Annotated in this window: 58 protein-coding genes and 1 riboswitch (1 of these 59 cut by a window edge); of the genes, 20 read left to right on the plus strand and 38 right to left on the minus strand. The window is 72.2% G+C overall.

Going from position 1 to position 54052, the window contains the following annotated elements; all coding sequences use genetic code 11:
* Positions 1 to 135: 135 nt before the first annotated feature.
* The 12 genes from ACIRRS_RS34015 to ACIRRS_RS34070 form a co-directional block, all read right to left on the minus strand.
* Positions 136 to 1176, minus strand: coding sequence for a PstS family phosphate ABC transporter substrate-binding protein (locus tag ACIRRS_RS34015; RefSeq protein WP_402979354.1), 1041 nt, complete (start codon positions 1174 to 1176; stop codon positions 136 to 138).
* A 318-nt stretch (positions 1177 to 1494) separates the two neighbouring features.
* Positions 1495 to 1890 carry a hypothetical protein gene (locus ACIRRS_RS34020; RefSeq protein ID WP_402979356.1) on the minus strand — a complete coding sequence of 132 codons (396 nt, stop codon included), beginning with the start codon at positions 1888 to 1890 and terminating at the stop codon, positions 1495 to 1497.
* Positions 1880 to 2260, minus strand: a complete 381-nt coding sequence (locus ACIRRS_RS34025; protein ID WP_402979359.1) for a hypothetical protein — start codon at positions 2258 to 2260, stop codon at positions 1880 to 1882. The genes ACIRRS_RS34020 and ACIRRS_RS34025 overlap by 11 nt, the downstream gene beginning before the upstream one ends.
* A 294-nt stretch (positions 2261 to 2554) precedes the next feature.
* Positions 2555 to 4354, minus strand: coding sequence for a GAF domain-containing protein (locus tag ACIRRS_RS34030; RefSeq protein WP_402979361.1), 1800 nt, complete (start codon positions 4352 to 4354; stop codon positions 2555 to 2557).
* A gap of 25 nt (positions 4355 to 4379) precedes the next feature.
* A complete protein-coding gene (gene cydD / locus ACIRRS_RS34035; protein ID WP_402979364.1) occupies positions 4380 to 7871 on the minus strand; it encodes a thiol reductant ABC exporter subunit CydD in 3492 nt (1163 codons plus the stop codon).
* Positions 7872 to 7875: 4 nt separating this feature from the next.
* Positions 7876 to 8904 carry a cytochrome d ubiquinol oxidase subunit II gene (gene cydB / locus ACIRRS_RS34040; protein WP_402979367.1) on the minus strand — a complete coding sequence of 343 codons (1029 nt, stop codon included), beginning with the start codon at positions 8902 to 8904 and terminating at the stop codon, positions 7876 to 7878.
* Positions 8905 to 8938: 34 nt separating this feature from the next.
* Complete coding sequence (locus ACIRRS_RS34045; RefSeq protein ID WP_402979369.1) at positions 8939 to 10501, minus strand: cytochrome ubiquinol oxidase subunit I; 1563 nt, start codon at positions 10499 to 10501, stop codon at positions 8939 to 8941.
* Between the two features lie 416 nt (positions 10502 to 10917).
* Positions 10918 to 11820 (minus strand): LAETG motif-containing sortase-dependent surface protein, encoded by a 903-nt coding sequence (locus ACIRRS_RS34050; RefSeq protein WP_402979372.1) that lies wholly within the window; start codon positions 11818 to 11820, stop codon positions 10918 to 10920.
* 282 nt (positions 11821 to 12102) lie between these two features.
* Complete coding sequence (locus ACIRRS_RS34055; protein WP_402979375.1) at positions 12103 to 12966, minus strand: LAETG motif-containing sortase-dependent surface protein; 864 nt, start codon at positions 12964 to 12966, stop codon at positions 12103 to 12105.
* A gap of 174 nt (positions 12967 to 13140) precedes the next feature.
* A complete protein-coding gene (locus ACIRRS_RS34060; RefSeq protein WP_402979378.1) occupies positions 13141 to 14703 on the minus strand; it encodes a sensor histidine kinase in 1563 nt (520 codons plus the stop codon).
* 12 nt (positions 14704 to 14715) lie between these two features.
* Positions 14716 to 15468 (minus strand): response regulator transcription factor, encoded by a 753-nt coding sequence (locus tag ACIRRS_RS34065; protein ID WP_402979381.1) that lies wholly within the window; start codon positions 15466 to 15468, stop codon positions 14716 to 14718.
* A gap of 305 nt (positions 15469 to 15773) precedes the next feature.
* Positions 15774 to 16250: a carboxymuconolactone decarboxylase family protein gene (locus ACIRRS_RS34070; RefSeq protein WP_402979384.1), complete on the minus strand. Its 477-nt coding sequence runs from the start codon at positions 16248 to 16250 to the stop codon at positions 15774 to 15776.
* 149 nt (positions 16251 to 16399) lie between these two features.
* On the opposite strand from ACIRRS_RS34070, the gene ACIRRS_RS34075 reads away from it, so the two are divergent.
* Positions 16400 to 17278: a phosphotransferase family protein gene (locus ACIRRS_RS34075; RefSeq protein WP_402979387.1), complete on the plus strand. Its 879-nt coding sequence runs from the start codon at positions 16400 to 16402 to the stop codon at positions 17276 to 17278.
* 198 nt (positions 17279 to 17476) lie between these two features.
* A complete protein-coding gene (locus ACIRRS_RS34080) occupies positions 17477 to 17833 on the plus strand; it encodes a hypothetical protein (protein WP_402979390.1) in 357 nt (118 codons plus the stop codon).
* Between the two features lie 121 nt (positions 17834 to 17954).
* Here the strand turns inward: ACIRRS_RS34080 and ACIRRS_RS34085 are convergent, their stop codons facing one another.
* From ACIRRS_RS34085 to ACIRRS_RS34100, 4 genes are all read right to left on the minus strand, one after another.
* The gene (locus ACIRRS_RS34085; protein ID WP_402979393.1) at positions 17955 to 19646 is read right to left on the minus strand and encodes a CHAP domain-containing protein; all 1692 of its coding nucleotides are present in this window, start codon (positions 19644 to 19646) and stop codon (positions 17955 to 17957) included.
* A 12-nt stretch (positions 19647 to 19658) separates the two neighbouring features.
* On the minus strand, positions 19659 to 19847 hold the full coding sequence (locus ACIRRS_RS34090; protein ID WP_402979396.1) for a hypothetical protein: 189 nt from the start codon (positions 19845 to 19847) through the stop codon (positions 19659 to 19661).
* A 97-nt stretch (positions 19848 to 19944) separates the two neighbouring features.
* Positions 19945 to 20256, minus strand: a complete 312-nt coding sequence (locus ACIRRS_RS34095) for a hypothetical protein (RefSeq protein ID WP_402979399.1) — start codon at positions 20254 to 20256, stop codon at positions 19945 to 19947.
* Positions 20257 to 20263: 7 nt separating this feature from the next.
* Positions 20264 to 20452 carry a hypothetical protein gene (locus ACIRRS_RS34100; protein WP_402979402.1) on the minus strand — a complete coding sequence of 63 codons (189 nt, stop codon included), beginning with the start codon at positions 20450 to 20452 and terminating at the stop codon, positions 20264 to 20266.
* A 366-nt stretch (positions 20453 to 20818) separates the two neighbouring features.
* Between ACIRRS_RS34100 and ACIRRS_RS34105 the strand changes: the two genes are divergently transcribed.
* On the plus strand, positions 20819 to 21790 hold the full coding sequence (locus ACIRRS_RS34105) for a LuxR C-terminal-related transcriptional regulator (protein WP_402979405.1): 972 nt from the start codon (positions 20819 to 20821) through the stop codon (positions 21788 to 21790).
* Between the two features lie 39 nt (positions 21791 to 21829).
* On the opposite strand, the gene ACIRRS_RS34110 is transcribed toward ACIRRS_RS34105, so the two are convergent.
* The 4 genes from ACIRRS_RS34110 to ACIRRS_RS34125 form a co-directional block, all read right to left on the minus strand.
* Entirely contained in the window at positions 21830 to 22273 is a 444-nt protein-coding gene (locus ACIRRS_RS34110) for a hypothetical protein (RefSeq protein WP_402979408.1), read from the minus strand.
* A gap of 16 nt (positions 22274 to 22289) precedes the next feature.
* On the minus strand, positions 22290 to 23081 hold the full coding sequence (locus ACIRRS_RS34115) for an alpha/beta fold hydrolase (RefSeq protein ID WP_402979411.1): 792 nt from the start codon (positions 23079 to 23081) through the stop codon (positions 22290 to 22292).
* Between the two features lie 257 nt (positions 23082 to 23338).
* Positions 23339 to 24202, minus strand: a complete 864-nt coding sequence (locus ACIRRS_RS34120; RefSeq protein ID WP_402979414.1) for an LPXTG cell wall anchor domain-containing protein — start codon at positions 24200 to 24202, stop codon at positions 23339 to 23341.
* Between the two features lie 191 nt (positions 24203 to 24393).
* Positions 24394 to 25083: an alpha/beta fold hydrolase gene (locus tag ACIRRS_RS34125; protein WP_402979417.1), complete on the minus strand. Its 690-nt coding sequence runs from the start codon at positions 25081 to 25083 to the stop codon at positions 24394 to 24396.
* 105 nt (positions 25084 to 25188) lie between these two features.
* On the opposite strand from ACIRRS_RS34125, the gene ACIRRS_RS34130 reads away from it, so the two are divergent.
* From ACIRRS_RS34130 to ACIRRS_RS34140, 3 genes are read left to right on the plus strand one after another with little or no spacing between them, the layout of a single operon-like run.
* Positions 25189 to 25626: a hypothetical protein gene (locus ACIRRS_RS34130; RefSeq protein WP_402979420.1), complete on the plus strand. Its 438-nt coding sequence runs from the start codon at positions 25189 to 25191 to the stop codon at positions 25624 to 25626.
* On the plus strand, positions 25623 to 26081 hold the full coding sequence (locus ACIRRS_RS34135; protein ID WP_402979423.1) for an EVE domain-containing protein: 459 nt from the start codon (positions 25623 to 25625) through the stop codon (positions 26079 to 26081). Before ACIRRS_RS34130 ends, ACIRRS_RS34135 begins: the two co-directional genes overlap by 4 nt.
* Positions 26078 to 26563, plus strand: coding sequence for a MarR family winged helix-turn-helix transcriptional regulator (locus ACIRRS_RS34140; RefSeq protein ID WP_402979426.1), 486 nt, complete (start codon positions 26078 to 26080; stop codon positions 26561 to 26563). Before ACIRRS_RS34135 ends, ACIRRS_RS34140 begins: the two co-directional genes overlap by 4 nt.
* A 345-nt stretch (positions 26564 to 26908) precedes the next feature.
* On the opposite strand, the gene ACIRRS_RS34145 is transcribed toward ACIRRS_RS34140, so the two are convergent.
* The 3 genes from ACIRRS_RS34145 to ACIRRS_RS34155 all read right to left on the minus strand — a co-directional run bounded on the left by ACIRRS_RS34145 (position 26909) and on the right by ACIRRS_RS34155 (position 28233).
* A complete protein-coding gene (locus ACIRRS_RS34145; RefSeq protein ID WP_402979429.1) occupies positions 26909 to 27109 on the minus strand; it encodes a DUF397 domain-containing protein in 201 nt (66 codons plus the stop codon).
* Positions 27110 to 27179: 70 nt separating this feature from the next.
* Entirely contained in the window at positions 27180 to 27365 is a 186-nt protein-coding gene (locus tag ACIRRS_RS34150) for a DUF397 domain-containing protein (protein ID WP_402979432.1), read from the minus strand.
* A 1-nt stretch (position 27366) separates the two neighbouring features.
* Positions 27367 to 28233 (minus strand): helix-turn-helix domain-containing protein, encoded by an 867-nt coding sequence (locus ACIRRS_RS34155; RefSeq protein WP_402979435.1) that lies wholly within the window; start codon positions 28231 to 28233, stop codon positions 27367 to 27369.
* A 239-nt stretch (positions 28234 to 28472) separates the two neighbouring features.
* On the opposite strand from ACIRRS_RS34155, the gene ACIRRS_RS34160 reads away from it, so the two are divergent.
* The 3 genes from ACIRRS_RS34160 to ACIRRS_RS34170 are packed head-to-tail and all read left to right on the plus strand — an operon-like array spanning position 28473 to position 29208.
* Entirely contained in the window at positions 28473 to 28838 is a 366-nt protein-coding gene (locus ACIRRS_RS34160; protein WP_402979438.1) for an ATP-binding protein, read from the plus strand.
* Complete coding sequence (locus ACIRRS_RS34165; RefSeq protein WP_402979441.1) at positions 28835 to 29089, plus strand: hypothetical protein; 255 nt, start codon at positions 28835 to 28837, stop codon at positions 29087 to 29089. Before ACIRRS_RS34160 ends, ACIRRS_RS34165 begins: the two co-directional genes overlap by 4 nt.
* A complete protein-coding gene (locus tag ACIRRS_RS34170) occupies positions 29086 to 29208 on the plus strand; it encodes a hypothetical protein (RefSeq protein ID WP_402979444.1) in 123 nt (40 codons plus the stop codon). Before ACIRRS_RS34165 ends, ACIRRS_RS34170 begins: the two co-directional genes overlap by 4 nt.
* A gap of 71 nt (positions 29209 to 29279) precedes the next feature.
* Here the strand turns inward: ACIRRS_RS34170 and ACIRRS_RS34175 are convergent, their stop codons facing one another.
* Positions 29280 to 29948: a DUF4097 family beta strand repeat-containing protein gene (locus ACIRRS_RS34175; protein WP_402979447.1), complete on the minus strand. Its 669-nt coding sequence runs from the start codon at positions 29946 to 29948 to the stop codon at positions 29280 to 29282.
* Positions 29949 to 30197: 249 nt separating this feature from the next.
* On the opposite strand from ACIRRS_RS34175, the gene ACIRRS_RS34180 reads away from it, so the two are divergent.
* Positions 30198 to 30956: a helix-turn-helix domain-containing protein gene (locus tag ACIRRS_RS34180; protein ID WP_402979450.1), complete on the plus strand. Its 759-nt coding sequence runs from the start codon at positions 30198 to 30200 to the stop codon at positions 30954 to 30956.
* 66 nt (positions 30957 to 31022) lie between these two features.
* Here ACIRRS_RS34180 and hisC read toward each other — a convergent pair whose 3' ends face one another.
* Positions 31023 to 32108 carry a histidinol-phosphate transaminase gene (gene hisC, locus ACIRRS_RS34185; protein WP_402979453.1) on the minus strand — a complete coding sequence of 362 codons (1086 nt, stop codon included), beginning with the start codon at positions 32106 to 32108 and terminating at the stop codon, positions 31023 to 31025.
* Between the two features lie 355 nt (positions 32109 to 32463).
* Here hisC and ACIRRS_RS34190 point away from each other — a divergent pair, with 355 nt between their 5' ends.
* From ACIRRS_RS34190 to ACIRRS_RS34200, 3 genes are all read left to right on the plus strand, one after another.
* On the plus strand, positions 32464 to 33621 hold the full coding sequence (locus ACIRRS_RS34190; protein WP_402979456.1) for a LacI family DNA-binding transcriptional regulator: 1158 nt from the start codon (positions 32464 to 32466) through the stop codon (positions 33619 to 33621).
* Between the two features lie 114 nt (positions 33622 to 33735).
* On the plus strand, positions 33736 to 35055 hold the full coding sequence (locus ACIRRS_RS34195; protein ID WP_402979459.1) for a metallophosphoesterase: 1320 nt from the start codon (positions 33736 to 33738) through the stop codon (positions 35053 to 35055).
* Between the two features lie 224 nt (positions 35056 to 35279).
* Entirely contained in the window at positions 35280 to 36011 is a 732-nt protein-coding gene (locus ACIRRS_RS34200; RefSeq protein ID WP_402979462.1) for a hypothetical protein, read from the plus strand.
* 16 nt (positions 36012 to 36027) lie between these two features.
* Here ACIRRS_RS34200 and ACIRRS_RS34205 read toward each other — a convergent pair whose 3' ends face one another.
* Positions 36028 to 36633 (minus strand): NADPH-dependent FMN reductase, encoded by a 606-nt coding sequence (locus tag ACIRRS_RS34205; RefSeq protein WP_402979465.1) that lies wholly within the window; start codon positions 36631 to 36633, stop codon positions 36028 to 36030.
* Positions 36634 to 36735: 102 nt separating this feature from the next.
* Between ACIRRS_RS34205 and ACIRRS_RS34210 the strand changes: the two genes are divergently transcribed.
* The 4 genes from ACIRRS_RS34210 to ACIRRS_RS34225 all read left to right on the plus strand — a co-directional run bounded on the left by ACIRRS_RS34210 (position 36736) and on the right by ACIRRS_RS34225 (position 40811).
* Positions 36736 to 37572, plus strand: coding sequence for a helix-turn-helix domain-containing protein (locus tag ACIRRS_RS34210; RefSeq protein WP_402979468.1), 837 nt, complete (start codon positions 36736 to 36738; stop codon positions 37570 to 37572).
* Between the two features lie 170 nt (positions 37573 to 37742).
* A complete protein-coding gene (locus ACIRRS_RS34215) occupies positions 37743 to 39062 on the plus strand; it encodes a hypothetical protein (protein WP_402979470.1) in 1320 nt (439 codons plus the stop codon).
* Between the two features lie 176 nt (positions 39063 to 39238).
* Positions 39239 to 40219, plus strand: coding sequence for a hypothetical protein (locus ACIRRS_RS34220; protein ID WP_402979472.1), 981 nt, complete (start codon positions 39239 to 39241; stop codon positions 40217 to 40219).
* Between the two features lie 133 nt (positions 40220 to 40352).
* Complete coding sequence (locus ACIRRS_RS34225; protein ID WP_402979474.1) at positions 40353 to 40811, plus strand: nuclear transport factor 2 family protein; 459 nt, start codon at positions 40353 to 40355, stop codon at positions 40809 to 40811.
* On the opposite strand, the gene ACIRRS_RS34230 is transcribed toward ACIRRS_RS34225, so the two are convergent.
* The 5 genes from ACIRRS_RS34230 to ACIRRS_RS34250 all read right to left on the minus strand — a co-directional run bounded on the left by ACIRRS_RS34230 (position 40777) and on the right by ACIRRS_RS34250 (position 44994).
* Complete coding sequence (locus ACIRRS_RS34230; RefSeq protein ID WP_402979476.1) at positions 40777 to 41322, minus strand: Uma2 family endonuclease; 546 nt, start codon at positions 41320 to 41322, stop codon at positions 40777 to 40779. The genes ACIRRS_RS34225 and ACIRRS_RS34230 overlap by 35 nt on opposite strands.
* A gap of 105 nt (positions 41323 to 41427) precedes the next feature.
* On the minus strand, positions 41428 to 43254 hold the full coding sequence (gene thiC / locus ACIRRS_RS34235) for a phosphomethylpyrimidine synthase ThiC (RefSeq protein WP_402979479.1): 1827 nt from the start codon (positions 43252 to 43254) through the stop codon (positions 41428 to 41430).
* Positions 43250 to 43384: riboswitch (TPP riboswitch) on the minus strand. It overlaps the preceding gene by 5 nt.
* 190 nt (positions 43385 to 43574) lie before the next feature.
* Positions 43575 to 43775, minus strand: a complete 201-nt coding sequence (locus tag ACIRRS_RS34240) for a DUF5326 family protein (RefSeq protein WP_402979482.1) — start codon at positions 43773 to 43775, stop codon at positions 43575 to 43577.
* Positions 43776 to 43988: 213 nt separating this feature from the next.
* The gene (tenA, locus tag ACIRRS_RS34245; RefSeq protein ID WP_402979485.1) at positions 43989 to 44657 is read right to left on the minus strand and encodes a thiaminase II; all 669 of its coding nucleotides are present in this window, start codon (positions 44655 to 44657) and stop codon (positions 43989 to 43991) included.
* A 19-nt stretch (positions 44658 to 44676) separates the two neighbouring features.
* Positions 44677 to 44994 (minus strand): cupin domain-containing protein, encoded by a 318-nt coding sequence (locus ACIRRS_RS34250; RefSeq protein WP_402979488.1) that lies wholly within the window; start codon positions 44992 to 44994, stop codon positions 44677 to 44679.
* Between the two features lie 116 nt (positions 44995 to 45110).
* Between ACIRRS_RS34250 and ACIRRS_RS34255 the strand changes: the two genes are divergently transcribed.
* A complete protein-coding gene (locus ACIRRS_RS34255) occupies positions 45111 to 45491 on the plus strand; it encodes a phage holin family protein (protein WP_402979563.1) in 381 nt (126 codons plus the stop codon).
* A gap of 98 nt (positions 45492 to 45589) precedes the next feature.
* On the opposite strand, the gene ACIRRS_RS34260 is transcribed toward ACIRRS_RS34255, so the two are convergent.
* Complete coding sequence (locus ACIRRS_RS34260; RefSeq protein ID WP_402979491.1) at positions 45590 to 46018, minus strand: SsgA family sporulation/cell division regulator; 429 nt, start codon at positions 46016 to 46018, stop codon at positions 45590 to 45592.
* Positions 46019 to 46246: 228 nt separating this feature from the next.
* A complete protein-coding gene (locus ACIRRS_RS34265) occupies positions 46247 to 47059 on the minus strand; it encodes an IclR family transcriptional regulator (RefSeq protein ID WP_402979494.1) in 813 nt (270 codons plus the stop codon).
* 200 nt (positions 47060 to 47259) lie between these two features.
* Here ACIRRS_RS34265 and ACIRRS_RS34270 point away from each other — a divergent pair, with 200 nt between their 5' ends.
* The gene (locus tag ACIRRS_RS34270) at positions 47260 to 47802 is read left to right on the plus strand and encodes an NUDIX domain-containing protein (protein ID WP_402979497.1); all 543 of its coding nucleotides are present in this window, start codon (positions 47260 to 47262) and stop codon (positions 47800 to 47802) included.
* A gap of 21 nt (positions 47803 to 47823) precedes the next feature.
* Here ACIRRS_RS34270 and ACIRRS_RS34275 read toward each other — a convergent pair whose 3' ends face one another.
* The 4 genes from ACIRRS_RS34275 to ACIRRS_RS34290 form a co-directional block, all read right to left on the minus strand.
* On the minus strand, positions 47824 to 49344 hold the full coding sequence (locus tag ACIRRS_RS34275; RefSeq protein ID WP_402979500.1) for a globin domain-containing protein: 1521 nt from the start codon (positions 49342 to 49344) through the stop codon (positions 47824 to 47826).
* Between the two features lie 222 nt (positions 49345 to 49566).
* Complete coding sequence (locus ACIRRS_RS34280; protein ID WP_402979566.1) at positions 49567 to 50841, minus strand: dihydrolipoamide acetyltransferase family protein; 1275 nt, start codon at positions 50839 to 50841, stop codon at positions 49567 to 49569.
* Positions 50841 to 51857 carry an alpha-ketoacid dehydrogenase subunit beta gene (locus tag ACIRRS_RS34285; protein ID WP_402979503.1) on the minus strand — a complete coding sequence of 339 codons (1017 nt, stop codon included), beginning with the start codon at positions 51855 to 51857 and terminating at the stop codon, positions 50841 to 50843. The genes ACIRRS_RS34280 and ACIRRS_RS34285 overlap by 1 nt, the downstream gene beginning before the upstream one ends.
* Complete coding sequence (locus tag ACIRRS_RS34290) at positions 51857 to 52990, minus strand: thiamine pyrophosphate-dependent dehydrogenase E1 component subunit alpha (protein WP_402979505.1); 1134 nt, start codon at positions 52988 to 52990, stop codon at positions 51857 to 51859. The genes ACIRRS_RS34285 and ACIRRS_RS34290 overlap by 1 nt, the downstream gene beginning before the upstream one ends.
* 165 nt (positions 52991 to 53155) lie before the next feature.
* Here ACIRRS_RS34290 and ACIRRS_RS34295 point away from each other — a divergent pair, with 165 nt between their 5' ends.
* Positions 53156 to 53602: an Lrp/AsnC family transcriptional regulator gene (locus ACIRRS_RS34295; protein WP_402979507.1), complete on the plus strand. Its 447-nt coding sequence runs from the start codon at positions 53156 to 53158 to the stop codon at positions 53600 to 53602.
* Here the strand turns inward: ACIRRS_RS34295 and ACIRRS_RS34300 are convergent.
* Positions 53599 to 54052: the 3' portion of a TetR/AcrR family transcriptional regulator gene (locus ACIRRS_RS34300; protein WP_402979510.1), read on the minus strand. Its footprint extends 131 nt past the window's final position; 454 of the gene's 585 nt are visible here — the last part of the coding sequence; the start codon falls outside the window, past its right edge; the stop codon is at positions 53599 to 53601. The two genes, ACIRRS_RS34295 and ACIRRS_RS34300, sit on opposite strands and share 4 nt — an antisense overlap.

Below are 54052 nucleotides of genomic sequence, written 5' to 3' on the forward strand. Positions count from 1 at the left end.
GGGGACCACCCCACCCCCCCCCCCCCCCCGGGGGGCCCCCCCCCCCGGGGGGCGGCCCCCCCCCCCCCCGGGGGGGGGGGGCCGGGGGGGGGGGGGGGGGGCCCCCCCCCCCCCGCCGGTGTGGTGCGAGGTCGATCAGGAGTGGTAGACGCTGCCGCAGTTGAAGGCGGCGAGCGGCAGGAAGCCGAAGCTCGTCAGGTCCGAGGCACCGTTGCTGCAGATCCAGCCGCCGCGGCCGAAGATGGCGCGCAGGGTGGTGCCGTGGGTGTCGGTCGCGGTCCACTCCGCGTCGCGGAAGACGTTGTAGACCACGCGGGCGTAGGTGGTGGTGGCGTAGTCGGCGGTGATGACCTTGTTGGTCGCGTCGACCGGCGCGACACCGTTGATGGAGCGGATGGTCAGCGGGCCCTGCACGTCGGCGCCGCTGCCCTTGCCGAAGTAGACCTGGCCGATGTAGTGGGCGGCGGAGTAGGGGACCAGCGCGTCCACGTCGGCCAGCTGGGAGTCGCTGCCCTGGTTCTCCTGGACGCTGCTGTTGACACAGGTGCCCGGGGTGACCGCGGTGCCGCCGCCGATCGCGCCCAGGAAGAAGGACCGGGTGCCGGAGCCGGTCTGCGGCAGGAACGGCTTGATGGTGTCCGTGGAGAGCGACGGGTCGATCTGGTTCCAGGTGGTGACCGCGCAGGTGTAGATGTCCTTCAGGTTCTGCGTGGTCAGGTTCGCCGGGGCGTTGCCGGTGGACGGGGCGGCCCAGGCGACGGCGTCCTTGGCCAGCGCGACGAAGTCGTCGGTGGTCGGGTCGGTCGGCTGCGGGGCGCGCGAGGAGCGGGCGAAGTCCACGGTGGCACTGGTGTTGGCGTTCAGCGCGGTGATGCCGGCGCCGGAGCCGTTCGGCCGGGTGATCGCGGTGGCACCGGTCTTGGTGGTGATGGTGCCGGTGGGGATCGCGTCCCAGCTGTACAGGTGCGGCGCGTTCGGGTCGGTCAGCGTCGCGTTGTAGTCGGCGGCGAGCTGGTTCAGCACGGCCTGGGTGGTGTCCGAGCCGACGCCCACGATGTCCTGGGAGTTCGGGGTCACACCGGCGGCCGGGTCGGCGACGGCGGTGCCGCTGACGACGGTGGCGAGGGAGGTCGCCAGGGCGGCGACGGTGAGCAGCTTGGCAGCGGTCTTACGCATGTTCCTGTTCCTCCGAGGGGGGACATGTACAACGCGTCACCGAAGCCCGGGTCGGGGGCTCCGGGCCGGGGGCCGTGTCTGCTGCGGCCGCTCCGGCGGGACCGATCCTGTCCGGCTCGGGGGTTCCGCCGGAAGGGTGGTCGAGCCGGGCCCGTGTTTGTCGACTCATCGGTTCGACGAGGTTTAGCCGCTGGTCGGCGTGGACGTGACATACCTGTGGACGACCTTCCGGAACCGGTCGACGTTCTTCTCCAGGAGGCTGCTCGGGGTGTTGCCGGAAACCTGCGCTTCACCGGAACTGCACGTTCGGCAATCTTCCTAGAGGGGCCAGTGCCCGCCGCGCCGCAACTCCTGCCCCACGAACTGGAGTCCGGCGAGGAACCCCTCCACCCCCGCCTGGCACTGGTCCCTGCGCAGGTAGCCGCGCGCGCTGCGCGCGACGGGGGAGGGCTCGGAGGCGGCCCGCCGGGTGCTCCGCACCGGCAGGTAGGCGGACCACACCCACTGCCGCCCCTCGGACTGCCCCAGGGAGCACCGCAGCGCGGCCCGTTCGATGATCAGTTCCCGTACGGCTTCGGCGAGTTCGGCCTCGCTCCGGTACGTGCGCACGCCCATGCCGAGCGGCCGACCGTTGGCGGCGCGCAGCGCCCAGCTCACGCAACGGTCGGCTGCGGGGACGATCAGCAGTCGCGGCCCCCGCCGCTCAGCGGCCATCGGGGCGTCTCAACGACACGGCTCTGAGCGGATTCTCACGCACCGTCAGCTCGCGTGCGGGCACCTCGCGCACGGTCACCTCGCGTACCGGCACCTCGCGCGGGGCCTGCTTCGCGAGCAGCACCACGAAGCGCCGGAACGCGTTCTGGCAGGTCGCGTACCGCTCGTAGGCGCGGCTGGACCGCACCTCGGGTAAGGAGCGCGTGCCGGGGATGACCCAGATCCACCCGATCCCGTCCCGCACGTGGGTGATCCGGGCGGTGAGCTCGTCGGCCACGACGCGCATGCCGTCGAAACCCCGCTCGGCTTCGCCGGGTGTCTCGAACTGGGTGGCCGTGATGGCGACCACCCGTCCGTTCGGCGCCTTCAACTGCCAGCGGTAACGCCCGTCCGGGCCTCGTTCGGTCCGGAACCCCCCTCGACTTGCCCCTGCTGCGGCATGACCGCGGCCGGAAGCCTCCACTGCCCCCTCCGTCCGGTTTCCCCTCCGAGACGGAGCAAAGCTATGTGCGCACACGGAGCTGCCGGAACCCCAGGGCCTTCACAACTTGCGCTGTTGGTCGGGAAGTTCTCCCTTGTTCAACTTTGGACAAAGGTGATCAAAGCCGGTGATCAAAGCCGGTGATCAAAGGCGGCGATCGACGGCTGTGATCAGAGGCGGTGATCAGAGCCGCGCGGTCCACCGCACCCGCGTCCCCCTGCGGTGCGGGCCGAGCTCGTGCCAGGCGTCGCCGCCGAAGACCTCGGCCCGCCGGGCGAGGTTGAGCAGCCCGCTGCGCCGCCCGCCCTCGGGGATGCCGACCCCGTCGTCGGTGACGGTGAGCACCACACCGGGCCACCCGGCGCGCTCCGGGTCCTCCGGGTCGCCGCCCATCGGCCGGCCGTCCTCGTCGAGGTGGATGGTCGCGTCGATCTCCACCCCGACCCGGGAGGCCCGCGCGTGCCGGGCGGTGTTGGAGAGCATCTCCCGCAGGGCCGCCAGCAGTTGACGACCGGTCTTCTCGCTCACCAGGCTCTCCACCGGCCCGACGAAGCTCACCGAGGGCTTGAACCCGAGCGCCGCCGCGGCCTGGCTGGCCTCGCGCAGCACCCGGGTGCGCAGGGTGTCGGGGGCGTCGCCGTGGTTGTCGTGCTGGAGGGCGTAGATGGTGGTGCGCACCTCCTGGATGGTGGCGTCCAGCTCGTCGACGGCGTTGCCGATGCCGGTCTTCACCCCGGGCACGACGGCCTGCCGGGCGGCGCTCTCCAGCATCATCCCGGTGGCGAACAGCCGCTGGATGACGAGGTCGTGGAGGTCGCGGGCGATCCGGTCGCGGTCCTGGAAGACGGCGAGGCGCTGCTGGTCGCGCTGGCCCTCGGCGAGCCGCAGGGCGAGGGCGGCCTGGGAGGCGAAGGCCTCGGCGAGCTGCTTCTCGCCGTCGGTGAAGGGCGGGGCGCCGCGCGGGCGCCAGACGCAGAGGCCGCCGAGGACGCGGCCGGCGGCGACCATCGGCACGGCCATGGACGGGCCGAAGGAGCGGGCGCGGCGGATCACCACGGTCGGGTCGCTCGACATGTCGTCGAGGTAGACGCTCTCCCCGGCGAGCAGCCGGGAGGCGAAGTCCTTGGGCAGCAGTTCGCCGCGCAGGTACTCGGCGGACTCCCCGGAGGCGTGGGCGACGCGCATCCGGCCGTCGCCCTCGGGCCCGGTGGGCAGCAGGATCATGCCGAGGGCGGCGTCCGCCAGCTCCCGCACCTGCTCGGCGGCGACGGTGAGCGCGCCCTCGGCCTGCTCGGTGGAGAGCAGCGCGCTGGTGACGGCGTTGGCGCCGGCGATCCAGCGCTCCCGGCGCCGGCCCTCCTCGTAGAGGCGGGAGTTCTCGATGGCGACGCCGGCCGCGGCGGCGAGCGCGTGCACGACCTGCTCGTCCTCGGGGGTGAAGGCGCCGCCGCCCTTCTTCTCGGTGAGGTAGAGGTTGCCGAACACCTCGGCGCGGACCCGGATCGGCACCCCCAGGAAGGTCTTCATGCAGGGGTGGTGCGCCGGGTAGCCGGAGGAGCGCGGGTCGGCGCCGAGGTCGGCCAGGCGCAGCGGCTCGGGCCGGTCGATGAGCGCGCCGAGGATGCCGCGGCCGGTGGGCAGGGCGCCGATGCGGGCGGCGGTCTCGTCGTCGATGCCGACGTGGACGAAGTCGGCGAGGCCGGTGCCGCCGGGGGCGATGACGCCGAGGGCGGCGTAGCGGGCGTCGACGAGTTCGGCGGCGCCGGTGGCGATGCGGTGGAGGGTGGCGTGCAGGTCGAGCCCGGCGCCGATGGAGACCACCGCCTCGAGCAGCCGCTGCATCCGGTCGGTGACGGCGGCGGCGGACTGCAGGCGTTCGGAGACCTCGGTGACCAGGGTGTCCAGCCCGAGCGAGGCGATCTCGGGCACCCGGTGGGGTGCCGGCTCGGGAGTGGCGGAGGGGAGGTCTGGCGTGGGGTCCATGGAGAAAGCCTAGTTTGTACGGTTTTCAGACAAAGACAGGCGCGAGCAGGCCGTCGGCCTCCCGTTCCCGGCGCCACATCGCGTGCAGCCGCCCGTCCGGGTCGGCGATCAGCTCCGACCAGCGGCCCCGCTCGGCCACCCGGCCGCCGTCCAGCACCAGCACCTCGTCCACGGTGGCGTCGTCCAGCCCGGCCAGCCGGTGGGTGATCAGCACGGTGGTGCGGCCCTCGGTGGCGGCCAGGAGGTCGGCGGTGAGGGCGTCGGCGGTGGGCAGGTCGAGGTGCTCGGCGGGCTCGTCGAGGACCAGGACGGGGAAGTCGGCGAGCAGCGCCCGGGCGAGGGCGAGGCGCTGGCGCTGGCCGCCGGAGAGCCGGGCGCCGTGCTCGCCGACCATGGTGTCCAGGCCGTCCGGCAGGGTGTCCGTCCAGTCGAGCAGCCGGGCGGCGGCCAGGGCGGCGCGCAGCTCCTCCTCCGAGGCGGCCGGGCGGGCGAGGCGCAGGTTCTCCCGCAGCGAGCTGTCGAAGACGTGGGCGTCCTGGGCGCAGAGGCCGATCACCCGGCGGACGTCCTCCCCGGCGAGGATGCGGCTGTCCACAGCCTGTGGACGACCGTGGGCGAAGGTCACCGCGCCCTCCCCCGGCTCCAGGAAGCGCAGCAGCGCCTGGGCGAGGGTGGTCTTGCCGGAGCCGGACGGGCCGACGACGGCGATCCGCCGGCCGGGGGCGAGGTCGAGGTCCAGCCCGGCGAGCGCGTCCCGCTCCTGCCCGGGGTGGCGGACGGTCAGGCCGCGCACGGCGACGGGCAGCGGCTGCTCGGGCAGGGCCACCGACGCGACGGGCTCCGCGACGGGCGCCGAAGCGGACAGCACCTCGTCGAGCCGGGCCTGCGCGGCCCGGGCGCGCTGGCGGGCCTGGACGGCGAGCGGCATCCCGGTGACGGCCTCGAAGGCCGCCAGCGGGGTGAGCACCACCACGGCGAGGCAGACCGGGGCGAGCAGCCCGTCCCGTACGCCCTGGACGCCCACGGCGGCCGCGGCGGCGACGGTGAGCCCGGTGAGCAGCGCGATCAGCCCGGTGCCCAGCGCCGTGGTGGCGGCCGAGCGGGCGGCGAGCCGGGTCAGCGCGGCGTCGGCCGTACGGACGGCGGCGAGCCGCCCGGGCAGGGCGCCCGCGACGGTGAGCTCGGCGGTGCCGCTGAGGGCGTCGACCACGCTGGTGGCCAGCCGCCCCCGGGCGGGGGCCTGGCGCCGCTCGGCGCCGGCCGACCAGCGGGCGGCCAGCGCGGGCACCAGCACCCCGGCGAGCAGCAGCCCGAGGCCGAGCACCAGCCCGGCGGCGGGCAGGAAGGCGCCCATCGCCGCGGCCGAGGCGAGCCCGACCACGGCGGCGACGGCGGCGGGCAGCCGCCAGCGCAGGTAGCGGTCCTGGACGGCGTCGACGTCGGCGACCAGCCGGGAGAGCAGGTCCCCGCGCCGGAAGGCGGGCAGGCCGGCCGGGGCGAGCACGGTCAGGCGCCGGTAGACGGCGGCGCGCAGGGTGCCGAGGGCGCGCAGCACGGCGTCGTGGGAGACGAGCCGCTCGGCGTAGCGGAAGACGCTGCGGCCGATGCCGAAGGCCCGTACGGAGGTGACGGCCATCATCAGGTAGAGCACGGGCGGCATCTGGGAGGCCCGGGAGATCAGGTAGCCGGAGGTGGCCATCAGGGCGACGGCGCAGCCGAGGGCGAGCGCGCCGAGCAGTACGGACAGCGCGAGCCTCGGCGCGGCGGGAGCGGCCTCCTCCGCCTCCTCCTCGGAATCACCGGCGGCCACGGCCGTCGGCCGCCCGCTGTGCGCGAGCGGCGCCACCGGCTCGGCGGGAACGGCCGCCGCCCCCGCCAGGTGCACCCGCTCCTCGGCCACGGCCAGCAGCGCCGGCCGGTGCGCGACCACCAGCACGGTGCGCGAAGGGTCCTCGGCCAGCGCCCGGACGGCCTCCACCACGGCCGCCTCCGAGGCGCCGTCCAGGTTGGCGGTGGGCTCGTCGAGCAGGACCAGCGGCCGGTCCTCGGCGAGCAGCACCCGGGCCAGGGCGAGGCGCTGGCGCTGCCCGGCGGAGAGCCCGGCGCCGTCCTCCCCCAGCTCCGCGTCCAGGTCCGTCACGAAGTCCAGCGCGTGCGCGGCCCGCAGCGCCGTCCACAGCTGCTCCTCGCCCGCCTCCGGCCGGTGCAGCCGCAGGTTGTCGGCGATCGTCCCGGCGAACAGGTGCGGGTGCTGCGGCACCCAGGCGATCTGCCGCCGCCAGCTCTGCGGCTCCAGCTCCGCCAGGTCGTACGTACGGCCGTCCTGCGCCGTGATCCGCACCGCGCCCGCATCCGGTTCGACCAGCCCGAGCAGCACGGAGACCAGCGTGGACTTGCCGGCCCCGCTCGGCCCGGTGAGCGCCGTGGTCGAGCCCGGGCGCAGCGTCAGCGAGGCCCCGTCCAGCGCGGGGGCGGTGCGCCCGGGGTGCCGTACGGTCAGGCCCTCGGCGGTGAGGACGGCCCCGGCCAGGGCGGGCGCGGGCACCGTCCCGGCGGCGGGCAGCGGGGTCTCCAGGACCTGGAAGATCTCGTCGGCGGCGGTGAGCCCCTCGACGCTGGAGTGGTAGAGCGCGCCGACCTGCCGGATCGGGAAGTACACCTCGGGCGCGAGGATCAGCACGACGAGCCCGGTCTCCAGGTCGAGCGTGCCGTCGACGAGCCGGAAGCCGATGGTGACGGCGACGAGGGCGACGGACAGGGTGGAGAGCAGCTCCAGCGCGAAGGAGGAGATGAAGGCGATCCGCAGGGTGCGCAGGGTCGCCCGGCGGTAGTCGGCGGTGATCCGGGCGATGGTGGCGGCCTGGGCGCGCGCCCGGTTGAACACCTTGAGGGTGGGCAGCCCGGCGACGACGTCGAGGAAGTGGTGCGAGAGCCGGGAGAGCGTCTCCCACTGGCGGTCCATCCGGGACTGGGTGGCCATCCCGATGAGCGCCATGAACAGCGGGATCAGCGGCAGCGTCCCGGCGATGACGGCGGCCGAGGTGACGTCGGCGCCGACGATGCGCAGCAGCACCACCACGGGGACGACCACGGCCAGCGCCAACTGCGGCAGGTAGCGGGCGAAGTAGTCGTCGAGGGCGTCGACGCCCCGGGTGGCGAGGGTGGTGAGCTCGCCGGTGCGCCGGCCCGCCAGGTAGGACGGGCCGAGCGCGGTGGCGTGGTCGAGCAGCCGGCGCCGCAGGGTGGACTTCACCCGGGCGACGGACCGGTGCGCGGTGAGTTCGGTGAGCCAGCCGACCAGCCCCCGCCCGAGGGCGGTGAGCGCGAGCAGCACCAGCGGGCCCTTCAACTCGCCGAGGCCGTCGCCGCGTTGGAAGGCGCGGACGACGATCTCGGCGATCAGGCTCGCCTGGGCGACGACCAGGGCCGCGCCCGCCACGCCGAGCAGCACGCTGCCGGCGAGGAAGGCCCGGGTGGTGCGGGCGTACCCGAGGAGTCGGGGGTCGACGGGCTTCACGGCGTCAGGCCTTGGCGTCGATCGCGCCGGCCGGGTCGTGGCCGGGGATGTGCTGAACGCCGATCCGCTTGCGGAACACCCAGTACGTCCAGCCCTGGTAGAGCAGGACGAGCGGGGTGAACACGGCCGCCACGATCGTCATCAGCTTGAGCGTGTACGGCGCCGAGGAGGCGTTGGAGACGGTCAGGCTCCAGGCGTCGTTGAGGCTGGAGGGCATGACGTTCGGGAAGAGCGACAGGAACAGCATCGCGACGGCGGCCACGATCGTCACCCCGGACAGGACGAACGCCCAGCCCTCGCGCCCCAGTTGGTTGGCCGCCAGGGCGCCGAGCAGGGCCAGCACCGCGACGATCATCGCGGCCAGGCTGCGGCCGTTGCCGCTGTCCACCTGGGTCCAGATCAGGAAGGCCAGGGCGGCGACGGCGGTGGCCAGCCCGGCCCCCAGCGCGGCCTTGCGGGCCCGGTCGCGGATCTCGCCGACGGTCTTGAGCGCCGCGAACACCGCGCCGTGGAAGGTGAACAGGGTCAGCGTCACCAGTCCGCCGAGCAGGGCGTACGGGTTGAGCAGGTCCCAGAAGGAGCCGACGAAGTTCTTCTGCGCGTCGATGTCCACGCCGCGCACGATGTTGGCGAAGGCCACGCCCCACAGGAAGGCCGGGAGCAGGGACGTCCAGAAGATGGCCTCCTCCCAGTTGCGCTGCCAGCGGGCGCCGTCGCGCTTGGCCCGGTACTCGAAGGCCACGCCGCGCACGATCAGGCAGACGAGGATGACCAGCAGCGGGATGTAGAAGCCGCTGAACAGCGTCGCGTACCAGTCGGGGAAGGCCGCGAAGGTCGCGCCGCCGGCGGTGAGCAGCCAGACCTCGTTGCCGTCCCAGACCGGGCCGATGGTGTTGATCAGCACCCGCCGCTCGGCGGTGTTGCGGGCGAGCGGCTTGGAGAGGATGCCGATCCCGAAGTCGAAGCCCTCCAGGAAGAAGTAGCCGATCCACAGGACCGCGATCAGCACGAACCAGACGTCGTGGAGTTGCATGACCCTTGGTCTCCTTTCCGTGAGTCGGTGCGCGTCAGTACGCGAAGGCGAGGGGCTTGTCGGCGTCCTCGTCGGAGGAGGGGCCGCGCAGGGTCGGGTCCTTGGCCGGGGGTTGCTCGGTGACCACCGGGCCGGCCTTGGCGTACTTGACCAGCAGCCGCACCTCGATGACGGCGAGGATCGCGTACAGCGTGGTGAAGGTGACCAGGGCGCCGATCTGGGTGCCGACGCTCACGTTGGGGGAGACGGCGCTGGCCGTGGTCATCAGGCCGAAGACGGCCCAGGGCTGACGGCCCATCTCGGTGAAGATCCAGCCGAAGCTGTTGGCGATGAGCGGGAAGCCCATGGTGAGGATGCCGATCCGCCAGCTCCACTTGGTGAGCGTCGGGCCGAGCTCCCGCGAGGGGGTGAGCATCAGCCGGGGCACCTCGGTGTCGCCGGTGCGGTACTCCGGCTTGAGCAGGAACTTCCGCCGGGTGGTCCACAGGCCGATCACGCCGGCCGCGAAGGAGGTCATCCCGAAGCCGATCATGAAGCGGAAGCCCCAGTACGTCACGAAGACGCTCGGAATGTAGTCCTTCGGGTCACCACCGTGCTGCGCGGCCTCGGCGGCGGCGGTGTCGTTGATCCCGGGGACGGCGGAGGAGAAGTCGTTGTGGGCGAGGAAGGACAGTATCCCGGGGATCTCCAGCTCCACCGAGTTGTGGCCCTTGCTGACGTCGCCGACGGCGAAGATCGAGAACGGCGCCGGCGACTGGGTGTCCCAGAGCGCCTCGGCGGCGGCCATCTTCATCGGCTGCTGCTCGAACATGACCTTGCCGAGGGTGTCGCCGCTGAGCGCCGTGCCGGCGCCGAAGACCACGGCGAGCACCAGGCCCAGGCGCAGCGAGGTGCGCATCACGGCGGTCTTCTTGGGGTCGGCGTTCTCCGCCCCTCCGCTCTTCACAAGCAGCCGCTTGGCCTTCCAGAGGTGGAAGGAGGAGATGCCGACCATGAACGCGGCGCCGGTGAGGAAGGCGGCGGTCAGGGTGTGGAAGACGACGACGAGGGTGGTGTTCTGGAACAGCACCCGGGCGATGTCGGTGAGTTGCGCCTTGCCGGTGGCCGGGTCGATCGCGTAACCGACCGGGTGCTGCATCCAGGAGTTGGCGGCGAGGATGAAGTAGGCGGAGAGCACGGTGCCCAGGGCGACCATCCACATGCAGGCGCAGTGGATCTTCTTCGGCAGCTTGTCCCAGCCGAAGATCCACAGGCCGATGAAGGTGGACTCGAAGAAGAAGGCGATCAGCGCCTCCATCGCGAGCGGGGCCCCGAAGACGTCGCCGACGAACCGGGAGTAGTCGGACCAGTTCATGCCGAACTGGAATTCCTGGACGATCCCGGTGACCACGCCCATCGCGATGTTGATGAGGAAGAGCTTTCCCCAGAACTTCGTGGCGTGGAAGTACTTCTCCTTGTTCGTCCGCACCCAGGCCGTTTCCAGCCCGGCCACGATGGCGGCCAGGCTGATCGTGAGCGGAACGAAGAGGAAGTGGTAGACGGTCGTGATGCCGAATTGCCATCGCGCGATGGTTTCGTGAGCGATTGCCAGGTCCACGTCGCCCTCTCTCCAACCGGCCCGTTCAGGGCGTTTCCGGACAAACTTCATCTATAGCCGTGGACCGCTCCGGAACCACGCAAGCTTGTCCGCTTGTGAACGTGAACACGTTCACAAGGGCCAGTATCCATCATCCTTACGGAGGAACCGCAGGCAGGGTGGTGTTGACACGGGGTTTCGGAGCGTGACGGTGCGCACAGTGTGTGCGGCCGCCGCCGGCCGCGACAACGCGCGGTCGGGGCGCGGTCGGCCCCCGACTTGGCCGAACCGGCGCTTGACAGCCCCCGGAGCCGGTTGACGGGCCGTTTCCGGGCCGGAACGGCCCGGAAACGCGGAACCGCAGGGCCGCCCGACCGGGCCGCCCTGCGGTTCACGGGTTCGCGGCCTCCTCCCGAGCGGACGCGAACCGGGGTGGATCAGGAAGTGCTACGCGCCTGCTGCCGCCGCGACACGTACAGCGCCGCCGCCCCCAGGCTCAGCGCCAGACCGGAGCCCAGCGCCAGGTAGGTGGTCGCGGGGTTGGACCCCGTCTCGGCCAGCTCCGACGGCGAACCGGTGGTGGTGGCCGCCTTGACCGTGGTGCCGGTCCCCTTGTTGGTACCGGTACCGGTGCCGGTGCTCTTGCTCGTGGTGTCCGAGGCCGGAGTGACGGCACCCGGCTTCTCCGCGGGCTGCTCGGCGGGCTGCTGTCCGGTCGGCTGCTCCGTCGCCGGCTGCTCGGTCGACGGCTGGCCCGCGGCCTTGGCGTCGAGGTACGCCTTGTGCGCGGCGTCGTACTCCTTGCTCGCCGCCTCGTACGCGTCCTGCGCCTTGTCGACCTTCCGGCCCTCCGAGACCAGCGCGTTGTGCAGCGCCGTCCCGGCGTCGGCTGCGGCCTTCTCGGCCTTGTCCTTGGCTGCCGAGGCCTCCTTGAACACCTTCTCGGCCGCGTCCACCAGGACCTTGTTCTTCGCCCAGTTCTCCGCGCCCTCGTGGACGAGCTTGCGCGAGGCGTCGCCGAGCTCCTTGTCGGCGGCCTCGAAGGCGGCCACGGCCTTCTTTTCCTCCGCCTGGGCCTTGTCCACGTTGCCGCGGTAGGGCTGCGGGTCGCTGCTGAACGCCTCGTAGGCGTCCCGGGCGTTGCCCATCGCCGTCTTGGCGGCCTCCTTCGCCTTGAGCGCGGCGGCGTCGGCCTTCTCCAACTCGGCGAGCGACCCGTTGCCGGCCTGCGCCTGCGCGGCCGCGGGAGCCGCGAAGGCCGGAGCGGCGGAGAGCACGACGGCGGGCGAGATCACGGCGGCGACGAGCGCGGCCGAAACGAGGGTGCGGCGGATTCTCACTTTGGTCCCCTTTTGGTCGGAACAACGGCAAAAGCCGTTCCCCGGACGCTTGTTGACGGTCCGGCAGCGCTGATCATAGGCATACGCACTCTTGATGCTCCATGCCGACGTCCGGCAGTGAAACGGCCCCTTTGGTTTCCGTACGGAACAACAGAATTGACGAGTCGACAAAGGCCGTCCGTCGAACCCGGGAAAAGCGAAACCGCAGGGTGGCCCGATCACGGGCCACCCTGCGGTCGCGAGGTCCGCCTCGTCCTCCCGGACGGCGCGGACCCGAGTGGGTCAGGAGGTGCTACGCGCCTGCTGCCGCCGCGAGACGTACAGCGCCGCCGCCCCCAGGCTCAGCGCCAGACCGGAGCCCAGCGCCAGGTACGAGGTCGCCGGGTTGGACCCCGTCTCGGCCAGCTCCGACGGCGAACCGGTGGTGGTGGCCGCCTTGACCGCGGTGCCGGTCCCCTTGTTGGTACTGGTGCTCGTGGTGTTCGAGACCGGGGTGACGGCGCCCGACTTCTCCGCGGGCTGCTCGGCGGGCTTGTCGCCCGGCTTCTCGTTCTGCTCGGCCTGCTGCTGGGCGTCGTAGGCCGCCTTCGCGTCGGCGTACGCCTTGTTGGCGTCCTGGTACGCCTTGGCCGCCTTCCCCTCGGCGTCCTCCAGCTTGGCGATCTTGGCGGTCCAGCCGGCCATCATGTCGTCGTAGGCCTTCTGGGCCGCGGTGACGGCGGCCTGGGCCTTGGTGTCGGCGGCGCGGGCCTCGTTGGCGGCCTTGTCCGCCGCCAGCATCCGCTCCCTGGCCTTGTCCAGGTCCTCCGGCTTGGCGGCGCCGAACGCCAGCGCGGCCGCCTCGGCCTCCCTGTCCGTCTCGGCCGCCGCCGCGGCGGTCTTCTCCGCCGTGTCCTTGGCCCGCTTCACCGCCACCCGCTCGAACTGGTTGGGGTCGTTCTTGACGGTCTCGAAGTCGGCCTTGGCAGCGGCCAGGGCCCCGTTCGCGTCGCGGAGGGTGGTGGACGCGTCGCTCTGGGCCTTCTCCAGCGACGTGAGCAGCTCACTGGTGATCCGGGGCGGCGTCGAGTCCGCGAAGGCGGGCGCTGCGGAGACCAGAGCTGCGGGCGAGACGAAGGCGGCGACGAGTGCTGCCGAAACCAGCATGCGGCGGAGGTTCAATATGACCACTTTCGGGGCGACAGGATTCCTGTTCCACGGCCCGGGCCGCTCCCGGCGGCCGGGCCCGGGCCGATCCTAGACGCACCGAATCTTCGTGATCCATCCAATTTCCCTGATCAGTGGCGGAATTGACGAGTCGACAAAAGGCGCCACCGGAACTCAGGAAAGCCGCTCGCCGTTGACCGGCAGTTCCATCCGGAACGTCGCGCCCCTCCCCGGGGCGGTGTCGAGGCTGAGCGTCCCGCCGTGGGCGCGGGTCAGGGCGGTGGCGATGGCGAGGCCGAGGCCGGCGCCGCCGCCGTTGTCGCGGCTGCGGGAGGCGTCGACGCGGTAGAAGCGGTCGAACACCCGCCGGGCCTGGTCCTCGGTGAGGCCCGGGCCGGAGTCCGCGACCTCCAGCAGGCAGACGCCGCCCTCGCCGGAGCCGACGCCTATCCGCACCGGGGTGCCGGGCGGGGTGTGCTTGACGGCGTTGCCGACCAGGTTGGTCACCACCTGCCGCAGCCGGGCCTCGTCCCCGAGGACGGGCGCCGGGGCGGGGGCGCCGCCGCCCGCCGGGCCGGTGAGGGAGACGGCGCGGCTCGGGTCGAGGGCGGTGAGGTCGTGCAGGGCGTCGGCCGCGAGGGTGCGCAGGTCCATCGGGGCGAGGTCGAGCGGGCGCTCCTCGTCGAGCCGGGCGAGCACCAGCAGGTCCTCGACCAGGGCGCCCATCCGGACGGACTCGCTCTCGATCCGGGTCATCGTCCGGCGGACGTCCTCCTCGGTGGGCAGGGCACCCATCCGGTACAGCTCGGTGAAGCCCCGGATGCCGGCCAGCGGGGTGCGCAGCTCGTGCGAGGCGTCGGCGACGAAGCGCCGCATCCGGGCCTCGGACTCGGCGCGGGCCGCGAAGGCCGTCTCGATCTGGTCGAGCATCCCGTTGAGCGCCACCGACATCCGCCCGACCTCCGTACCGGGGGAGAGCTCCGGCATCCGGTGCGACAGCTCGCCGGAGGCGATCCGCGCCGCGCCCGCCTCGATCCGCAGCAGCGGCCGCAGCCCGGCCCGTACGGCGAAGAAGCCGAGCGCGGCGATCAGCAGCAGCACCGCCCCGCCGATGGCGAGGAAGGAGCGGCGCAGGCTGCTGATGGTGGCGTCCATGTCCTCCCGGGACACGGCGACCATCACGTACGTCGGGGCGGTGGCCGGCGCCGCGAAGGCGGTGCTCCCCAGGGGCTGGCTCGGCTGGCTCGGCTGGTTGGGCTGGTTCGGCTGGTTGGGCTGGTTCGGCTGGCGGGGGGCCTGGAGCGGCAGCACGAGCACCCGCCAGCTGTGGTGGCCGCGCTGGTCGGGCAGGTCGAAGGGGACGTCGGGGGCGGTGTCGGTGGGGTCGAGCCCGGCGAGCTGGGGCGCCGGGTCGCTGTCCGAGACGGGCTGGCGCATCGTCCCCTGCACCTTGCCGTCCGAGGACAGGTACTGCACCAGGTACTGGCTGGGCAGGCTGATCCGCTTGGCGGTGACGGCCGGCTTCCCGGGCGCGGACGCGGACGGCTGGTTGGGCTGCCGGTGGGAGAGCAGCGGACCGTACCGCTGGAGCTGCTCGTCGAGCTGATCGACCAGTTGCTCCCGCACGGTGCCGATCACCACGGTGTCGCTGACCACCAGCCCGGTGGTGACCAGCACCAGGGCGAGTAGGAGCAACCGCACGCGCAGCGACAAGCGGGAGGTGAAGCGGGTGAGCACGATCGGGGCCGGTCAGGCCTGGGCGGGGCGGCGCAGGGCGTAGCCGATGCCGCGCACGGTGTGGATCAGCTTGGGGCCGTGCGCGGGGCCGGAGTCGAGCTTGCGGCGCAGGTAGGAGATGTACGACTCGACGATGGAGAGGTCGCCGCCGAAGTCGTAGGCCCAGACGTGGTCGAGGATCTGCGCCTTGGACACCACCCGGCCGACGTTGGCCATCAGGTAGTGCAGCAGCTTGAACTCGGTCGGGGAGAGCGCGACGGGGCTGCCGGCCCGGGTGACCTCGTGGGCGACGGGGTCGAGGGTGAGGTCGGCGACGAGGAGCCGGCCGTCCTCGGCGGGGCCACCGGCCCGGCGCAGGATGGCCCGGATGCGGGCGATCAGCTCCTCCAGGCTGAACGGCTTGGTGACGTAGTCGTCGGCACCGGCCGCGAGGCCCTGCACCTTGTCGCCGACGCCGTCCTTGGCGGTGAGGAAGAGCACCGGGAGGTGGTCGCCGGGGTGCCCGTGCGCGGGCGCGGCGATCTGGCCCCGGCTGGTGCGCTCGCGCAGCAACTCGACGACGGTGAAGCCGTCGACGTCGGGCAGCATGACGTCGAGGACGACGAGGTCGGGCCGCTCGGCGGTGATCAGTTCCAGCGCCTCGGTGCCGCTGGCGGCGGAGGCGACCCTGAAGCCGGAGAACCGCAGCGAGGCGGCGAGCAGCTCGCGGATGTTGGGTTCGTCGTCGACGACGAGGAGGAACGCCTCGCCCTGGCCGCCGGTCACGGCGGATCCGCCAGGTGTGGTGACAGTGCCTTGCACGGGGCTTTCGCCTCCCGGTCGGACGGTGACGTTCAGCATGAGGCTAGCTCCCGGAGGCTATGCGACATGGATGAATGTTGGATTAACACCTTATCGGGCGGTTTTACGGCGGCAAGCCCCCAGGTACGGGGCTCGATGGTGTGCGCACGGGGTGCCCCGGGGTCGCGGAACGCGCGAGGCGGCCGGGGACCCCTGTACCCCGGCCGCCTCGGTTCACGCCCCGTGCCGCCACGCTCCGTCCCGCTCCGTCCCGCTCCGTCCCGTACGGCTCAGGCGAACATCCCCGGCCGGTACCCGCCGGCGGGCTGGCGGGCGATGACGTTGCCCCGGTTGAAGGCGTTGATCAGCGCGATCAGGGCGACCAGCGCCGCCAGCTGCTCCTCGTCGTAGTGCTTCGCGGCGTTCGCCCAGGCCTCGTCGGTGACGCCGGGGGCGCCGTCCGCGAGCCGGGTCCCCTGCTCGGCGAGCTCCAGCGCCGCCCGCTCGGCGTCGGTGAACACCGTCGCCTCCCGCCAGACCGGGACGAGGTTCAGCCGGGTCGCGTCCTCGCCCTCGTGCACGGCGTCCTTGAAGTGCATGTCGACGCAGAAGCCGCAGCCGTTGATCTGGCTGGCGCGCAGCATCACCAGCTCCCGGGTCGCGGCCGGGAGCAGGTCCGACTCCGCGATCTGGCGGCTCGCCGCGATGAAGTGCTTGAGGACCTTGCCCAGGATCGGGCTGTTGAACTGGTCGAGACGGGCTTCCATGGCGTGCTCCCCTGTCGTGGTGGTGCGCTGTCACCCTCTCTGACCGGACACCCCCGCCCGTTGTGACATCCCCCGGTGTGACCTGCGCCACCCTCGCATCGCCACCGCGCGACTACGCTGCGGAACAGGGCGCGAGGGGAGGGGTTTCCATGGCCGGCACGACCACCGCGCCCCTGCGCGCGGCCTGCGCCCTGGCCGGGCTCCCCTCCGAAGGGGCCACGCTGATCCGCGAGGGCGAGAACGCGCTGTGGCGGCTGCCCGGAGGCGTCGTGGCCCGTATCGGCCGTACGGGCCAGGCGGCGGCAGCGGCCCGCGAACTCGCCGTCGCCCGCTGGCTGTTCGAGAACCGCTTCCCCGCCGTACGGCCGCTGGAGAGCGTCCCGCAGCCACTGGACGTCGACGGCCGTCCGGTCACCTTCTGGCACCAACTCCCGCCGCACGCCCACGGAACGGCAGTCGATCTGGCGCCGCTGCTCCGGCGCCTGCACCGACTACCCGTGCCCGCGCTGGAGTTGGGGCGCCTCGATCCATTCGTCCGACTGGGCCTGCGCATTGACGGTGCGTCAACTCTCGACCCTCCGGAACGCGCCTGGCTGCGGGAGCGCCTCGCCGTCCTGCGCGGCGCCTGGTCCGGCCTCCCGCCCGGGATGCCCCTCGGCGTGGTCCACGGGGACGCCTGGGGAGGCAACGTCGCGGTGACCGCCTCCACCACCTACCTGCTCGACTTCGAGCGCACCTCCCTGGGCCCGCCCGAATGGGACCTCGCCGCCGTCGCCGTCGAGCAGGGGGTCTTCGACACCACCGGCCCCGAGGAGTACGCGGCCTTCTGCGAGGCGTACGGCACCGACGTCACCGCCTGGGCCGGCTACCCCGTCCTGCGCGACCTGCGCGAACTGCGGCTCACCTGCTACGCCCTCCAGCTCGCCGCCGCCGACCCGGACCGCCACCGCGCCGAGGCCCACCACCGCCTCGCCTGCCTGCGCGGCGAGAAGGGGCCCAGGCCCTGGCACTGGACGGCGGTCAGCTGACCGGCTTCGGGAACGCCCCACGCAGCGCCGCACCCCGCGTCACCACCGCCACCGGCACCAGCAGGACCACCGCCCGCCCCCACACGAACCCCGACGCCTCCTGCCCGGCCGCCCCCACCACGGGCCCGGCCCCACCTCCGGGTGGGCCTGGCCACACCGTGCTTGACGGACGGTCCACCGCCTCGCCAGCATGTCCCCGTGCAGCGGAAGTGGTGGGTGATCGGCCTCCTCGCGGCCGGCCTGGTCGGTACCGAAGTCGCCCTGGAGACCTGGTGGTTGCCCTCCCACTGGCGCACCTACGACGCCGCCGCCCCCAGCCCGCCACGCGTCGCCGACGACGACCGCGGCATCTCCCTCGACCTGTCCTGGACCTGCGAGCAGCGCCCCGAACTCCTCGTCCGCGAGGCCCCCGACCGCGTCACCGTCCTGGTCCGCCACCACCGCTTCAAGGGCCCGGACTACCAGTGCCCTCCCGACAGCTTCGGCTCCGCCCGCCTCACGGCCCGCCTCGCCTCCCCCCTCGCCTCCCGCCCCCTGGTCACCGCCGACGGTTGAGAGACAACTCGCATACCCGAACGTTCGATTGGACGGCCGGAAGTCCCCACGGCCTCCGGCCCCGACTCGGTCGAGTCGGGGCCGGAGGCCGTGTTCCCGGCGCTCTCCGCGAGGGAGCGGGTTACTCCGCCGGGGTGCCGACGAAGCCGGTCAGGTCGGTGGTGGCCCAGGCACCGCTGCCAGGGCGGTAGGTCAGGTCGAGGTGGCCGGTGGCGGAGTCCCGGCTGTAGATGACCAGGGTGCCGTCGGGGTTGAAGGCGGCGCTGAGGTTGGCGCCGTCGGTGGCCGGGGTGCCGACGTAACCGGTCAGGTCGATGGTGCTCCAGGCGCCGCTGCTGGGGCGGTAGGTCATCTGGAGGTGGCCGTTGGCGGCGTTCGCGGTGACGATGCCCAGGGTGCCGTCGGACTGCTGGAACAGGGCGGGAGAGGCACCGGCCGAGACCGGGGTGCCGACGGTGGTGGTCAGGTCGGTGGTGGTCCAGGTGCCGGTGCTGTTGGCGATGTAGGTGAGCTGGAGGTGGCTGTCGGCGGAGTTGCGGCTGTAGATCGCCAGGGTGCCGTCGGAGCCGGTGAAGGCGCTGACCGCGCCGTCGGTCGCCGGGGTGCCGACGTAACCGGTCAGGTCGGTGGTGGCCCAGGTGCCGCTGGGGGCACGGTAGGTCAGGCGCAGGTGGCCGGTGGCGGAGTCGGTGGTGATCGCGCCGATCGTGCCGTTCTGCAGGGCGAAGGCCGCCGGGGCCTTGTCCGCGGTGACCGGGGTGCCGGCGTAGGCGGTGAGGTCCACGGTGGCCCAGGTGCCGCTGCTGGGCAGGTAGGTGAGCTGGAGGTGGCCGTCCGCGTAGTTGCGGCTGTAGATCGCCAGGGTGCCGTCGGGGCCGGTGATCACGCTGTAGGTGCCGTCGGTGGCGGGGGTGCCGACGTAGCCGGTCAGGTCGGTGGTGGCCCAGCCGCTGCCGGAGCGGTAGGTGATCCGGAGGTGGCCGTTGGCCGCGTCCGCGGTGACCGCGCCCAGGGTGCCGTTCTGCTGGACGAAGGCGGCCGGGGGGCCACCGGCGGAGACGGGGGCGCCGGCGGTGTTGGTCAGGTCGGCGGTGGCCCACTTGCCGCCGGAGGGCAGGTAGGTCAGCTGGAGGTGGCCGTCCGCGGCGGAGCGGGTGAACGTCATCGACGTCCCGTCCGTGCCCAGCGCGGTGCCCTTGTCACCGCGGATCGCCTTGGCCGGAACGGCGGGCGCGGTGCCGCCGCCGCCACTGCTGGTCACGACCGGGGAGATGTAGCCGCTGATCCGCTGGCCCCACGGGGCGCTGCCCACCGAGTAGTTGCTCGTGGACTCCTGCTGGACGATGCCCTGCGGGTAGCGGCTGTGGCCCTCGTTGCCGCCGATCACGGTGATGCTGCCGTTGCCGACGGCGGTGACGATCGCGACGTGGCTGGCCCAGTCCCGGTCCGAGCTGTAGTCGTAGACCACGGCGTCCCCCACGTGCGGGGTGCTGGACAGCGTCCCGTACCTGACGCCGTAGTCGTAGAAGCTGGCGGCCCCGTCGCTGAGGTCGGCCAGGTGCTGGACCCCGCCGCCCTGGGCCCAGGCCCAGCCGGCGAAGTCGGCGCACCATGCCTGGCCCCTGGCGGAGCTGGTCTGTCCGACGCCGTTGCTGTAGCCGCTGCCGGGGCCGTTGCCGAGCTGGCCCTGGACGGCGGTGACGATGCTGCCGGCGTCGGCGTGGGCGGGCATGGAGGTCATGCCCGTGACGGCGGCCGCGGCGACGGCGATGGCGACGGCGGACTTCTTCAGGCGGGCGATCGCAATGTTCATGACAGATGATCCTCAGGAGGTCGGTACGCGCAGGTGGCTGGAGTCGTACGGGGTGCCCGATCGGGCGGTCGGCCGTCTCCGGTGCTGGCTGTCCTGCAGGAACAGCCGGTCCGGGAAGGCCGGGACGTCGGTCGTCGTCGACGAGGCCGGGACGTCGCCGGCCAAGGCGAGGGCGAGGGCGGCGCGAGAGGAGTGGTCCACTCGTTCGTCGGGGCCCGCGGCGGGTCGGCGCGCGGGTTCGCTCGGGCGCCGGGCGCCGGGCGCCGGGCGCCGGGAGAGTCGGTGCGCCGGGTTCGGGTCAGCCGGCGGCGAGGTCCGCCGGCTCCGGCGGCTCGGGAGGCAGGTAGCAGCGGCGGAGCAGGGGCGAGGTGCGGTGGCTGCGGGCGATCAGGTCGTGGGCGCGGCCGACGGCGTCGGGCCGGTCGGACGGGTCCCGGCTGAGCAGGTAGACCAGGAGGTCGATCCGGTCGTCGGCGGGCAGGGTGCTGGCGTGCTGGAGTCCGTCACCGGGCAAGGCGTGCGCCCACAGGGCGTCCACGACCTCGGCCGCCTCGTTCGCTCCCGCCGTTCCGCCGGGGCGGCGGCGCAGGCTGGCGTAGACGATCTCCATCGGGGGTTCAGCCGCCCCAGGAGATGCTGGCCGGGGCGACGACCCCGCCCCAGGAGATGCTGTCGGTGGAGGCGGCGGTGGCGGAGCCCTGCGGCGCCCCGTTGGTGGCGGCGGTGGCGGCGTCCGGGGTGACCAGGAGGGCGGTGAGCGAGACGGCGGCGACCGCGGCGGCCTGGGCGATACGGGTGCGGATCATGATGGAGCCCTTCTGGGATTGACGGGAGAGGTGTGCCGATCCGGTCGGGGCGTCCCGCGGTTGACGCTCCGTTCGGCTGCCGCTCGGGCTGTCCCTGTCGGGCCTCCCTGGCGGCGATCACTACTCTCGTCGCCCGGCGACGCGGCCGGAAGGTCTTCCGGATGTCGCCAATCGGACTGACCGGATCCCGACATGACTTCATGGCCATGCCAACTATCCGGAGGCATGTCGTGCAACTCACCCGACCACCGCCGCCCATACCGCCATGAAGGGCCAGAAATCAGATCTTGAGCGAAGCACCGCGCGACTGCTTGAATTCGACCGGCTGACCTGCGGAAAGTCGGCCGGCGATTCGGGGGGAACACGGTGCTCGAGGTACTGGGACTGACGGCCGGGACGACATCGGTGTACCGGACGATGCTCGACCATCCCGCCTACGGCGTGGAGGAGATCGCCGCGCACTGCGGACTGACCGCCGTCCAGGTGCACGACCACCTCGACGATCTGGCCCGGCACACCCTCGTCCGCGTCTCCGCCGAACGCCCCGGGCAACTGCGCGCCGTCAGCCCCGACATCGCGCTCTCCGATGCCCTCGCCCAGCAGGAGGCCGAACTCGCTGCCAAGCAGGCACAGTTGGCGGCGTCACGGGCGGCCGTCACCCGCATGGTCGCGGACCGCGCCGAACACCGAGCGGCCCACGGCGAGCGCCTGCTCGGCATGGACGCCATCCAGGCCAGACTCGAACGGATGGGCCACGGCGCCACCGTCGAGGCCCTCGCCAGCCAGCCCGGCAACCAGCGGCCCGAGGACCTCGCCGCCGGACGACCCACCGACGCCGAGGCCCTCTCCCGCGGCATCGCCATGCGCACCCTCTACCAGGACTCCACCCGCCACCAGGCGCACGTCGCCGTCTACGCCCACTGGCTGCTCAGCCAGGGCGGCGAGGTCCGCACCGCGGCCACCATCCCGCCCCGCATGGTCATCATCGACCGCCGGGAGGCCCTCGTCCCCATCGACCCCGAGGACAACCGCAAGGGCGCCCTGTACGTCACCGAACCCGGCATCCTGGCCGCACTCCTCGACCTGTTCGAACAGGCCTGGAACACCGCTGTCCCCCTCGGCGCCGCCCACCCCGAGGACACCCGCACCGGACTCACCGCCACCGAGCGCGAGTTGCTGCGCCTGCTCGGCTCCGGCCTCACCGACGACACCGCCGGGCAGCGGCTGGGGATCTCCTCGCGCACCGTCGGGCGCCACATGTCCTCGATCATGGAACGCCTCGGCGCCAGCAGCCGCTTCGAGGCCGGCATCAAGGCCGCCCAGCGCGGCTGGCTCTGAACCTCCCTCGGCACCCCGGCCCGGCCCGGCCCGCTGCGGTCACCGGGGCTCGGACGGCTCCGCCTCCCTGACGGCGGCCCAGCGCAGCGCGTGCCAGGAGAGCCAGGCCAGCAGGCCGGCGAGCGGCAACTCGGCCAGGTAGGCCATCAGGAGGGCGACGAGGTAGTCCACACGCGGCGCCGCCGACATCACGTCGAAGTACGCGTCCAGGGCGAACACCACCGCCGCCGCGGCGGCCAGCGGGCTCGCCCCCCGGTGCTCCCGCCGCACGAGCGGGGCGAGGGCCAGCAGCGCGCACACCTCGAAGACGTCCAGCCCGATCCAGGAGTTGGCGAAGTCCCGCGCGCCGACCCGGCCGGGCACCGTGGCGATCAGCACCCCGATCCACGGGACCAGCAGCACCGCGACGACCGTCAGGACCCTCGGCAGTCTCCGCACCAGCCCCGCCTCCAGGCGCCGCAGCGCCTCCCCCTGGATTTCCATGCGCGCATCCTAGTGTTCAGTTCTCCCGCGCCAGTTCGCGCACGGTGTCGGCGACGGCCGGGGAGTCCTTGCGCAGGATCTGGGTGTGGTTGCTGCCGACCCGCGTGTGGACGGCCAGGTGCGGGTTGCGGGCGAGGACGGGGTCGAGGTTGGCGCGCATGCCCTCCATCGACTCGGCGTCGCCGCCGAGGCTGCCGCCGGTGGCGACGACCCAGCGGACCGGGTCGGTGATCCGGTCGAGGACGGGCTCGATGGTGTCGTGGGCGCAGAGCTCGATGAGCTCCAGGTTGATGTCGGCGTGCTGCGCGGCGCTCATCCGGCCGGCCATGCCCATGCGGCGGGCGATCGGGAAGAGCAGGCTGAACCGGGCGAACATCCTGCGGACCTTCGCCTGCGTCGCCGCGTCGAGCCGCTTGTACGGGTAGGCGCCGTCCACGGACACCACCCCGCGGACGCGGCCGGGGTTGCGGGAGGCCCAGTTCACGGCGATGAGGGCGCCGTACGACCAGCCGACCAGGATCGGCCGCTCGACGCCCCGCGCGGCCAGGACGGCGTCGAGGTCGCGCAGACAGGCCTCGAAGGAGTAGTCGCCGGAGAGGCCGGACCTGCCGCGGGCCCGCTCGTCGAAGGTGATGTGGCGGAAGCCGGAGCCCAGTGAGTCGATCACGCGCCGCCAGTGCGCCTGGTCGGCGTACGAGCCGTTGAGGTACACGACCGGGGTGCCGGCGCCGCCGGTGTCGGTGACCGCCAGGACGGTGTCCTCGACGGCGACGGTCCCGGTCCAGGCGGCGGGGTGGGTGGTGTTCATGGTGGGGCCTCTTTCGGCTCTCGTCTGTTTCCGACAAGAGAAACGCTACGTTGCATTCGCAGATCAGGCAACGACTTCAAGGCTCACGAATCCCATCATCGCAGGTGGAAGCCGCAAAATCATTGCACCCAGCCTGCCATCTAACGCAACGAAACACCCTCATCTCATTGCAATGAGATGAGGGTGAACGCACGGGAAGGGGCCCCGATCCGCACCGCCGTGCGGAACAGGGCCCCTTCGTCGGGACCGTCGGCCGGTTACCGCTGGGGACGGAGCCGGCGGACGGCGATCAGGACACCGGCGCCCAGGGCGAGCAGCACGGCGGAGGAGACGGCGAGGAAGGTGTTGTTCTCGGCCGCACCGGTCTGCGCCAGCTCCGGCGTCCCGGCCGGCGCGGTGGTCGCGGGCGCCGCGGTGGGGGCGGCGGTGGTCTTCTCGGCGGCGGGGGCGGCGGGCTTCTTGGTGGGGGCGGGCTTGGCCGGCGCGGTGGACCCGTCACCGGGGTGGACGACCTTGAAGGTGCGGGTCTGAACCGCGGAGTGACCGGTGCTGCCCTCGCCCGACGCCGAGGTGGAGAGGGACACCGAGGTGAGCCCCTTGGGCGCGTTGGCGGCCAGCGTGATCCGGAACATCTCGCGGCTCGCACGACCGTTGTCCAGGTGCTGCATCAGCGGCGAGGTGTCGACGCGGACGGCCTCGCCGCCGCACCCTTCGTCGACGCCGAGCTTCGTCCACGCACCGGAGATCATGACCTCGACCGTCACGTCCTGAACGCGCAGGTGGTTCCCCTTCAGGGTGAGGGAGGGCGAAGCCAGGTCGTACGCCGCGCCGGTGAAGTTGACGAACTCCACGCCGAGCTCCGTGGCCGAACCGGTGGTCATCGACGTGAAGGGCGGCAGGAAGGCCGAAACCGGGTCGCCGTTGTGGTGCCGCTCCCGCGCCTCCTGGGAGACGGTGGGGTTGTTCGCCTTGTACGGGCCCGCGCAGGCCGAGGCCTCCCCCGCCGCAAGGACCTGGACCCCGCCCGCCAGGACGACGGTGGTGGCGACGGCGGCGAGCCCGCGACGGACGGAAACCGGACGGACGTTCTTCGCGAAACGGTTGATAACGGACGTGCGCATGACGTGACTCCCCAGGGTCATGGTGATGAACGTGTGGTGGGTGAAGGTGACCGGCGCCGCTCCTGTCGAGCGGAAGCACCCCCCGGCTTCGCCGGTCCTGCTCTCCGTCCGCCTTCACCCTGATAGACGTGCATCCCCCCGGGGGGTTGCAGGTGAGTTCAAAACTTTTTTCGCCCGTACGAAACCCCAGGTCAGAGCGCCGCCCGGTACGCCTCCAGCCGCTCCGCCAGCTCCTGCGGGTGCCCGAGCATCGGGCAGTGGTCGCCCGGCATCCCGTCCGGCTCGATGCCGAGCCGCTCGACGACGACCCGGCGCATGAAGGCCGTCGGGAAGAACCGGTCGTCGGAGGAGAGCAGGGCCCGCGTCGGGACCTTCGGCCAGGCGGCCAGCGGCCAGGGCTTCGCGAAGGGCGTGGCCGACTGGGTGCGCTGGTGCCCAGCGACGAACTCGGCGGCCAACTCCGCCGGGGTGTCGTGGAGGACGAGGGTGAGCACATCCTCGTCCGTGCCCTCCGCGATGCCCCGCGCCCGGTCGGCCTCCTGCCGCGCCGGCCCGTAGCCGGTGTTGCCCCACCACTCGCCCGCCGACTCGCCCGGTGCGGGCACCTGCGCCTGGAGCATCACCAGCAGGTCCACGGGCAGGCGGTCGCACACGAGGGGGGCGGTGAACCCGCCGAAGGAGTGGGCGACGACGACGAGGCCGGTCCGGTCGCCGATGGCCTCCACCACCGCGTCCGCGTACTCGGCGAACCCGGCGGATTCGTCCTCACAGGGGAGGTCCGGTGCGACCACCTCGTGGCCCCCGGCGCGCAGTTCGGCGGCGAGCGGCCCCCAGTACCAGGAGTCGACGGCGGCGGCGTGGATCAGTACGTACGTGGCCATGGACGGACGCTCCCGGGGATCGGACTCTCCCTAACACCGTCAGCCTAGGGGCGGGCACCGACGCGATCCTTGACCTCAAAACACTAAGCGCGCATACTTCTTTCCATGACGACTCTCGGGAACGCCCGCATCATCTCCACCGCCGCCCCCGCCGCCTTCTTCACCCGCTGGGCCGACACCGCCACCTGGCCGCAGTGGAGCCAGGACACCGAATGGGTGCGCCTCGACGGGGAGTTCGCGGAGGGCACCACCGGCACGCTCAAGCCCAAGGGCGGGCCGAAGACCCGGTTCGTCGTCACCGTGCTCACCGACCGCGAGTTCACCGACGTCTCGCACCTGCCCGGCGCGAAGCTCACCTTCCGCCACCTCGTGGAGGTCACCGAGGCTGGCGGGACCGTCGTCGAGGTCACCGCCTCGCTGGCCGGGCCGATGGCCTGGCTGTGGAAGCGGATCCTCGGCAAGGACATCGCCAGGACCGTCCCCGCCGACCTGGCCGGCCTCAAGGCCACCGCCGAGGCAGCTGTCATGGAGGTGGCCAAGTGACGGGGTACTGGCTCGGCGTCGTCTGCCGCGACCACGTCCGCCGCGGCACCGCGCTGGGCATCGCCCAACTCGGCCACGGCAAGCACGCCCCGCTGGCCCGCCTCGGCCCCGGAGACCACCTGATCTACTACTCCCCCCGCACCAGCCTCCACAACGGCGAACCCCTCCAGGCGTTCACCGCCCTCGGCGAAATCGCGGACGGCACGATCTGGCAGGCCGACGAGGGCTGCTTCAAGCCCTGGCGGCGGCGCGTGCACTACCGGGACACCGTCGACGTCCCGCTCGCGGACCTCCGGGAGCGCCTCGATCTGACCGCCGGGGCGCACTGGGGATATCAGCTGCGCCGTGGTCTGATCGAGCTCAGCGAGGGAGACTTCACCCTCATCGAAGCAGCGATGAACGGCGGGGCGGTGACGACCGCGACCGCACCACAGGAAGGACTGTTCAGCCTATGAGCGAACGGGAATTGGCCTCATCCTTCGACGACGCCGACGAGAGCCCCGGATTGCTTCTCTGGCAGATCACCAACCGCTGGCAGGCCGCCCAGCGCGCGGCCCTCAAGCCGTACGGACTCACCCACGTGCAGTTCGTCCTGTTGGCCGCCCTCACCTGGCTCGGCACCGAAGGTCCCATCACCCAGAAGCAGTTGGCCGACCACGCGGCCACTGACCCGATGATGACCTCCCAGGTCCTGCGCGCCCTGGAGGCCGCCGGCCTCGTCGAGCGGCTTCCCCATCCCACGGACAAGCGCGCCCGCGCCCTCCAAGTCACCGCCAGTGGAAGGGACATCGCGAACCGCACCGTTCGTGTGGTGGAGGAGACCGATCACCGGTTCTTCGAGCCGCTGGGAGACCTCGCCACCCCGTTCACGCGCTCCCTCCAGCGCCTGAAAGCAGGCGCCAAGGGCCAACCCCGGCACGCCACGACGGCACCGTGAACCCTATCGGCGGTCACTGACGAGACATTTCACCGGTGGCCCCTTGCGAAACGCAAGGGGCCACCGGAACAACGAGCCGAGCCCGTGTTCCCGTTCAGCGGCAGGTGGTTGGGGGTTCCTGTTCTCAACGCGTCGGGGGGGGGCGGCGGGGGGGGCGCGGGGGGGGGCGGGCCCCCCCCCCCCGCCCGGGGGGGGGGGGGGGGGGGCCCCCCCCCCCCCGGCGGGCCCCCCCCCCCCCCCGCCCCCCGGGGGGTGGCCGGTGGGGGGGGGGGGGGGGGGGGGTGGGGTCCCCCCCCGGGGGGGGCGCCCCCGGGGGGGGCGCGGGGGCCCCCCCGGCGCAAAGCGCTAGACGCTGGTCGTGAGGTGGTCGAACTCCCCGGTCTTGGTGCTGTCGAGGAGCAGGCTGAAGGTCATGGGCGTCATGCGGACGATGACATCGCTCTCATCCGACTCGCGCAGCTCAATCAGCCCATCGGCAGCGCGCGCCTCAACACAGTTGTCACTAGAAGCCGAGTAGGTGGACTTCTGCCACGACGAACTAGCCACTACGTCCCGCCTTCTCTTCCGTGATCGACCTCAGGAAATTTCGTGGCTTCAGAGAGCAGCACTGAGTCCTTCATCCCACGAGGTGGTCGAACTCTCCGACCTTGACCCTCTGCAGGAGCGACGCAAACCCGAGAGACGTGGTCCGGAGGATGACTTCACCCTCATCCGACTCCCGAAGATCAATCAATGTGCCAACAGCACGAACCTCAACGCAGTCGTCGCTGTTGCCAGAGAAACTGGATTTCTGCCATTCCATACTAAGCCGGTTCACTTTTCACTTCCTCGTTAACAGATCGGATGAACTCCCGACTCTCGCTCTCCGACAGCGCGAAGGAGTCCATCTGCGCCAGAATCAATCGAAACCTCGCGACATGCGCTGGTGCATCGATGAGCTTGCTTCCGAATCCCGTGTCCGTCTGGACGGTGTCCAGATCGGGGATGGAGCCCTCGGCGTACGCAAAAGTGGCAATGGGACTCGGCAGGGAGTCCACATCGAACGGGATGACCCGAATCGAGATGTTGGGGAGATCGGAGTCATCGATGAGGGACTCCAACTGCTCCGAACACACCCTGCGCCCGCTGAACCGCATGCGCAGAGCCGCCTCGTGGATGAACGCTGCGAACGGCGTCTTCCTGACCCGGATGATCTCCTGACGGCGAAGCCTGAACTCCGCTCGAAGTTCCAACTCATGCTGCGGCAGAGGCAGGTATGCCATCGAGAAGATCGAGGAGGAGTATGAGCGGGTCTGAAGCAGACCCGGAATGAACGTCGCCGAGTACATGGAGATCGCGCGAGCGTGCTCCTCGAACTCGGCAATCTCACGGAAGTCATCTGCGAGCGCCCCTCGGTAGTCCTCCCACCAGCCGCCGCTCTCCCGGCTGGTGATGATCTCCGCCAGCGCCTCGATCAACGGCTCGTTGACGCACATGCACAACGCCGCGATCGTCCGCAGGCGCTCGACGCTGATGCCCGTTCTCCCGCTCTCCATCTGCGTCACATGCGCGGGGTTGATCCCCAGCGCACGGGCGAGTTGGCTGCCGCCGAGCCCCGCCTGCTCCCGCATCCGACGCAACTCGGCACCCAAGCGCAGCTGACGGAGACTCGGGTTCGGTCGAAGGGCCATGGGACCAGTCTGCCGCACGGACACGACCACGATCGAGGGAACTTCTCGCGCATCGCCACAAATCTGTGGCGATGCGCGCTATCGTCGTTCCCAGCTCGATCCGATTGATCGTCAGAAGTGCTTGTTCACAGGGCAGTAGGTGCCGACTGCCCCCACGCCGAAGAGCAGCCGCCCCGGCCTGGCTCACGGCGCCCTCTCCCCCATCCCCCTCTCCACGTCACTTCCTCCCGGAGGTTTCCGTGCGCACCACCAACCACCACCCCAACATCGACATCGCCCGCAACGCCCTCCGCTACGGCCTGATGCGAGCCCGCTGGGACCACGAAGTCATCTTCGACGCCGAGCTCGCCTTCGCCGAGCTCCTCACCAACGCCTGGCGGCACGCCGGCACCACCTCGCCCCTCATCTTCGTCACCCTCCTCGGCGGCACCCTCCGCGTCGCCGTCTCCGACGAGTCCGACGCCCTCCCCAACCACCGCACCCCCGCCGACTTCGCCGAGTCCGGCCGTGGCCTCCTGCTCGTCGACCAGCTCACCCACCGCTGGGGCATCGACCCGCTCCGCCACGGCAAAACCGTCTGGTACGAGCTGGACTCCGCCGCGTGACCCGCCGCGAACCCCTCGCCCCCACCGACCCCCGCCTGCGCGCCTACACCGAGCCGCAGATCACCACCCTCCTCGGCGAACTCCACCGGCGCGGACACCAGTTCGGCATCCTCTGGGGCTCCGCCGCCGTCAAGGAGAAGACCCTCGACGGCCACCTCCTCATCGACTTCGGCAACGCCTCCGTGAGCACCCTGATCAACCTCCTCCACCTCCTCCGCGAAACCGAGCGCAACGAGGCCTGGACCCCGTGAAGTTCTTCGTCGGCGCGATCCTCGTCGCGCTCCTCTTCCTCGCGATCGCCACCGTCACCCTCGGCGTCATCGCGACCCTCAACCTCCAGCACCTCCACGACCGGGACGAACGCCCCTGAACCTGAACACCCACAACCCGAAGGCCCTCGCCCGAGAACGGGCGAGGGCCTCGTGGGCACCCGGGCAGGCCTCACAGGCTGCGGGCCGTGATGTCCCCGTACGAGGTGGTGGCGCGGATGCTCAACTCGGCGTCCGCACCCGCCGCGTTGGCGAGCGTGTTCAGCACCCGCCCGTACGCCGTACCGGCGTCCAGCGTCGCCGACGCGCCCCGGGCGGCGGCGACGGAGATGCCGCCGTGCTCGGTGCGCAGCACGAGGGCGCCGCGCACGGCCTCGGTGACGAGCAGGTCGCCCTTCTGCGTGGCGATCTCGGCGTCCCCGGTCAGGCGCCCGATCGTGACGTCGCCCAGCTGCAGCGTGATCCGCGCGCCCGCCGCCTCGTCGAGCTTCACGACCGCCTGCGCGCCCTCGAAGCGGACGTCCCCGAGGCGCCCGACCCCGCGCAGCTCGCCGGCCGCGACCTTGCCCTCGACCCGCGAGCCCGCCGGGAGCTGGACGACGACCTCGACGGTGCCGCTCGGGCCGAGGATCTGCTTCTGGTCGGGGGCGTCGATCCGCAGGACGCCGCCCTCGAAGGACACCCGGGTCTGCTCCGCCGCCTTCACGTCGCGGCTCTTCGAGGAGTCGGCGGGCAGGACCTCGACCGTGGTCTCCGCCCGGTCCGAGGCGATGAACCGGAGGCTGCCGGCCGGGACGTCGACGAGGGCGGTGACCGGGGCGGTGGTGTCGAACTTCTGCATGGTGTGCTCCTTCTCGGCGGCGGCGGGCCCGTTGCCCGTCCGGCGTTTCCAACAAGGGAAAAGCTACGTTGCGTTCGCAGATCAGGCAACAGCTTCGTTGCCATCAAACCCAATAACAGCAGCTCAGAGCAGCAAAATCGTTGCATCAAGCCTAAAACTAATGCAACGTCACCCCACCCTCTCGTTGCAATGAACCCCACCTGAACGCTACCCTGGCCCCACACCAACCACCGAGGAGCGGAGCCCGCGATGCCCGGAGGCAGACTCACCCAGCAGGAACGCCAGCAGATCGCGCTGGGACTGGCCGACGGCCTCGCCTACGCCGAGATCGCCCGGCGCCTGGAACGCCCGACCTCCACGGTCACCCGCGAGGTGATGCGCAACGGCGGCCCGACCGCCTACCGCGCCGACCTCGCCCACCGGGCCACCGAACGCCGCGCCCACCGCGGCAGGTCCGCCACCGCCCCCAAGGCCGACCAGGTCCCCCGCCGGGCCGTCCACGGCCGCGACCCTGAGGCGGTGCTCGCGTACGAGGAAACGCTCACCACCGTCCTCATGGCGTCCGGCATGCCCCGGATGATGGCCCGGGTCCTGGCCCTGCTCTTCACCGGCGACGAGAACGGCCTCACCGCCGCCGAACTCGTCCAGCGCCTCCAGGTCAGCCCGGCGACGGTCTCCAAGGCGATCGCCTACCTGGAGGCCCAGACCCTCGTGCGCCGGGAGCGCGGCGAGGGCCGCCGCGAGCGCTACGTCGTCGATGACGACGTCTGGTACCAGTCGATGATCGACAGCGCCAAGGGCACCGCCCACCTCGCCGAGACCGCCCGCCAGGGCGTCGGCGTGCTCGGCTCCGGGACCCCGGCCGCCGTCCGCATGGAGAACATCGCGCGCTTCCTCGACTACGTCTCCGAGGGCATCACCCGCGCCGCCGACCAGGCCCGCGCGATCCTCCACAGCAAGCCCGAACACAGCAGGCCCGAACACAACGAGCCCGAGCCCCGCGACTGAAGAAACGAAGCCGGCCCCGGGAAACCCCGGGGCCGGCCACGATCAGTAGCGGGAGCGGCAACAACCTCAGCCGCTGATCTCCTTGCGGAACGCCTCCGCCACCGCCAGGAAGATCGAGTTGCCCTCGGCCTCGCCGATCGACACCCGCACGCCCTCCGGGAACGGCCGCACGATCACCCCGGCCTCGGCGCAGCGCGCCGCGAAGTCCACCGAGTGCTCGCCGAGCCACAGCCAGACGAAGTTCGCCTGCGAGTCCGGGATCTCCCAGCCCTGGGCGCGCAGCCCGGCGACGACCCGGGCGCGCTCCTCGACCAGCGCCTCCACCCGCACCTGCAGCGCCTCCTCCGCGCGCAGCGAGGCGACGGCGGCGTCCTGAGCGAGCTGGCTGACGCCGAAGGGGACGGCGGTCTTGCGCAGCGCGTTCGCGACCGGCTCGTGCCCGATGGCGAAGCCGACCCGCAGGCCCGCCAGGCCGTACGCCTTGGAGAAGGTGCGCAGCACGCACACGTTGGGGCGCGAGCGGTACAGGTCGATGCCGTTGGGCACCTCGGCGTCCCGGATGAACTCGATGTAGGCCTCGTCGACGACGACCAGGACGTCGCTCGGGACGGCGTCGATGAACCGCTCCAGCTCGGCCCGGTGGATCACGTTGCCGGTGGGGTTGTTGGGGTTGCAGACGAAGACCAGCCGGGTGTTCGGCGTGATCGCCGCGAGCATCGCGTCGAGGTCGTGGTCGCCGCCCTCGGTGAGCGGCACGGGGACGGGCGTCGCGCCGGCGATCTGGGTGATGATCGGGTACGCCTCGAACGAGCGCCAGGCGAAGACGACTTCGTCCCCCGGGCCGGCCGTCGCGAGGATCAGCGACTGGGCGACGCCGACGGAGCCGGTGCCGAGGGCGATGTGCTCGACGGGCACGTCGAAGCGCTCGGCGAGGACGGAGGTCAGCTCGCTGACGCCCATGTCCGGGTAGCGGTTGAACGAGCCGGCCGCCGCGATCGCCGCCTCCAGGACGCCGGGCAGCGGGTTGTTGGGGTTCTCGTTCGAGGAGAGCTTGTAGGCGTCGGCACCGGCGGGCTTGCCGGGCTTGTAGGTGGGGATGCCGTCCAGGCTCGGGCGCAGGCGCGGGCCCTGGGCCGAGGTACCACTGCTCACGGTCGTACTCCTTCGTGTGTCTGCCGGTCCGCCCGCCCTCGCACGGTCGGGATCGCCGCCGTGCTCCAGGACCTGGGTTCGCCCCTGGGATCTCGGAACGCGCCCGGACCACCCCGGTCGGGTGCCCTGCACGATACCGACAGCGCTCACCCGTAGGAGTGAGATGCCCGGTCGGGTCAGAGGTGCAGATCAGCCATTCTGCCCGCTTCCTTCGGCACATGTCAGAGGTAAGAGCCCCGGTTTGAGAAGGGGATCGAAGGGGCGCACCCCGGCTCACTCTTGGAGAAACGTATCTCCACAAGCTCCCGGTGCGCCGGTCACAGACCCTTGTCAGGAGCCATACGATCGGTCCGCCATGACAGCAGCAGCCAACCAGAGCGGTCGGCGTCCCACCACCTCAAGGCGTCTGGAGCGGGCCGGCATCCGGGATGTGGCAGCAGCCGCCGGAGTGTCGATCACCACCGTCTCCGACGCGCTGAACGGCAAGGGCCGCCTGCCCGACGAGACCCGAAGCCGGGTGCGCGAAGTCGCCGAGCGCCTCGGCTACCGCCCCTCGGCGGCCGCCCGCACCCTCCGCACCGGGCGGTCCGGACTGATCGGCCTGACCGTCACGACCTACGGCGAAGAGCCGTTCACCTTCACCGAGTTCGCGTACTTCGCCGAGATGGCCAGGGCCGCGACCAGCGCCGCCCTGAGCCGCGGGTACGCGCTGGTGGTGCTGCCCGCCTCCTCGCGGCACGACGTCTGGGGCAACATCGCCCTGGACGGGACGGTCGTGATCGACCCGCCCGACCAGGACCCCCTGGTCAGCGAGCTGTACCGCTCCGGCGTGCCGGTGGTCAGCGACGGCAAGCCGGGCAACTGCCCGGTCACCGCCTGGGTCGACAACGACCACGAGGCCGCCGTGCTCGGCATCCTCGACCACCTCTCCGAGGCCGGCGCCCGCCGGATCGGCCTGCTCACGGGCACCAGCACCGACACCTACACCCGCCTCTCCACCGAGGCGTACCTCGGCTGGTGCGCCAAGGTCGGCCAGGAGCCGGTCTACGAGGCCTACCCGGCGCACGACCCGGCCGCCGGCGCCGTCGCCGCCGACCGGCTGCTCGCCCGTCCCGACCGCCCCGACGCCGTCTACGGCCTGTTCGACCCCAACGGCACCGACCTGCTCGCCGCCGCGCGCCGCTACGGCCTGCGGGTGCCGGACGACCTGCTGCTGGTCTGCTGCAGCGAGAGCGACGTGTACGCCGCCACCGAGCCGCCGATCACCACCCTCTCCCTCAAGCCGCGCCGCATCGGAACCACCGTGGTCAACCTGCTCATCGACGCCATCGAGGGAGTGGACTCGGGCACCGGCGTCGACATCGCCCGCCTCTTCCCGCCCCGCTTCCGCACCGCCGGAACCGGCCCGCCGCCGGGCACCCTGATGCCGACCGAGCTCATCGTCCGCGCGTCCTCCCAGCGCCGGAGCCCGCGCACCACCGTCAGCCCTCCCCGACCCCCGGGCGAGGTCTAGACCATACCGAGTCGGGACAAAACGGACCTTGCGGGACGGCCCGGCTGACGCTCCGGAGGATTGGATACCCACCAGGTGACGACGCCGGGAGAGTGGTCTTCCTATGATGGGCGAATGACACCCGAGGACCGCTTCCCCGGGCCTGAACACCCCGAGTCAGGCCCCCGCCACCAGCCGGACCTCGACGTGCTGCCGTACGGCACCTACTACGAGCCGGAACCCGTACCGGGCCACCCCGGCTCCACCTACGACGCGTACGACGCCGAGACCTACAGCGGCTACGGCGGGGCGCGGTACCTCGAACAGCACTGGGCCGGAGACGGCCACGGACACACCGTCCACGCCCAGTCCCACGCCGTGGCCTTCTCCCACGACGGCCACCAGAACCACCACGACGCCCCGGGCTACGACGACCCGCAGGCCTACGACGACCAGCAGGTCCGCCACGACCAGCAGGGGTACGAGGGCGGCTACGAGCAGACCCTGCCCGACCAGCCCTCCCCCGCCCTCGGGCTCCCGGCCGACCTCCCCGACCGCGACGACCCGCCCACCATCGAGCTCGGCCCCCCGCTGCCCGACCCCTCCGCGCCGACCTACCCGTACCCGGCCCCCGGCCCCGACGAGCCCCCGGGCCCGGTCTACGTCGTCGGCGACGTGCACGGCTACCTCGAGGAGCTGCGCGCCGAACTGCACCGCCAGGGCCTCATCGACGCCGACGGCCACTGGTCCGCCGGCCGCGCCCGGATCTGGTTCCTCGGCGACTTCACCGACCGCGGCCCGGACGGCATCGGCGTCATCGACCTCGTCATGCAGCTCGCCGCCGAGGCCGCCGCCGCCGGAGGCTACTGCCGCGCCCTGATGGGCAATCACGAACTGCTCTTCCTCGGCGCCTACCGCTACGGCGACGAGCCCGTGCAGTCCACCGCCGGCACCGCGTCCTTCCTCGCCGCCTGGCGGCTCAACGGCGGCCAGCAGAACGACCTGGACCGCCTGGAGGCGCACCACATCAGCTGGCTCTCCCGGCTGCCCGCCGTCGCGCTGGAGGACGGCCACCTGCTGCTGCACTCCGACACCACCGCGTACCTGGAGTACGGCGAGTCCATCCCCGACGTCAACGACGCCGTGCACAGCCTGCTCGCCGACGGCAGCGTGGACGAGTGGTGGGACTGCTTCCGCCGCTTCACCAAGCGCTTCGCCTTCCGGGGCGAGGCCGGCCCGATGGCCGTCCACGAACTGCTCGACACCTACGGCGGCATCCGCATCGTGCACGGGCACAGCCCCATCCCGTACCTCACCGGCGCGGTGCACGCCGACGACGGCCAGCCCCCGCACATCCCCGGGCCGTACGTGTACGCCGACGACCTGGCCGTGGCCATGGACGGCGGCGTGACCATGGAGGGGCGGCTCCTCGTCGCCCGGCTTCCCATCAACTAGCGGGGCCCACCGAACAGTTGTTCCCGGCGCCCGGGCCGTCGCACGCGCGCGGCCCGGGGCGCGAAAATCCGGAAACCGACTGTCAGCACGGCGGGGCACGCCCCTACCATGAGGCACGTCACACCCGGCCGCCCGTCCGGTGGCCCGCCTCCGTGCCCGTCCCGGCCCCCCCGAGGGCCCCGCCCCTCGCTGCCGGCCGGGGTCTGCCCGAAAACGGGGTCCCCATGTCCAACCCCCCGCCCCTGCTCGCCGAGGACCGTCCCGAGTACGAACGCCTGCTCGGCGAAGCCCTGCGCGACCGCACCGTCCTCACCGCCCTGCGCGCCCCCGGCGCGCTCACCTCCGCCGAACTGCGCGTCCAGGCGCTGCGCGAGGCCGACCGCATAGCCGCGGCCGCCGCCGAGGAGTACGAGCACTACACCGCCCTGCGCGAGAGCCTGCGCAGCACGCCCCCGCCGCCCGCCGGCACCGAGCCCTTCGCCCCCGGGCTGCTCTCGCAGCTGCGCTCCACGGGCGGCGGCGGCGGGATCTTCCCGGTGCTCACCGTGCTCACCCCGATCCTCGCCTGGGCCGCGGCCCTCGCCCTGCTCCTGCTCGGGTACCTGGTGCGCGCCGCCGACCCGTCCGCCGCCCTCGGCGGCCCCCTGGTCACCGCCGGCTGGACGGCCCTGGCCGCCGGCGTCGCGGCGATGGCGGTGGGCATCATCGGGCTCGTCCTCACCGCCCTGCGGGACGGATCGGCGGCCACCCCGGACGGCACCGACCGGCAGCAGGCCGCCGAACTCGCCGACGCCCGAGGGCGATGGCGCACGGCGCTGCGCGAGCGCGGGCTGCTGCCCTACCTGTGCGCCGCCCTGCCCGCCGTCCCCGGCACGGGCCCGCGCGCCGACCGGCCGGGGTACGGCTCGCCGTCGTTCACGAGCCCGGACCACACCGGGCCCGACGAGGTCGGGTAGCAGCGCCGGCCGGGGCTCAGGCCGGGTACGGCGCCGCCGCCCGGGCGTTCTTCAACGCGCCCGCCCACCAGGACAGCTGGTCGAGCAGCACCTTGGCGTACCCGGCCGCGTTCGGGTCGTTCGGCCGGCCGTCCTCCCAGGCCGTGAAGTAGTTCGGGAAGGCCAGGCCGTCCCGGATCGTCACCGCGTGCAGCTCGGTCAGCACGTTCTCCAGGTGCAGCACCGCGTGCCGCCCGCCCGCCGCGCCGCCGTAGCTGACGAAGGCGACGGGCTTGGCCGTCCACTGCGTGAAGTGCCAGTCGATGGCGGCCTTGAGGGAGGCCGGGTAGCTGTGGTTGTACTCCGGGGTGACGATCAGGAACGCGTCCGCGCCGTCCAGCGCCCCGGTCAGCCGCGCCATCCCGGCCGGGCGCGGGTAGTCGTCCCCCGCGAACTTCGGCGAGGCGGCCGGCAGCGCCAACGGCAGCTCCACGTCCGCGAGATCGACCACCTCCACCTCGAACCCCCCGTGCTCGGCGGCCCGTTCGGCCACCCACGAGGACACCACCGGGCCGAAGCGCCCCTCCCGGACGCTCCCGACCAGGACCACCAGCTTGTGCGTACCGCTCTTCGTGTTCTCCATGGCCACCACCCTGCGCCCGGCCCCGGAGCCCAACCAGACCGTGCGCAGGCTGGCCCCCGCAGGGCCACGCTGCGTACCGCCCCCGCCCGTACGCTGATCGGCATGGGGACACCACTGGGGGACTTCGTCCGCGCCAAGCGCGACAGCATCCAGCCCGCGACGCTCGGCCTGCCCGACCACGGCCGCCGCCGCTCGCCCGGACTGCGCCGCTCCGACCTCGCCGTCCGCGCGGGCATCAGCGTCGAGTACCTGACCAGGCTGGAGCAGGGCCGCGACCGCAACCCCTCCACCGCCGTCGTCAACGCGCTCTGCGACGCCCTCAGCCTCGACCCCACCGAGCGCGAGCACGTCCGCTACCTCGCCAAGATCACCGGCGGCACCTGCCCCAGCCACGTCCGCCCGGCGCCGCCCAGCCGCGAGGTCCGCGCCGACGTCCGCGCGACCCTGCGGCTCCTCGAATCCGGCGTCGCCGCCGTCACCAACCGCCTCGGCGACGTCCTCGCCCACACCGACGGCTACGCCGCCGTCCTCGGCGCCGCCGGCCTCCTCGACCACCCGGCGCCCAACCTCACCCGCTACGTCTTCACCGACCCCCGCGCCCGCGACCTCTTCCCCGACTGGGACGAGGTCGCCGACGAGCAGGCCTTCGACCTCTGGCTCGGCCCCTCCGCCGAGAGCTCCGAATGGCTCAGCACCGAGCTCGCCCCCGTCGCCGGCCCCGAGTTCACCCGCCGCCTCGGCAACCACCTCGTCCCCGCCCGCGGCCCGCTGCGCCTGCGCCACCCCTCGGGCCCCGAGCTGCTCCTGCGGCGCGAAGTCCTCGACCTCTCCGCCGACTGCCAGCAGATCCTCGTCCTCCTCCCCGCCGACGAGGCCACCGCCGCCCACCTCGCCGAGCTGCTCCGCCCCGCGCCGCCCCGCCTGCGCGCCATCTCCTGAACGCCGCCCACCGAGCGCCGCCTCCTGAGCGCCGCTTCCCGAGCACCGCCTCCCGAGCTCCGTACGCGTCCCACCCCGGCGATCGAGATCGGCCCGAGATCGGGTTGAATGTGTCGCAGTCGTGGGGGCCAACGGAGGGTTGCGTCCCGACCTTCCAACGGAGACACCACATGACGCACACAACCCAGCGCCCCGCCGCGCCCGAACGGCCGCTGTCGCCCCTCGCGAAGCCCGCGGTGCGGCTGGCCCTGTTCGCCGGTGTCGGGATCGTCGCGCTGGGCGTCCGGGCCGCGATGCTGCACTGGAAGTCCCTGGACTACCAGCTGTTCCTGTCCCAGTGGTACGCGACCCTGGACCACGGCGGCTTCCACGCGCTCAAGGACCCGGGCTTCGCGGACTACAACGTCCCCTACCTGTACCTGCTGGCGGCGCTGACCCACCTGCCCATGTCCTCGCTCACCGGGATCAAGGCCGTCTCCATAGCGTTCGACCTGCTCATGGGCTTCTTCGTCTTCCGGACCGTCGCCCTGCGCTACCCCCGCCGGGACGCCTGGCAGCCGTTCGCCGCCACGCTGCTCGTCCTGCTGCTGCCCAGCGTCGTCTCCAACAGCGGCTGGTGGTCCCAGGCCGACTCGATCTACACCTCCTTCGTGGTCGGCGCCGTCTACTTCGTGCTGACCCGACGCCCCTGGTGGGCCTGCACGATGATCGGCTTCGCGCTCGCGTTCAAGCTGCAGACCGTCTTCGTCTTCCCGTTCCTGCTGGTCATGCTGCTCACCCGCCGCCTGCTGTGGCGCAGCCTCCTGGCCATCCCCGCGGTCTACCTGGTGCTGGACATCCCCGCGTTCATGATCGGCGCCGACCCGGTCAAGCTGCTGACCGTCTACACCCGCCAGGCCGACTCGTACCAGCAGCTGACGCTCAACGCCCCCTCGCTGTACCAGTTCATCAAGACGCCGCTCGACCCGCACCACGCCGAGACCGTCCGCAGCGCCGCGATCCTGGGCACCGGGGCCCTGGTGTGCGCCCTGATCGCGCTGGCCGTGTTCTCCCGCACCGGCCGCCGGGCGCTGCGCAGCGGCGCGGCGCACCCCACGCTCACCCAGAACCAGGTCGTGCTGACCGCCCTCGCCTCGGCGATCACCCTGCCGTTCCTGCTGCCGTCCATGCACGACCGGTACTTCTACATCGCGGACGTCCTCAGCGTCGTCGCCGCCTTCTACGTGCCGCGCCGGCTCTGGTTCGTCCCGGCCCTGGTCCAGGTCTCCTCGTTCTGCGCGTACCTCACGTTCCTGCGGATCAAGACCGTCGAGACGATGTGGGACTACCAGTGGTCCCCCCTCGTGTGGAAGCTGCTCTCCGCCTCCATGGGTGTCGCCGCACTGGTCGTTCTGGTGGTCACGGTCCTCGAATTCCGCCGGCGTCCCGAGGAACCCGTCTCCCTCTCCACCGTTCCCTCGCCCCGCGACTCGCATTTGACCGCCCACTGACCATCCGCACACCGAGTTCCCAACTGGCGTTTCCTGTAACTACGGTGGCCGATTTTGCGGTGGTGAGCCCAAGATCCACCCGTAAGAATCTTCACGCCGCAGCCACGAAGTCCACGACGTGGCGGACTTCGCACAGCAGTGCTGCCTTGGTTCTGATTCCCGAGGGGAAATCACCCATGTCCTCGCACACGTACACCCGTCGTTCCCGCGTTCTCGCCGCCGCCGCGGTGGTGGTCGCGACCGCTGCCACCGCCCTCACCCCGGTGGCCGCCTCCGCCGCGAGCGGCACCCAGCCGCTGGTGGCCAACCTGTCGACGAACGCCGGGCAGGCCGCTCTGACCCGCACCGGCAACGGTGCGGCGTTCACGCTGAGCGTCACCAACAACTCCGACTCGGCCCAGCCGTTCCACCCGTCCGTGAACGTGACGCCGGTCGGTGGCGCCAACCCCGTCGTTCCGAGCTGGATCGACTTCAACGCGACGCCGATCTCCGCCCCGGGGACGCAGATCATCCCCAGCTGGGACAGCAACAACAAGTTCTCCGGCACCATCGCGCCGACGGACGACTACTCCTTCCTGACCTTCTCGGTGCCGGCCCACACCACCTACAGCTGGGCCGTGTCCCTCCAGCTGAAGGCCGCCCTCCCGGCCGCCGACACCGCCGTGAAGGTGGAGCTGGCGAACAGCCAGAACGACAGCGTGAACAGCGCCGCGCTGACCCTGCCGGTCAACTCGCCCACCGGTGCCCTGTTCCAGAACTTCTCCAACCTCTGGGGCACCGCCTCCTACTCGACGCCGTTCACCACCGACGTCACGGTGACCAACAACGGCGCGGCCATCACCGCCCCGGTCAACCCCACCCTGTGGTGGGGCAACGGCGACGGCACCGGCGCGGCGCAGGCCAACCTCAAGCTGGACGTCCTCCAGGGCACCACCTGGACCACCGTCTCCGGCTCGAACAACACCTGGGCGCTCCCGGGTGCCGCCGGCCTCGGCCAGGGCCAGAGCAAGACCTACAAGATCCGCCTCTCCCTGACCGGCTTCCCGGCCGGCGCCGGCCCCTGGGCCGCGGGCACGCTGAGCCTGCGCCCGAGCACCGGCCAGTTCCCCGTCGACACCAGCATCACCTCCTCGCTGGCCGTCAACGGTCTCAACTAGCAGCACCCGAACGACCCGCACGAACGGTGCCCCGGACGGCCCCACTGTCCGGGGCACCGCCCGTTCCCGCCCCGGGGTGACCATGTCCGAAACCCGCCGGTTCCGGAGCCCGCCCGCGCCTAGCCTCACGCTCATGTCTCCACACAGCCGCGACATCGTTCAGAACGCCTGGAAGGCCTTCGCGAGCCACGATGCGGATCGGATCTCCGCGGTCTTCACCGAGGACGCCGAGTGGCTGGCGCCTCCGGGGAACGCGACGGCCCTCGCCCTGGACTGCCCCAGCCACATGATCGGCCGGCAGGCGATCGCCCGCTTCCTCGCCGAGGACTTCTCCCGCCTGTTCGCCCGGGACGTCGACGTCGCCTTCCGCGGCTTCCACGCCGACGGCGACCGCGTCGTCGTCGAGGAGACCATGACCGCGACGCTCGCCAACGGCAACCACTACGTCAACGACTACTGCCTCGTCTTCGAACTCCGCGACGGCCTCATCCACCGCGTCCGCGAGTACATGGACACCGCACGCGGCCACCGCATGGTCTTCGGCGTCGACGAAACCGTCAGTACGGGAGCAGAACCGTGGTGTCGAGGGTGAAGCCGAACGGCTCGGGGAGGTGGACGGCCTCCCCGAAATCGGCGTCCTCCCTGATCCGGTAGCGACCGGCCTCGGGCTCGCTGAAGAGCGTGACGGTCTTCTGCGCAGCATCCACCAACAGGTAGAGCGGGATCTGCATCAGCGGGTAGTCACGGAGCTTGCCGACCCAGTCGTTCTCCGGGTTCGACGGCGAGACGATCTCGACCGCGATGAGGGCCAGCTCGGCCGGAACCTTGTTCTCCGTGCTCGTCATGGCGTCTTCGGGAAGGTACGTGAGGTCCGGGTTCCGCAGCTTCGACACCTGAGGGGAGGCCAGGTCCATGTTTCCCGTGGAAAGGTATCCAGCCGGAGCATGCGCCTCGAACTGTCGGCGGACCACGGAGAGGTTCCGCTCGTGGATGGCCGAGGGCGACGCCTGCATGATGACGATGTCACCAGAGAACTCGATCTTGAAGTTCGCCGGGGCTGCCCTGCGGAACTCCTCGATCAAGGCGAGGTGCTCAGGGTGCATCTGTCCTCCTGGGTAGGGCCCGACCCCACGCTACCGGCTGACGAGCAGGCGCTGCCCCAGGACATCCTCTTCGGCGCCCCGGGACAGCACCGTCATCAGTCCTCGTCAGTCCGCCAGCGGCAGGTAGACCCTGTTGCCCTGGGCCGCGAACTCGGCGGACTTCTCGGCCATGCCGGCGATGGCCTCGGCGTCGAAGCCGCTGTTCACGGCCGTGGAGCCCCCACCGTGTTCGTCGCGGATCTTCTGGGAGATCTTCATCGAGCAGAACTTCGGGCCGCACATCGAGCAGAAGTGGGCCGTCTTGGCGGGTTCGGCGGGGAGGGTCTCGTCGTGGAAGTCGCGGGCGGTCTCCGGGTCGAGGGCCAGGTTGAACTGGTCCTCCCAGCGGAACTCGAAGCGGGCGTCGGAGAGGGCGTCGTCCCAGGCCTGGGCGCCGGGGTGGCCCTTGGCGAGGTCGGCGGCGTGGGCGGCGATCTTGTAGGTGATCACGCCGGTCTTGACGTCGTCGCGGTTGGGCAGGCCCAGGTGCTCCTTGGGCGTGACGTAGCAGAGCATCGCGGTGCCCCACCAGGCGATCATCGCGGCGCCGATGCCCGAGGTGATGTGGTCGTAGCCGGGGGCGACGTCGGTGGTGAGGGGGCCGAGGGTGTAGAACGGCGCCTCGTCGCAGATCTCCTTCTGGAGATCCATGTTCTCCTTGATCTTGTGCATCGGGACGTGGCCCGGGCCCTCGATCATCACCTGGACGTCGCGCCCGCGGGCGATCCGGCCGAGCTCGCCGAGGGTCTGCAGCTCGGCGAACTGCGCCTCGTCGTTGGCGTCGGCGATGGAGCCGGGGCGCAGCCCGTCACCGAGGGAGAAGGTGACGTCGTAGGCGGCGAGGATGTCGCAGAGCTCCTCGAAGTTGGTGTAGAGGAAGTTCTCCTTGTGGTGCGCGAGGCACCAGGCCGCCATGATCGAGCCGCCGCGCGAGACGATGCCCGTCTTGCGGCGCGCGGTGAGCGGGACGTAGCGCAGCAGCACGCCCGCGTGGACGGTCATGTAGTCGACGCCCTGCTCGCACTGCTCGATGATCGTGTCGCGGTAGACGTCCCAGCTGAGCTCCTCGGCCCGGCCGTCGACCTTCTCCAGGGCCTGGTAGAGCGGCACGGTGCCGATCGGCACAGGGGAGTTGCGCAGGATCCACTCGCGGGTGGTGTGGATGTTGCGGCCGGTGGAGAGGTCCATGACGGTGTCGGCGCCCCAGCGGGTGGCCCAGGTCATCTTCTCCACCTCCTCCTCGATCGAGGAGGTGACGGCGGAGTTGCCGATGTTGGCGTTGATCTTCACCAGGAAGTCGGTGCCGATGATCGCCGGCTCGACCTCCGGGTGGTTCACGTTGACCGGGATGACGGCCCGGCCGCGGGCGACCTCGGCGCGCACGAACTCCGGCTCCAGGCCCTCGCGCAGGGCGACGAACTCCATCTCCGGCGTCACTACGCCCCGCTTGGCGTAGGCGAGTTGGGTGACGGCGACACCGTCGCGGCCGCGCAGCGGGCGGCGCGGGCGGCCGGGGAAGACGGCGTCGAGGTTGCGCAGGTCGCCGCCGCGCGGGGAGGTGTGCCGGATGCCGTCGTCCTCGGGGCGCGCCTCGCGGCCGTCGTACTCCTCGACGTCGCCGCGCTGGCGGATCCACGCGTCGCGCAGGGGCGGGAGGCCTCGGCGCACGTCGGCCTCGTAGGCCGGGTCGGTGTACGGGCCGGAGGTGTCGTACAGCGGGACGGTCCGGCCGTTGGTGAGGACCACCTCGCGGTACGGGACGCGCAGGTCGGGGCGGGAACCCTCGCGGTGGGCCTTGCGCCAGGCCGGGGTGGGGTAGCCGGTGCCGGAACTGTCGGGGGTGGTGGTCCCCGCGCGCCGGGCAGACTGCGGCTGTGCTTCGAACGTGGTCATCGGACCTCATACTCCCTACGCCGGCATTACCCGGTCAGGTTCCTGCGGTCGACGCAGCGTTCGGTCCGTCCGTCGACGGTCCGGTCAGCGCCCTCTCAGCCCGGTGCTCCGAGCTCCCGCGTCGCAGGCGGTGTTGCCTGCACATGACGCCCAACACCGTAGCGAGCCGATCCCCACAGGTCCAGACGGCGAACAGAACGGCGAACGGAACAGCGAACGGAACAGCGGACGGAACGGCGGACGGCTCCAGCGACGCCCGAGGCCCGGCTCCCCGGGTGCGGGGGCCGGGCCTCAGGGGCGCGGTCGGTCGGGCCGGCGGCTCAGCTCTTGGCCGCCTTCTTCACCAGGACGACCACGGCGGCGGCGATGCCGACCACCACCAGCAGCTTGATCACGATGCTCAGCACCGCGCCGACGATGCCGAACACGAAGCCGATGATGTTCCAGGCCAGGATCAGCACCAGCACCGGAACGACGATGTTGCGCACCCAGGAGGGCAGCGACTTCCAGAACTCAGCCATGTCGGTTCCTCTTCTCCCCTCGGGCCGGCTGCCGTCCGGTGCCGCATCCCGCTTGCTTTCGGTACTTCGATCGTACGGTGACACTTGCGCCGGAACGAGGCCCAACGGCCCGGAGAGAACCCCGATATCACCCCGACCCCGGCCCCCGGGGTGACCCCCGACGAACACCCCGAGAACGGGCCCGCGAGCCCGTGACGACGGCCCCCGCGCAGGTCAGACCGGCCAGCGCTCCCCGCGCCAGGCCGCGTCCCAGAACATCCACTCGTACCGCGAGGTGGTCGTGAAGTGCTCGACCATCCGGCGCCGTTCGGCCTCGGACAGTTCCTCCCCGATCCGGTCGGTGAGCGCCAGCACCCGCCGCACCACCGACTGGAAGGCCTCGTCCCCGTACGTCGCGATCCACTTGGCGTACAGCGGGTCGGGGGAGCCCTGGGCGAGCAGCGCCTCGCCGACCCGGGCGTAGATCCAGTAGCAGGGCAGCACCGCGCCGAGCGCCTCGGCGAAGGAGCCGCCGTAGACGGTGGCCAGCAGGTAGCTGGTGTAGGCCCGGGTGGTGGGCAGCACCGGCTCGGCGGCGGCCCGGTCGGCGCTGCCGCCGAAGGCGGTGAGGAACTCGGCGTGCATGCCCTGCTCGGCGGCGAGCGCGCCGACCGCGTCGTCCGCGAAGGCCCGGACGTCCTCCTCGCCGGGCGCCTTGGCCGCGCAGACGGCGAGCGCGCGGGCGTAGTCGCGCAGGTAGTGCGAGTCCTGGACGACGAAGTGGCGGAACGCCTCGCGGGGGAGGGTGCCGTCGGTGAGGCCGCCGAGGAAGGGGTGGGCGAGGATCTCCGCGTAGACCGGCTCGATCGACGCCCAGAGCTCATCAGTCAGGGTACGGGTCATGCGAACGACCCTACGGGGGTCAGTCCTCGGGCGGCGAGAAGACCACCAGCACCCGCAGCTCCTCGGTGATGTGGTGGAAGCGGTGCGGGGTGCCGGCGGGCACGTACACGACGGTGCCGCGCCCGACCGCCGCCGTCTCGGAGCCCACCGTCAGCTCGGCCCGGCCGCTGACCACCTGGTAGATCTCGTCCTGGTCGTGCGCGGTCTGGGTGTCGGTCGCGCCCGGCGGGAGCGCGTACAGCCCGGCGGACATCCGCGGCTCGCGCAGGAACCGCAGGTACGCGCCGTCGTTGGCCGCCCTCTCCGCGTCCAACTCGTCCAGCCGGAACAGCTTCACCGTCGCACCCCTCCGTTCGGCACCGCGTCGTCCACCTCCGGGACCAGGGGCATTCAACACCAACTCGTCCGGTGGGAGCTTCCCACCGGGCCGGGCTCCTGCCAGGCTTGGGCGGCATGAAGGGTTTTGTCATCAAGACACTGATCAACGCGGCGGCCATCTGGGTCGCCGCCTGGATCGTCAGCGGCATCCAGCTCGCTCAGGGCAAGGCCGACTGGCAGCACAAGGCGCTGACGGTGCTCGGCGTCGCGGTCGTGTTCGGCGTCGTCAACTGGCTGATCAAGCCGGTGGTGAAGCTGTTCTCGTTCCCGTTGTTCATCCTCACACTGGGGTTGATCACCTTCGTGATCAACGCCCTGATGCTGTTGCTGACCTCGTGGGCGTCGCACAAGCTCGAACTTGACTTCCACGTCACCGGGTTCGGATCGGCGCTGATCGGCGCGCTGATCATCAGCCTGGTGTCCTGGGGCCTGCACCTGGCCCTGGACGACGACTGACCGCCCGCCGTGCGCCGACGCGCGGCCCTGAGGCCCTGAGGCCCGTGCCCGGGTACGTCCACCGGGTACGGGCCCCTCCGTCGCGTCGGCCCCACCGCTCACCCCGCGTGGCCCCGGCCGCTGAGGATGTCGGCGAGCTGGGCGTCGAGCTCGCGGGTGGTGATCTCCTGCCCCATCGGCACCAGCCGGTCGGTGCGCGCCAGGAAGGCGATCAGCGGCGCCGCCGAGGAGCGCAGCACGGCGTCGCCGCCGGGTGCGCGCAGGACGAGGCAGACCTCGGTGAGCTCCTCACCGTAGGGGTGGATGTGCACGTCACCCTCGCCGGAGGGCCTGCTGAGGCCGTCCAGCAGCAGCTCGCGGGCGAACACCCAGGTGACGGGCTGGTCGCCGGGCAGGTGGAACGTGAAGCGGACGGCGTACGGGTCGCCGGGGGCGTACTCCAGGTCGACCACGATGCTGAACGTGAGCTCGGGGGAGACCACGAGACCCATCGCCAGGTGGCCCTGGACGGTCGTGCTGTGCTGCATGGCGCCAGTACCTCTCACTCTGCCCGGTCGCGGGACGCCTCCGTCCCGCCGGCGGCCGGGCATGTTTTCGACGGTTTCGTGCAGTAGATCCACGATTTCGTGCAACCAGTCCACATTCGACCTTCATCGTCCACGTTTGGGGAGGTCATGGACAAGGTGTGCTTTTTCAAATGGTGAACGAGCGTGAACCCCGGGCGGACGGGCTGTCAAGAGCGCCTGCCCCCAAGGTCAGAGCACGAACGTCCGGCTCATCGCCCCGACGCTGCGCCGCAGTTGGCCGGCCGCCGTGGTCAACCGGTCGGCCTGCTCCACCGGCAGGGAGATCGCCATGGTGGCGACCACCGGGCCGATGGTGATCGGCACGGCCGCGCAGACGGTGCCCAGCGCGTACTCCTGGCGCTCCAGGACGGGCATGGTGGGCCGCTGCGCCGCGAGCCGGCGCAGCACGGCGGCGTCCCGGGTGAAGGTCGACGGGGTGAGGCCGACCGGCGGGTGGCGGGCGAGGTGGTCGCGCCGCTCCTCCTCGGGCAGCTGGCCGAGCAGGCACTGGCCGATGGCGTGGGCGTGCGCGGTGGCCCGGAGGTCCGCCCAGGGCGGCACGGCCGGGCGGGCCTCGTCCTGCGCTATCTCGACCAGCTGCACCTCGCCGTCCTGGTAGCGGGCGAAGTAGACGGCCGCCCCGAGCTCGTCCCGCAGTCGGCGCATCCCGCCGCGGAGGTCCAGCCCGTCGGCCTGCCGGTCGTCGGCGCGGCCGATGCCGTTCACCGACTCCCCGTAGTGGAACCGGCCGTCCACCCGCCGCAGGTAGCCCTCGTGGGCGAGGGTGCGCAGCAGGTGGTAGGCGGTGCCCAGGGGCAGGCCGGCGGTGCGGGCGAGCTGCTTGGCGGTGGCGCCGTGCCGGAACCCGCCGACCGCCTCCAGCAGGCGCAGGGCCCGCTGGACGGAGCCGATCAGGGTCGGGCCCCGGTCGGCCGGCCGCGGTGCGGGGCCGTGCGCCGTCCGTCTCGGACCGCTCCCAGGCGGTTCCGCGCTCTGCTCCATGGCCACCCCAGCCCCCCGCCCCAGTCCGTCGCACCGGTCCGCGCCCAGCCGGGAGAGGCGGAGCGCAGGCTCCGCTTCGTCCGGCGGCTGCCCATTGCAGCACAGCGGCGGCCCGAACGGACGCACCCACCCGGGTCGGCGTTTCGACGCCGCGCCCGCGCGGGAGACTCCCGCACAACGCTCCCGCCCCGGAGGTGGCCATGGGCACCGACAACCGCACTCCGCCACCGCGCCCGGTCGTGAAGCGCACCGCCCGCGCGATCCTGCTGGAGCTGGACCGCGAGGACCCGTACGGCCCGGCCTCGATCGTGCTGATCCGCAGGGTCCGGCCCGGCTCCCCGCACCCGTACTGGATCACGCCGGGCGGCGGGGTGGAGCGGGAGGACCGCACGGTGGTCGAGGCGCTGCACCGCGAGGTGTCGGAGGAGCTCGGCGGCACGGTCGTGGACGTGGTGCCCGCCTTCGTCGACACCATCAGCCACACCCACCACGACGACGGGACGCTGCTGCACCCGCACGGGGTCAAGGTGCAGCACTTCTTCGTGTGCCGGCTGGCCTCGATGGACCTCAGCCGCCGCCACGGGCCCGAGGTGGACGAGCCCAACGGCGAGTACGAGGTGGTCCGGCTGCCCTTCACCCGCGAAGGGGTCACCTCGGTCAACATCGTCCCGCCCCGCCTGCGGGCGTACCTGGCGGCCAACATCGAAGGCGTCCGCGCCCTCCTCGCTCCCGACCTTGCCTAGGCCCTGGACCTCGCATAGGCCCTAGGCCAACTCCCCCACCAGGTCGTGCCGGATGCGCTCGGCCGGCACCCCCGCGTCCAGCAGCACCGCGACGCCCCGGCGCACCATCGCGGGCGGGCCGCTGAGCAGTGCCTCCCGGCCCGGCCAGGGGCCGAACCGGCCGACGACCTCGGGGAGTTCGCCGGTGAGCGCGCCCATGGCCGGACCGGTGCCGGAGAGCACCGGGCGCACCGTCAGCCAGGGGTGGCGCGCGGCCAGCCGGCGCAGCCCGTCCAGCTCGTACAGGTCGGCGGCGCCGCGGGCCCCGTAGAACACCTCGACGACGCGGCCGCCGACCGGGCCGTGGGCGGCGACCTCCTCGACCAGCGCCCGGACCGGCGCGATGCCGGTGCCGCCGGCCAGGCAGAGCAGGTCGGCCCCGGCGCGGTGGTCGACGGTCATGGTGCCGGCCGCCGGGCCGAGCCGCAGGACGTCCCCGGGCGCGGCCCGGTGCACCAGCGCGTTGCTCACCCAGCCCGCCTGGACGGCCTTGACGTGGAAGGTCAGCAGCCCGTCGGGGCGGGGCGCGGAGGCGAAGGAGTAGTGCCGCCAGACCCTCGGCCACCAGGGCGTCTCCAGGCTGCAGTACTGCCCGGCGCGGTACGGGTAGGCCTGGTCGGGGCGGACGGTGACCACCGCGACGTCCCGGGTCGGCCGCTCGTGGCGCACCACCTCGCCCTGCCACCAGGGCGGGGAGGTGAGGGCGGCCTCCTCGGCGGCCTCGATCATGATGGTGGAGATCAGCAGGTAGGCGCGGCGCCAGGCCAGTTCGGTGTCGGCGTCCCACCGGCCGCCCGCGTACCGGGCGAGGGCCTGCACCAGGCACTCCCCGACCGGCGCGTAGTGGCCGGTCAGCGTGCCGTAGCGGCGGTGGCCCCGGCCGAGCCCGCCGAGGTGGGCGCGCAGCGCCACCGGGTCCTCGGCGCCGCGGGCGGCGGCCAGCAGGGCGCGGAAGAGGCGGTCGCGCTGGACGTCCATCGCGGCGGGGAAGAGCGGGCGGACCTCGGGGTGGTGCAGGAAGAGCAGCGCGTAGAAGTGCGCGGTGGCACGGTCGGCGACCGGCTCGACGACGGCGAGGCTGGCCCGGATCAGCTCGATGTCCCGGGCGGTGATGGGCAGTTCGACGGCCGCACCGACGGCGAGGGCCGCGACCCGCGCCGGAGAAACAGGTTCGGCGACGGGCGGCGCCGACCAGGCGTTGCTCCAACTGTCACCGGGTCCGGCCCAGTTGAGCCCCGGTGCGTCGGCGAACAGCGGCTGGAAGGCAGGGGCGGTGCCGGTGCCGCTGCCGGTGGTCGCGGGCTGCTCGGGGTAGCTGGGCGCGGGGACGGCCGGCGGGTGGGCCGGCGGCTCCGGGTACGAGGTGTACGCGGGCTGGACGGACTGGTCGGGCTCCGGCTCGACCGGTGCCGCCGCCGGGGCCGCCTCCGGCAGGCCCGGGACGGAGGAGACCCCCGCCGAGCCGTGCCCGGTGCGGATCAGGAGCGTTCTGCGGGACTTCACCGCGACATTTCGAGTACCCAAGAGAATCGTTTCGCCTCCGGCCGACCAGCGCCATCACCTGGTTTCTTCTCCTGCTGGCGCCTAGGCAGCGTGGCATGCGCGAACTGCTCATCCGACAAATCGCGCGAAGCCCGGACACCCGGCCCCGGAACGCGCTACTCTCACTCGATCTGCGGTCGCCCTGTGTGCCGAGCAGCACACCCAGGGCGACCGCAGCGCGTCCTACAGCTGCCGCAGCAGCATCCCCGGCTGCTCCACGCAGTCCGCCACGAACCGCAGGAAGCCGCCGGCCGTCCCGCCGTCGCAGACCCGGTGGTCGAAGGTGAACGACAGCTGGGTGACCTCGCGCACCGCCAACTGCCCCTGGAACACCCAGGGTTTGGCGACGATCCGGCCGACGCCGAGCATCGCCGCCTCCGGGTGGTTGAGGATCGGCGTGGAGCCGTCCACCCCGAACACGCCGTAGTTGTTCAACGTGAAGGTGCCGCCGGTCAGTTCGCCCGGTGTCAGCGATCCGGCCCGCGCCGCCTCCGTCAACCGGCCCAGCTCCTCGACGAGTTGCTCGGTGCTGCGCGCCTGCGCGTCCCGCACCACCGGGACGACGAGGCCGCGCTCGCCCTGGGCGGCGAAGCCCAGGTGCACCGCGCGGTGCCGCAGGATGCCCGAACCATCCTCCGTCACACTGGAGTTGAGATCCGGGAAGCGGGCCAGCGCCACGGTGCAGATCCGGGCGAGCAGCGCCAGCACGCTCACCTTCGGCCCGGGCGTGGCGTTCAACTGCCGTCGCAGCGCCATCAGTTCGGTGGCGTCGGCATCCACCCAGCAGGTGGCGGCGGGGATCTCCCGGTGGCTGCGGCCGAGCTTCTCCGCGACCGCCTTGCGCAGCCCGCGCAGCGGGACGACCTCTCCCGTGGGAGCAGACGCCGCCCCCTTCGCCTCCCCCTTCGCCGCTCCCTTCGCCGCGACAGCCCGTTCGACGTCCGCCCGCATGATCAGCCCGTCCGGCCCGCTGCCCGCGAGCCCCGCGAGGTCCACCCCCTGCTCCCGGGCCAGCCGCCGCACCAGCGGCGAGATCACCGGCACCACGGCGGGAACCGTCACGGGCACCACCGGAGCCGCCTCGACAACGGAGGCGACGACGGCAGCAGCACCGACCCGACGCCGCCGCGCTCCCCGGCTCTCCGCGACCCCGTACCCCACCAGCGGCCGCTCCACCTCCACCGCCACGTCCAGGGCGGGGGAGCCGCCCGACGGCGCCACCGCGACCGTCACCAGCGGCGCGCCCACGGCGACCTCCTCGCCGACCTCCCCGTACCGCGCCGTCACCACCCCGCCGTACGGACAGGGCACCTCCACCACGGCCTTGGCCGTCTCCACCTCCACCACCGGCTGGTCGACCGCGATCACCTCGCCGACCTCGACCATCCAGCGCACCACCTCCGCCCCGGTGAGCCCCTCACCGAGGTCGGGCAGCCGGAACTCCCGCACGACGGGCATCATCCTCGGTCCTCCCACTGCAGCCGGGCGACGGCGTCCAGAATCCGGTCCACCCCGGGCAGGTGGTGGTGCTCCAGCATCGGTGGCGGATACGGCACGTCGAACCCGGTGACCCGCAGCACCGGCGCCTCCAGGTGGTGGAAGCAGCGCTCGGTGACCCGCGCGGCGATCTCCGCGCCGGTGCCGCCGAAGCCGCTCGCCTCGTGCACCACCACGGCCCGCCCGATCGAGCGCACCACCCGGCAGACCGTCTCGTCGTCGAAGGGCACCAGCGTGCGCAGGTCCAGCACCGCGAGGTCCCAGCCCTCGCTCCGGGCCGCCTCGGCCGCCTCCAGACAGACGGGCAGCGAGGGCCCGTACGTGATCAGCACGGCGGAGGTGCCGGGCCGCCGCAGCACCGCACGGCCGATCGGCTCCACCGGCGCCGCCGGGTCGAACTCCGCCTTGCCCCAGTACAGCCGCTTGGGCTCCAGGAAGACCACCGGGTCGTCGGAGGCGATCGAGGCGCGCAGCAGCCCGTACGCGTCCGCCACCGTCCCGGGGGTGACCACGTGCAGGCCGGGGGTGCTCGTGTAGTACGCCTCGGAGGCGTCGCTGTGGTGCTCGACCCCGCCGATGCCGCCGCCGTACGGGATGCGGACGGTGATCGGCAGCGGGAGCCGCCCCGCCGTGCGGTTGCGCATCTTGGCGACGTGCGAGAACAGCTGTTCCAGCGCCGGGTAGGCGAAGGCGTCGAACTGCATCTCGACCACCGGGCGCAGCCCGTACATCGCCATGCCGATCGCGGTGCCGAGGATGCCGGCCTCGGCGAGCGGGGTGTCCAGGCAGCGGTCGGGGCCGAACTCGGCGGTCAGGCCGTCGGTGATCCGGAAGACCCCGCCGAGCGCGCCGACGTCCTCGCCGAGCACGTGCACCGCCGGGTCCTCGCGCATGGCGTCGCGCAGCGCCGAGTTGAGCGCCTGCGCCATGCTGGCCGTACGCGTGCCGGCCGTACGGGCGGGAGCGGCCGTACCCATCACTCGGACACCTCCGCGTCCAGCTCGGCGGCCAGCTGGGCGGCCTGTTCCCGCAGCTGAGGGGTCTGCTCGGCGTAGACGTGGGTGAACAGCGCCATCGGATCCAGTTCTGGTTCCACGTGGAACTCCGCCCGCATCCGGGCCGCCAGTGCCTCCGCCTCGTCGGCCGCCCGCTGCACCAGCTCGTCGTCCAGCAGCCCGAGTCCGCGCAGCGCGCGGTCCATCAGCAGGATCGGGTCGTGCTCCCGCCAGGCCGCCACCTCGGGCTCGTCCCGGTAGCGGGTGGCGTCGTCGGCGTTGGTGTGCGCCTCGATCCGGTAGGTGAGCGCCTCGACGAGGGTCGGGCCGCCACCGCTGCGGGCGCGCTCGACGGCCTCGGTGAGCACGGCGTGCAGCGCGGGCGCGTCGTTGCCGTCGACCAGCCGGCCGGGCATCCCGTAGCCGACGGCCTTGTGGGCCAGGGTCGGCGCGGCGGACTGCGCGCTGAGCGGGACGGAGATGGCGTAGCCGTTGTTCTGCACCAGGAAGACCACCGGCGCCCCGAGCACGGCGGCGAAGTTCAGCGCCTCGTGGAAGTCGCCCTCGCTGGTGCCGCCGTCGCCGAGCATGGCGAGCGCGACCAGCGGATCCCCGCTCAGCCGGGCGGCGTGCGCCAGGCCGACGGCGTGCGGGGCCTGGGTGGCGAGCGGGGTGCAGAGCGGGGCGGTGCGGGTGGCGCGCGGGTCGTAGCCGGTGTGGGCGTTGCCGCGCAGCAGGGTCAGCGCCTCCAGCGGATCGACGCCCCGGGAGACCACGGCGAGGGTGTCGCGGTAGCTGGGGAAGAGCCAGTCGTTCTCGCCGAGCACCAGCGCGGCGGCGACCTGGCAGGCCTCCTGGCCGGTGGAGGCCGGGTAGACGGCGAGGCGGCCCTGCTTGGTGAGGGTGGTGGCCTGCTGGTTGTAGCGGCGGCCGATCACCAGGCGCCGGTACAGCTCCCGCAGCAGGGCGGGGTCGTGCTTCTCCAGCGCGGGGGTGCCGATCGAGCGGACGGGGGAGACGTCCGGGAGGAAGGGGGCCGGGTCGGTGCGCGGGGCGGTGGCCCCGGGCAGCCAGCCGGGGACGCCCGTGTGGTGTCTGTGGTCGAGAACGGTCATCTCGGGGCACCTCCTGAGGGTGGCGGGGGCTCCCTACCGATTGTTCGGTCGTCTGTTCATCTTGACCAGAAGCGTGACAAGGTGGTGGACATTCGGCCGCAGGAACGGTCGACTGGTGGCAGTGCGTCCAATCGTCGGGTGTGGGGGGTCATGTCGGCTGAACAGATGTCCAGACTCGACCGGGTCGACCGGTCGATCCTGCGGCTGCTGCAGCAGGACGGCCGTGCCTCCATCCGCTCGGTGGCCGAGCGGGTGCACGTGTCCCGGGCGAACGCCTACGCCCGGATCTCCAGGATGGTCGAGGACGGCGTCATCCGCGGCTTCACCGCCAGGGTGGACCACGAACGGGCCGGTCAGGGCGCGTCCGCGTACATCACGCTGAAGATCGTCCAGAACTCCTGGCGCACCGTGCGCGAGCAGTTGCTGGAGCTGCCCGGGGTCGCCCACATCGCACTGGTCGGCGGGGACTTCGACGTGCTGCTGCTCGTCCACACCGCCGACAACCACGCCCTGCGGGAGCTGGTGCTCAACCGCATCCAGTCCATCCCGCAGGTGCTCGGCACCCGCACCATGCTGATCTTCGAGGAGACCGACCAGGTCCCGCCCGACTAACGGGCGCGCAGCCCGTCGAAGGCCAGGTGCACCACCGCGTCGGCCACGCCGTCCGCCGCCTTCAGACCCGGTCGGTACCACTCCACGATCGAGTTGATCATCCCGAACAGCAGCCGGGTCGCCAGCCGGGGCTCCACGTCCACCCGCAGCGCCCCGTCCGCGACGGCCGCCCGCAGCAGCTCCGCCACCTGGTGGTCGAACTCCCGCCGCCGCTCCAGCGCCCACTGCTCGGTGACGGTGTTGCCGCGCACCCGCAGCAGCAGCGTCACGTACGGCAGCTCCTCCAGCAGCACCTCCGCGGTGCGCCGCACCACGTGCTCCAGCCGCTCCACCGCCGGGCCCTGGACGGCCGCCGGCTCGGCGAGGATCGCGAACAGCCCGTCCAGCGCCCGCCCGACCGCCAGCCGCAGCAGCTCCTCCTTGCCGCGCACGTGGTGGTAGATGGACGAC

The sequence above is a fragment of the Kitasatospora sp. NPDC101183 genome, from assembly GCF_044767945.1.
Classification (GTDB): Bacteria; Actinomycetota; Actinomycetes; order Streptomycetales; family Streptomycetaceae; genus Kitasatospora.

Coding starts and splice junctions, on each gene's coding strand:
- ACIRRS_RS34150 (WP_402979432.1), bottom strand. CDS start 27,365: ATGGAATGGCAGAAATCCAGTTTCTCTGGCAACAGCGACGACTGCGTT.
- cydB (WP_402979367.1), bottom strand. CDS start 8,904: ATGCAACTCCACGACGTCTGGTTCGTGCTGATCGCGGTCCTGTGGATC.
- ACIRRS_RS34155 (WP_402979435.1), bottom strand. CDS start 28,233: ATGGCCCTTCGACCGAACCCGAGTCTCCGTCAGCTGCGCTTGGGTGCC.
- ACIRRS_RS34190 (WP_402979456.1), top strand. CDS start 32,464: ATGACAGCAGCAGCCAACCAGAGCGGTCGGCGTCCCACCACCTCAAGG.
- ACIRRS_RS34195 (WP_402979459.1), top strand. CDS start 33,736: ATGACACCCGAGGACCGCTTCCCCGGGCCTGAACACCCCGAGTCAGGC.
- ACIRRS_RS34225 (WP_402979474.1), top strand. CDS start 40,353: ATGTCTCCACACAGCCGCGACATCGTTCAGAACGCCTGGAAGGCCTTC.
- ACIRRS_RS34295 (WP_402979507.1), top strand. CDS start 53,156: ATGTCCAGACTCGACCGGGTCGACCGGTCGATCCTGCGGCTGCTGCAG.
- ACIRRS_RS34270 (WP_402979497.1), top strand. CDS start 47,260: ATGGGCACCGACAACCGCACTCCGCCACCGCGCCCGGTCGTGAAGCGC.
- ACIRRS_RS34100 (WP_402979402.1), bottom strand. CDS start 20,452: ATGATCCGCACCCGTATCGCCCAGGCCGCCGCGGTCGCCGCCGTCTCG.
- ACIRRS_RS34120 (WP_402979414.1), bottom strand. CDS start 24,202: ATGCGCACGTCCGTTATCAACCGTTTCGCGAAGAACGTCCGTCCGGTT.
- ACIRRS_RS34085 (WP_402979393.1), bottom strand. CDS start 19,646: ATGAACATTGCGATCGCCCGCCTGAAGAAGTCCGCCGTCGCCATCGCC.
- ACIRRS_RS34200 (WP_402979462.1), top strand. CDS start 35,280: ATGTCCAACCCCCCGCCCCTGCTCGCCGAGGACCGTCCCGAGTACGAA.
- ACIRRS_RS34220 (WP_402979472.1), top strand. CDS start 39,239: ATGTCCTCGCACACGTACACCCGTCGTTCCCGCGTTCTCGCCGCCGCC.
- ACIRRS_RS34210 (WP_402979468.1), top strand. CDS start 36,736: ATGGGGACACCACTGGGGGACTTCGTCCGCGCCAAGCGCGACAGCATC.
- thiC (WP_402979479.1), bottom strand. CDS start 43,254: ATGACCACGTTCGAAGCACAGCCGCAGTCTGCCCGGCGCGCGGGGACC.
- ACIRRS_RS34115 (WP_402979411.1), bottom strand. CDS start 23,081: ATGAACACCACCCACCCCGCCGCCTGGACCGGGACCGTCGCCGTCGAG.
- ACIRRS_RS34175 (WP_402979447.1), bottom strand. CDS start 29,948: ATGCAGAAGTTCGACACCACCGCCCCGGTCACCGCCCTCGTCGACGTC.
- ACIRRS_RS34290 (WP_402979505.1), bottom strand. CDS start 52,990: ATGACCGTTCTCGACCACAGACACCACACGGGCGTCCCCGGCTGGCTG.
- ACIRRS_RS34070 (WP_402979384.1), bottom strand. CDS start 16,250: ATGGAAGCCCGTCTCGACCAGTTCAACAGCCCGATCCTGGGCAAGGTC.
- ACIRRS_RS34240 (WP_402979482.1), bottom strand. CDS start 43,775: ATGGCTGAGTTCTGGAAGTCGCTGCCCTCCTGGGTGCGCAACATCGTC.
- ACIRRS_RS34255 (WP_402979563.1), top strand. CDS start 45,111: ATGAAGGGTTTTGTCATCAAGACACTGATCAACGCGGCGGCCATCTGG.
- ACIRRS_RS34110 (WP_402979408.1), bottom strand. CDS start 22,273: ATGGAAATCCAGGGGGAGGCGCTGCGGCGCCTGGAGGCGGGGCTGGTG.
- ACIRRS_RS34205 (WP_402979465.1), bottom strand. CDS start 36,633: ATGGAGAACACGAAGAGCGGTACGCACAAGCTGGTGGTCCTGGTCGGG.
- ACIRRS_RS34180 (WP_402979450.1), top strand. CDS start 30,198: ATGCCCGGAGGCAGACTCACCCAGCAGGAACGCCAGCAGATCGCGCTG.
- ACIRRS_RS34260 (WP_402979491.1), bottom strand. CDS start 46,018: ATGCAGCACAGCACGACCGTCCAGGGCCACCTGGCGATGGGTCTCGTG.
- ACIRRS_RS34285 (WP_402979503.1), bottom strand. CDS start 51,857: ATGGGTACGGCCGCTCCCGCCCGTACGGCCGGCACGCGTACGGCCAGC.
- ACIRRS_RS34125 (WP_402979417.1), bottom strand. CDS start 25,083: ATGGCCACGTACGTACTGATCCACGCCGCCGCCGTCGACTCCTGGTAC.
- ACIRRS_RS34055 (WP_402979375.1), bottom strand. CDS start 12,966: ATGCTGGTTTCGGCAGCACTCGTCGCCGCCTTCGTCTCGCCCGCAGCT.
- ACIRRS_RS34015 (WP_402979354.1), bottom strand. CDS start 1,176: ATGCGTAAGACCGCTGCCAAGCTGCTCACCGTCGCCGCCCTGGCGACC.
- ACIRRS_RS34020 (WP_402979356.1), bottom strand. CDS start 1,890: ATGGCCGCTGAGCGGCGGGGGCCGCGACTGCTGATCGTCCCCGCAGCC.
- ACIRRS_RS34140 (WP_402979426.1), top strand. CDS start 26,078: ATGAGCGAACGGGAATTGGCCTCATCCTTCGACGACGCCGACGAGAGC.
- ACIRRS_RS34030 (WP_402979361.1), bottom strand. CDS start 4,354: ATGGACCCCACGCCAGACCTCCCCTCCGCCACTCCCGAGCCGGCACCC.
- ACIRRS_RS34280 (WP_402979566.1), bottom strand. CDS start 50,841: ATGCCCGTCGTGCGGGAGTTCCGGCTGCCCGACCTCGGTGAGGGGCTC.
- ACIRRS_RS34075 (WP_402979387.1), top strand. CDS start 16,400: ATGGCCGGCACGACCACCGCGCCCCTGCGCGCGGCCTGCGCCCTGGCC.
- tenA (WP_402979485.1), bottom strand. CDS start 44,657: ATGACCCGTACCCTGACTGATGAGCTCTGGGCGTCGATCGAGCCGGTC.
- ACIRRS_RS34095 (WP_402979399.1), bottom strand. CDS start 20,256: ATGGAGATCGTCTACGCCAGCCTGCGCCGCCGCCCCGGCGGAACGGCG.
- ACIRRS_RS34265 (WP_402979494.1), bottom strand. CDS start 47,059: ATGGAGCAGAGCGCGGAACCGCCTGGGAGCGGTCCGAGACGGACGGCG.
- ACIRRS_RS34215 (WP_402979470.1), top strand. CDS start 37,743: ATGACGCACACAACCCAGCGCCCCGCCGCGCCCGAACGGCCGCTGTCG.
- ACIRRS_RS34130 (WP_402979420.1), top strand. CDS start 25,189: ATGACGACTCTCGGGAACGCCCGCATCATCTCCACCGCCGCCCCCGCC.
- ACIRRS_RS34230 (WP_402979476.1), bottom strand. CDS start 41,322: ATGCACCCTGAGCACCTCGCCTTGATCGAGGAGTTCCGCAGGGCAGCC.